This window comes from Limnohabitans sp. (genome assembly GCF_030158565.1).
Lineage (GTDB): Bacteria > Pseudomonadota > Gammaproteobacteria > Burkholderiales > Burkholderiaceae_C > Limnohabitans_A.
In genome coordinates, this window is record NZ_JAOASQ010000042.1 from 1 (window position 1) to 48,274 (window position 48,274).

A 48,274-nucleotide genomic window follows, 5' to 3' on the forward strand; every position below is an offset into this window, starting at 1 on the left:
CCACCATATGCTTTGTGAGAAAAACACTCTCTCACTTTTTGGAAACCCCGCTGAGGCCCAGTCTCTGCGGGGTTTTCGCCATTTTGGCTCGTGGACACGGACCTTAGTGGCGACCCTAAAAAACACCGTTTTTCAGGAAATTTTGCTCTCTATTCTCCATTTCTCGTGGACAGGAGAATGCCGTGTCCACAAGTCCAGTCCTTATAAATCAAGGACTTACGAGAGTTCTCCAGACACCCTTTCCTTTTGACACACTGCCTACCCAATATTGGCAAAAAACACAAAACCGTACAATAAGTGCTTATGGTTTATGGTGATTGCTTGCTCAAAGGATACGGAATATGCGTACGCAATTAGGATTCTTTTTTTAAAGTCCACGAGGCGCCTTGCTCAATGTGTTGTGTGGGAATTGGGAGTAGGGGGCCGATATTTGGGCTAATGATCACCTTCAGTAGTCTTTAAAAGTGAGCCTCACCGCCTGTTGCTGAGAGCAATGGCAACAGCACAAGCTGAACTGGCCATTGCAAACATTTGCACTATGCCAAACGGTTCGTCAAAAAATATCGCGCCTGTGACCATGGCCACGATTGGAATCATGACCGTCGTTATGCCAGAGACTGTTGCTGGCAAATTACTTGCGATCTGAAACCATGCGATATTGCCTAAGCTCATGGGTATCAAGGTGATGTATCCGATAACAAGTGCAGTAGTCCAGTGGGGAATGAAAAATTCACCTCTGCCGTGAATCAGCGCTATCGCGCTGACAGGAATGCCAGCAATCATGAGTTGCCAGCCGGTGGCGACGATCGATGGTGTTGTGAGCTGGGCGCGGTGTATCACCAATGTCCCAATGGCCCAACCCATGGCGGCGCTAAGGCCGCATAAAAAGCCCAAGGGAGCCGAAGCATACGCCTCCCAAGCGCCTGCAGCCAGAACACCCACACCTAAGGCAGCCAGCGCTACGGCCACAAAGAGCCGGAGGGAAGGCCTTTCGCCAAGGGCCAACCATGAAAGCAACATCGTCCAAATTGGCATGGTGAACCCCAGCAATGCGGCTTGTCCTGAAGGCAACAGAATTGCCGCATAAGTGCTGGCGATATGCCAGACGAACATGTAGCTGAGCGCAGCAACCACAAGCGGCAGTCTTTCGCGGCCAGGAATTTTCAGTGAATACCCCTTCTTTCTGGCAATCAGTAAAACGACTGTCGCTGCAGCAATAAAAATGGGCTGCAGTGTGTTGCTGCAGCCCATTTTTTATGACGTTCAGGCAAGTACTTGAATGTCTAACGAAACAAGGCGACCATAGGCCGCCTTGTATTGACCAGAGATTGACGTCAATCAGAATGGGTACTGCTGCTCTTGAGGTTCAATGGTCAGCCACTTGAGTTCGGTGAACTCGTCAATGACGGCTCGTCCATCGAAACGGCCGTAGCCGCTGTCCTTGGTGCCGCCATAAGGGGCTTGAGCCTCGTTCTGAACGGTAGAGCCATTCACGTGCACAGAGCCGTATTCCAATTCCATGGCCACTGCGAGTGCACGGTTCACATCACGGCCGAATACGCCGGAAGAGAGGCCATAAGCGCTGTCGTTTGCGACCGCAATCGCCTCTTGCGCGCTCTTGACACGAACCACCACGGTGATCGGGCCGAAGGTTTCTTCGTCGTAAATCTTCATGCTGGAGTTGACATGATCCAGGATAGTGGCGGGCATCACGGCGCCGTCGGCAACGCCACCACAAACCACCTTGGCTCCTTTGTTCAGTGCATCTTGCAGCATGTCGTTGATGCGGGCGCCGGAGGAAGGATTGATCATCGGGCCCACGATACATGCAGGATTGACGGCTGGATCACCGGCAACCAATTCTTTGGCACGGGCAGCAAACTTCGCCACGAATTCGTCAGCGACTTTTTCGTCCACGATCAAGCGTTCGGTCGACATGCAAATTTGACCTTGGTACAGGAACGAGCCGAAAACAGCGGCCTTGACTGCCTCATCGACATTCGCATCATCCAACACCACCAAAGGTGACTTTCCGCCCAGTTCAAGCAAGCAACGCTTGAGCTGCTTGGCCGCTTTTTCAGCCACGATACGACCCACGCGGGTGGAACCCGTGAAGTTGATGCGGCGAATGGCTTTGTGGGCAATCAATGCATCGACCACTTCCGGTGCGGATTGTGGAGAGTTGCTCAGGTAATTGAGCACACCCGCAGGGAATCCGGCTTCCACCAGCGCTTCAGAGACCAAAGCGTGCGTGCGCGGGCTGGCTTCAGAGCCACGGAACACCACGCTGTTGCCACATACCAAAGGATAGGCGATCGCGCGGGCCGCCAGAACCACCGTGCCGTTCCAGGGCGCGATGCTCAGGATGACGCCAACCGGTTGGCGCAATGTCATCGAAAGTGCTCCGGGCTTGTCGGTTGGGATGGTCTCGCCTTGAATCTGAGTGGCCAAAGCAGCTGCTTCGCGGAAGACGTTGGCAGCCAGATGAACGTTGAAACCAGCCCAGAGGGGCGAGGCGCCCACTTCGGCAGCCATGATTTCGATGAACTGCGGGGTTTTCGATTCCAGAATGTCAGCAGCTTTCAGCAGCAAACGACGACGCTCGCTGGGGGGCGAATTGCGCCAGGCCTTGAATGCGGCGTGTGCTGACTCGGCGGCTTTTTTGGCATCGGCCACGCTGGCCGAAGAAGCCTCGGTAACCAAGGCATTGCTGACGGGATGACGACGCTCAAATTTTGCATCGTTTTCGGCATTGACCCACTGGTTGTCGATGAGCAATTGGGCTTTCATGAGAGCAGACTCCTCAGGTTGGTGGTTGATAAAGAAGCTTTTGATTAAATTCAGCATAGTGTTGAGCCGTATTAACGTCGTTCTCAAGCTTTTGCGGTCAAGATGTCGGCCATCCGCTCACCGATCAGAACGCAAGTGGCCATGGTGGCAACGCCAGCGATGCGGGGCATGATGGAGCTGTCGGCGATGCGCAGACCTTGCACGCCATTGACGCGCAGTTTCGAGTCAACAACTGCTTTGCTGTCTTTGCCCATGCGGCATGTGCCGGACTGGTGGAAGTAGGTCGTAGCTCCGTTGCGCACAAAGTCTTCCATTTCTTTACCCTGCAGTTTCTTGCCGGGTGCGACTTCACGCTTGACGAAGTCTTTCATCGCCGCTGAGTTGGCAATTTCTCGGCTCACCTCGATGCCATAAGCCAGTGCTTTCACATCGTCTGGATGGCTGAGGAAGCGAGCATCCACCACCGGGCGGTCTTTGGGATCGGCGGAGCGCAATTTGATCTCGCCACGGCTCTTGGGTGCCACCAGACCTGCGCACAAAGCCCAGCTCGTGTTGGGTGGGGTGTACTGTTTGGCCACCACATCCGAGGCGTAGGGCAGTTCAATTTGTACGATGTTGACATCAGGAGAAGCCAAGGAGGCTTTGCTCTTTAGGAAACCAGCGGCGTTGGCAGCGCTGTTGCGGTGAGGAATGTGCTCTTTGGGTTCAAAGATGCAGCCACCGTGCAGCAGGTGATCCTGGAAGTTCTTACCGACCTCTGTTGCGTTAACAACGGTCTTGATGCCATGTTGACGAAGTTGAGCGTCATCACCGATGCCGCTGAGCATGAGCAGCTTCGGTGTGTTGATGCCACCCGAGCACAGAATCACTTCGGTGTTTGCACCCACCACACTTTGTGTGCCACCGCGATTGATTTGCACGCCTGTGACTTTGGTACCAGAGAGCACCAGTCGATCTACATGGGTATTGACGATGACCGTCACATTGGGGCGAGAAAGAACCGGATAGAGGTAGGAGCGGGCCATGTTCTGGCGGCGGCCTTCCCGGATGATTTGATTCATCAGGGCAAATCCGACATTACCTTCTTCGCGTTTTCCGTTTTGATCCTCGAATACGGTGTATCCCAGTGATTTGCAGGCTTGGAGCATTGCCGGTGCGAGGGGGTGTGGGTTGTGGGCTGGCTGACACCAAACGGGGCCGCCTTTGCCGCGATACCTCTCGTCAGCCTTGCCTTGCCAGTTTTCAACCCGGCGAAAAATTGCCAAACCTGATTCGTAGTTCCAGTCCTTGTCACCGCTGACGCTGGCCCAGTGGTCCAGATCGTCTTTGAAGGGTCGGGCCCAAATGGTGGCGTTGATGCTGCTGCCACCACCCACCACGCGGGCCATGTGCTCTGGAATGGCGCGGTTATTGGTGCTGGGGGATGCGATCGCTACGTCACCCCAATCACGTTCTGTTCCCAGATTGGTGAACCAGACACTGGGATCTTGAACGGATGGGGCGGTGTCCCAGTCGCCTGCCTCGATCATGAGAATGGAAGCGTCTTTGCGTGTTGCAAGCCTGCCCACCAGGGCGCAGGCTGCTGTACCCGTGCCAACCACCACGTAATCGTAGGATGCTTTGAGGTTGGCACCGCGCTCCTTTTGGTTGGCACGAACCGCATCCAGCTCGTCGGCCAAAACACCTAAGCCAGTTAGGCCAAAGCCGGTCGCAGCAGCCGCGCGCATGAAGCCACGGCGATCGAGGCGACCAGCAATCAGTGCACGCTCCAATCGTTCAAGCAAGCCGTCGTTGGGTTCGCTGTATGTGTCGATATGTTGGGTCATTTTGAATTCCTGTTGGTCGATGACGAATATGTCTCCTCTGGAGGAGCGCATCGCTCCAATAGCCACAGGCAGCGACTTTAGGAATTCGTTGGAATTCTTCGTATATCGGGATTTCCCCTAGTCCAAATTGTTCCAAGACAGAACAGCCCGGTGGGCTGGCAACAGGATCGAGCTGGGGGTAGAGAGCTTTGGACGTACTACAGCTTCGTCCCTCGGGTAAAGCGTTATTTCAACCGCTGAATTCGCAGAGGCGGTAGATCAGCGCGAGCAGCGCTTACGTTTTGAAGTCTTTGGGGTCAATGCCAAGTGCTGTCATCCGCCTGTATATCAGTCCACGAGAGACTTTGAGCAATTTCGCCACTTGTGAGACATTGCCTTTGCACTCCCTGAGAACCTTCTGGATCAAATCGGCATCAGCTTGTTTCAAACTGGCGGCCTTTTCTATCAATGCTTCAGCGTTGATTGAAGGAGATGCAATTGTTTCAGTCGGGATAGTTTGGCCAAGAGCTATGTCGCCATACTCCGAGTCGCAATGCATTGGACTGGAGATTTCCAGATGTGCGCGGCCATTCAGATAGAAATCACAGCGCATGTAAATTTGCAGTCCGCTGCGCAAGCGTAAAGTTTTCAGTCCAGCACCGGCCAATGAAGCCAAATTAGAGAAATTGATATCGAAGATGTCTTCTACCCATAGCGATGGCCGGTGTTCTTGTGCGTGCTGAATGCCCAAGAGATTGCTGGCGATTGAGTTGACCCACACAAGTTTTCCCGTGTGATCAAGGCCAAGCATACCGACCATAGGGGTGTCGAGGATCGTGGGTACAAATTGGAAGTAAACAACCAAATGTTCGTTCGACTGAGCTGCCAGCAAGCGATTTTCAATCGAGGCAGCATAAAGTCCGACAACTGCCGAGGGATCAAATTTGAATGGGCTGCCCTCGCTGGAGATATCGAGGATCCCTGCCAATTGCCCATGAATGTTACGAATGGGCGCTGCGGTGCAGTACATCGACTTCACCGAGTCGTAGTAGTGTTCTCCTCCGAGCACACAGGCCTGCTTGCCAGTTCTGGCCACAATGCCTGGGGCGGTGGTGCCCACATGCTCTTCAGAGAGGTTCACACCCACCCTGTGGGCTATCGAAATGATTTTTTGATCGTGCTGAGATGCCGGTGTTGCACCGATCAAAACGCCCGACGCATCGGTCAGGATGGCTGAGCAATTGGCAGAGCCCAAGGCGCTCCACAACGATGGAAGTTCACATTGCCATGCCTCGTGCAGTTTCCAATTTTTCTGCAATGCCAAGTGGCTTCTACTGGCCGATACAGGCTGAAACTCAATTTTTTCCTGTGGTCTTTGATTCGCACGGTGGCAGCGCGTCCATGATTGAAAAATGGAGTCGCTCACAATCCCCGTAGGCAGAATTCCCTCTTCAAAATACTTTCTGCGCGCCAACATCACGCGGTCTTCTTGGCTCATGATGAATGGCGAATTCATGAAGTGGCTCGAATCAAAGGACCTGCGACTGTTACCGAACGTTACGCACCTGAGAATGTGATCGATCAACAATAATTCTCAAGGTGGCGAGATCGCGGAAGGCTGTCATGTCGCGTCTGGCTGTGCGGCGGGTGCCGCCATGCGAAACGCGTCCAGTTCCATGCACGCCTTCTCCACGTTCATGATCAGTGGCCATTTCGTCAGATCTACATTGAACCTTCGTGCGCTTTCGATTTGCGGAATCAGATAGCAGTCGGCGACGGTGGGCGTGTCACCATGGCTGAAGCGTTCACGCAGGCTGTCGGCGTTCAATAAAGCTTCATAGGCATCAAAGCCAGCACCGATCCAAGTGCCACACCATTGGTTGATAGCCTCGTCATTCGCACCGAATAGTTTTCGCAGGTATTCAAGGATGCGGCGGTTGTTGACCGGGTGGATGTCGCATCCAACGATGGCAGCCAATGCGCGCACTTGAGCGCGCCGCTGTGGATCATGCGGCAACAGTGCGGGTGTTGGGAACCTTTCCTCCAGCCACTCGATGATGGCTGGCGACTGGAGGAGTACCTCGCTGCCGGTATCCAAAGCAGGCACCAGTTGTTGCGGATTGACCATCTTGAATTCGTCTTTGAGATGCTCTTCCTTGCCAAGATGCACAGCGACGTATTCAACGGACAAGCCTTTGAGGTTGAGCGCGATGCGCGTGCGGTGAGAAGTTCCGCTGCGCCAAAAGTTGTAGAGCTTCATTCTGGTCGTCCGTGCAAGACTAAAAGTTTGTCGAAAAAATGGAGATCATTCGATCCTCAGACGCCCAGGTGTTGTTCCAGCACGCTGGGGTCAGTGTGCAGCGCGTCGGACGTGCCCTCGAACACGACTTCGCCCTTGACCAGAATGACGTTGCGGTCGGTGATCTGGGTGACGTGTTTCCAGTTCTTGTCCACGATGATGGAGCTGATGCCGCTGTCCTTGATGACGCTGCAGATGCGCCAGATTTCGCGGGCGATCAGCGGGGCCAGGCCTTCGGTGGCCTCGTCCAGGATGAGCACATCGGGGTTGGTCATGAGGGCGCGGCCGATGGTCAGCATCTGCTGCTCGCCGCCCGAGAGCTGCTGGCCGCCATGGCCCAGACGCTCCTTCAGGCGCGGGAAGGTCTCCAGCACGCGTTCATAGGTCCAGTCGCGCTGGCCGCGGGTGCCGGCTCGGGCGGCCATTTTCAGGTTCTCGACGACGCTCAGGTTGCCGAAGATGCCCCGGCCCTCGGGCACGTAGGCAATGCCCATCTGCGCCACTTCGAAGGTGGGGCGGCCGTTCATGGGCTGGCCTTTGATCTCGACGGTGCCCTTGCGCGGCGGCACGATGCCCATGATGGACTTGAGCAGGGTGCTCTTGCCCATGCCGTTGCGGCCCATCAGGCCGATGGTTTCGCCACGGCCCACCGTGAAGTCGATGCCGCGCAGGATGTGGCTGGCGCCGTAGTAGGTGTGGATGCCGTGGGCGTGGATCAGGGTGTCGCTCACTTCAATGCTCTCCCAGATAAGCGGCCTGTACATTGCGGTCGGCGCGCACAGTGGCGGGCGTGTCGCTGGCGATCACCTGGCCGTTGACCATCACCGTCAGGTGGTCGGCCAGGGCAAAGATGGCGTCGATGTCGTGTTCGACCAGCATCATCGCGTGGTCCTGTTTCAGGCGCAGCAGCAGCTCGACCATCCGTTCGGCCTCGGCCACGCCCATGCCGGCCAGCGGTTCATCCAGCAGAAGCACCACCGGTTCGGTGGCCAGCGTCATGGCGATTTCGAGCTGGCGCTGCTCGCCGTGGCTGGCCGCGCCCGCCATGGTGTGGCGGCGGCTTTGCAGGCCGGCCAGTTCGATGGCGCGCTCGGCGCGGGCGTTCACGGCCACCATGCTGTCGGCTTTGCCCAGCCAGCCCAGCGGGTTGAACGGATGGGGCTGCACACGCGATTGCGCCGCCAGACGAACGTTGTCCCAGACGGTGAAGGTGCGGAAGATGTTGGTCTTCTGGTAGCTGCGGCCCAGGCGATGGCGCGAGATTTTTTCGGGCGTCCAGCCGGTGATGTCGTGGCCGTCTAGCGTGATGCTGCCGCTGGTGGGCGGCAGGTCACCCGAGAGCAGGTTGGTCAGCGTGGACTTGCCGGCGCCGTTGGGGCCAATCACCGCGTGCAGCTTGCCGTGACACAGGTCCAGCGACACGTCATTCACGGCAGCCAGGCCGCCAAAGCGCTTGGTCAGGCCCTTGGCCGACATCAGGACTTTGGAATCACTCATTGTTGGCCTCCTTTTTCGCGAAGGCGCGGGCCAGCAGACCCAGAATGCCCTTGGGCGCGAAGATGACCAGGGCCACGATGAACAGGCCCATCCACATCTGCCAGTGCTTGCCGGTGTTGAAGTTGCCGATCGCGGGCAAGTCCTTGAACAGGTGCAGCAGGTACTCGAAGGAGAAGGCCCCGATGATGGCCCCGGCAAAATTGCCCATGCCGCCCAGGATCACCATCATGATGGCGTGTGCACTCAAGTGGAAACCCATGAGCTCGGGGTTCACGAAGCCGGTCTGCGCGGCCCACAGAAAGCCGGCCAGCCCAGCCAGGGCGCCAGCCAGGGTGAAAGCCGCCAGCTTGTGGCTGAAGGTGCCAAAGCCCAGGGCCCGCATGCGGTGCTCGTTGACACGGATGCCGGCCAGCGAGCGGCCAAAGGGGCTCCACAGCACGCGGCGCAGGAACAGGTAGACGGCCACCAGGCAGCCCAGCGTGAAGAAATAGAACACGCGCTTGTTTTCCAGATCGATCAGCACCGCATCAGGGCGGAAGTTCAGGAAGAGGCCGTCCGAGCCACCGAGAGCCTTGTTGTCGAAAAACACATAGAACACCATCTGTGCAAAGGCCATGGTGACCATGATGAAGTAGATGCCATGCGTACGCACGACCAGAAAGCCGATGACCAGTGCAGCAAGGGCCGAAGCCCCCACGGCAATCGGCAGACTGGCATACAGGCTGATGGGCTCGTTGGCCGGCGTGACAAAGGCCAGCGCGTAGCCGGCAATGCCGAAGTAGGCCGCGTGGCCCAGCGACACCAGGCCGGTCACGCCCTGCAGAAGATCCAGGCTCATGGCAAAGATGGCCAGGATCATCATGCGGTTGACCATGGACATGTAAAAGTCCGAGCCGACAAAGGGAAAGGCAGCCAAAGCCAGCAGGCCCAGCACCAGCAACAGCTGGACACTGCGGGGCAGGGTTTCAATGTGAATCTGTGGAGCGCTCATGGGGTTCTCACTGCTTGAAGAGGCCTTCGGGCTTGTACAACAGCACCGCGGCCATGAGCACATAGACCAGCATGCCCGAGACTTGCGGCAGCAGCACCTTGCCGAAGGTGTCCACAAGACCGACCAGCAGCGCCGAAATCAGGGCGCCGCGCACCGAGCCGATGCCGCCGATCACCACCACGACAAAGCACATGATCAGCACCTGTGAGCCCATATTGGGGTAGACGCTGGAAATCGGTGCGGCGATCATGCCGGCGATCGAGGCCAGTCCTACGCCCAGAGCAAACACCACCGCGTGGATGAGCTTGATGTTCACCCCCAGCGCTTCGGTCATCTCGTGGTTGAAAGCGCCCGCACGGATCTTCATACCCAGGCGGGTCTTAGAAATCAGCAGGTATAAGCCCAGAGCCAGCAGCAGGCAGATGCCCGACATGAAGAGCCGGTAGATCGGGTACGACAGCGTGTCGGTCAGCGCAATCGAGGCCGACAGCGCCTCGGGCACCTGCAGGCCGTGCACATCGTCGCCCCAAAGCATGGATCGCAGTTCCTCAAACACATAGATCAGGCCAAAGGTCAGCAGCACCTGGTCAAGGTGATCGCGGTGGTAGAAGTAACGGAACAGCACTTTCTCCAGCAGCAGGCCGAAGGCCACCGACAGCGCGGTGCCGACGATGATGGCCAGGGTGAAGCTACCCAGCATGCCAGCCAGTGACCAGGCCAGGTAAGCCCCCAGCATGTAAAAGCTGCCGTGGGCCAGGTTGACCACGCCCATGATGCCGAAGATCAGGGTGAGGCCAGCGGCCAGCATGAACAGCAACAGGCCGTATTGCACGCTGTTGAGGAGCTGGATCAAAAAATTGACGAAGTCCATAAATAATCAGAGCAAATGCCCTTTCATATGCCTCAATGCGGGAGGGGAGAGCTGCACAACAAAACTCCCCCCCCCTTCCTGTGGGTGCGGTCAGGAATTACAAGCGGCAGCCAGCGCCTGAGTCGGCCAAGGCTTTGGCGGCCACGCCAATCACCTTGTTTTCCTTGCCGACAACCTGGCGCAGGTACATGTCCTGCACCGGGTTGTGGGACTTGCTCATGCTCCACTTGCCGCGTGGGCTGTCGATGGTTGCGCCTTCCATCGCTTTGTAGAGCTCGCCCTTCTTACTCAGATCGCCCTTGACGGCATTGGCGCCCTGGATCAGCAGCAGGCCGGTGTCGTAGCCTTGCACGGCGTACACGTCGGGCTGCATCTTGAAGGTCTTGGCATAGGCCAGGCGGAACTCGTTGTTGCGCTTGGTCTCGATGCCATCACCGTAGTGCAGGGTGGTCAGTACGCCTTCGGCAGCGGGACCGGCGGCATCGATCACGCCTTCGGTCAGGAAGCCGGAGCCGTACAGCGGGATTTTGTCCTTGAGCCCTGCAGCCGCGTAGTCTTTCATGAACTTGGCAGCACCACCACCCGCGAAGAAGCAGGCCACGGCGTCGGGTTTGAGGGCGGCGATTTCGGTCAGAAGGGCCTGGAACTCGACGTTGGGGAAGGGCAGACCGAGCTCCTTGATGATCGTGCCGCCGGCCTTGGTGTAGCTTTCCTTGAAGCCTTCATAGGCCTCGTCGCCGGCTGCGTATTTCCAGGAAATCCATACTGCCTTCTTGTGGCCGCGCTTGACCATGGCTTCACCGAGCGCCATGGTCGGCTGGCTGTTGGTGAAGCTTGTGCGGAAGACGTTGGGCGCGCACTGCGCGCGCGTGGCGATGTGTACACCAGCGTTGGGGATCAGGTTGAGCACGCCGCTCTCGCGCGCCACGCGGTGGATGCCCATCTGCACGCCCGAATGCACGGTACCGATTAGCACATCCACCTTGTCGCGCTGCACCAGCTTGTTGGCGTTTTCAATGGCCTTGGCCGGTTCGGATTCATCGTCCACCTTGAACCATTCGATCTCGCGGCCGCCGAGCTTGCCGCCCTGTTCGTTGATGGCCATGCGCACGCCGTTTTCAATGGCCACGCCCAGCTGTGCGAAGGTGCCGGTGTAGGGCAGCATGAAGCCGACGCGGATCTTGCCGCTTTGCGCGAGCGCATGCTGCGGAACAAGCAGGCCAGAAGCGGCGGTGCCTATGAGGGCTGCGCCCTGGCTGAGCATCTGGCGGCGATTGAGTTGTGTCATGGTTGTCTCCTGTTAAAAAAATTGAAGATTCACTGCAATTTCACAAAAGTTCATTCGGCAGGGCCGATGGTTAGAGCAATTTCAGCCACGCCTTCTACGCGGCCAGTGATCTTGTCGCCCGGCACCACAGCGCCCACGCCTTCGGGTGTGCCGGTGTAGATCAGGTCGCCGGGTTGCAGGTGGTAGTAGGTGGACAGGTCGGCGATGATTTCGCGGATGTTCCAGATCAGCTTGTCCACGTCGGACGACTGCTTGGTGGCACCGTTGACTTCGAGCGCGATGGCGCCTTTCTCGATCACCACGCCGGGCATGGGCACGATCTCGGTGCAGACGGAACCCTGTTCGATGTCCTTGCCGGTGTCCCAGGGGCGGCCCTTGTCGCGCGCCACCAGCTGCAGATCACGGCGGGTCATGTCCAGACCGGCGGCGTAGCCGTAGACCAGTTCATGCGCGTTAGCTTCGCTCACGCGAAAACCCGATTTGCCAATCGCCAGCACCAGTTCCATTTCAAAGTGGTAGTTGTTGGTGCGTGGCGGGTAGGCCACTGTGGAGCCGCTGTCCACCAGGGTCTGGGGCGACTTGGTGAAGTAGAAGGCCTGCTCGACAGACTTGTCCACCGGACGGCCCATTTCGACGGCGTGTGCATGGTAGTTGCGGCCTACGCAGAAGATGCGGTTGATCGGGAAGCGTTCGGTTTTGCCGCAGATGGGCAGGGACTGGACGGCAGGGGGATTGAAGAGGTAGGAAGTCATGTGGTTTATCCGCGGTTCTCGTAAACACCCAGCTTGCGGTGCAGCGGGGATTCATCGGCAATGAAGACAAAGGAGGGTTGATCGGCGCGCAAGTTTCTGAGGGTCACGGCTTCGTAACCCGGAGCGCAGCAGGTGTCGGCTTCGACCATGCTGAACGTCTTATCGGCGATGGCCGCTTCGACCTGGCCTTCGATGACGTGGAACACCTGGGCGGGCGAGCGAGCCGGCAGGCGCAGGCTCTGGCCCGGGCGCAGCATCAGGGCGTAAAAGCCCAGGATGTTCTCGGCGTCGCCACCGGTTTCGGGGTTGATGTAGGTGACCTGCACGCATTCTTGCCCAGGCTCGTCGGCAGCCAGGGCCAGCAACGCGGCTCGGGTGTCTGCCCACGGGTAACGCAGCATCGGGTATGCCTTGCTGGTGCGCTCAAACATGCGGGTGGGTGCTACGCCGGCGCGGACGTTCTGGACATCGCCCCGGCCGGGGACGATCGTCTGGCGGTCACCGTTGATGTGGTAGCTCGCCTCCATGTAATAGACCAGGGGCAGATCGAGGACATCGAGCCAGACCACTGGGTCGGTACCGTCGTGGCCGTGCTCGTGCCACAGGCCGGTGGGGGTCAGGATCAGGTCACCGCGGCTCATGGGGCATTTCTCGCCGTTCACCGTGGTGTAGGCGCCTTCGCCTTCGACGATCATGCGCACCGCATTCGGTGTGTGGCGGTGGCTGGGCGCCCATTCGTTGGGCAAGAGAAGTTGCATCCCCAGGTACATCGCGGGGCTGGCCTTCATGTTCTCCAGGCCGTGGCCGGGGTTGGCCAGCACCAGCACGCGGCGCTCTGCTTTCTCAATTGGGGTGAGCTCGCCCGCCTGCAGCAGCAAGGGTTTGAGCGTGCTGTAGGCCCAGTGCGTGGGTTGGGTCTGGCGCGTGGGAACCTTGGGCGGCAGCACGGCGCGCAGGCTGGGCCACAGGGGCACCAGGTTCAGATCGCGCAGGTCCTGCACGTATTGCTTGGGCAAGTCTTCAAGTCGTCCAAGATCACTCATGTCAATGTCCGTGGTGTGAATTTTTAGGGAAATGTCTCTGTTCTGACTTATTTGTCTGCAGAGGAGGTGAACGAGTCCGCATAGAACTCTTCCTGCGGCAATCCTGCCTTGGTGGTGTAGTCCCGTTGTGCAGACTCAATCACGACGGGAGCGCCGCATGCATAAACCTGAAAATTTGATAAATCGGGGTGATCTTCCAAAACAGCCTGATGAACAAATCCTGTGCGGCCTTTCCAGTTGTCGGATGCTTCTGCGTTGGAAATGACGGGGACGTATGTCAGGTTTGGCATGGCAGCGCATTGCGCTTCAACCCATTGCGACATGTAGAGATCGTCAGGACGACGTCCTCCCCAGTACAGGGTGGCCGACCGCTTGATTCCCTGATGCTGCATATGTTCAATCAAGGCCTTGATCGGGGCAAAACCCGTACCTGATGCCAGCAAGACCATGGGTTTATCCGAATCTTCCCGCAGGTAAAAGCTGCCATAGGGCCCCTCGGCCCTTAGGACATCTTTCTCCTTCATGGTCGAGAAAACCTGATCAGTGAATTTGCCGCCTGGCATGTGACGGATATGCAACTCAATCTGGGGACTTTGCTCCAGTTTGTGAGGAGCATTGGCCATGCTGTAGCTGCGGCGTGTGCCGTCACGCAGAATGAACTCGATGTACTGGCCAGCTCTGAACTTCAAGGGTTCAGTCCCCGGCAACTGCAATCTCATCACCATGACGTCATGGGAGACCTTTTCAAGGCTAACCACACGCACGGGCATCTTTTTGACGGGAAGTCCGCCTTCTTTGGAAACCAGTCTGGATTCAAGCACCACATCACTTAGCGCAGTTGCGCAGCATGTCAGCACGAACCCTTGAGCCTCCTCATCTTCTGACAATGCCTTGTCTTGGTGCGGACCATGGACGACGGTGCCGGAAACCTTTTTGCATTTGCAAGATCCGCATGCGCCATCCTTGCATCCGTATGGCAAACCAATGCCTTGTCGAATGCCGGCGGCGAGCAAGGTTTCGTTAGCCTCATTGCGGAAGTGGAGCCCACTGGGCTCCACCGAAATTTGAAAACTCATGGTGATTGATCGATCTTCAAGTCACCAGGTTCAGAAAAACCCGGCCGTTTTCAATCTTGACTGGCCAGGATTTGACTGGTTCAGTGGCGGGGCCGCAGGTGACGGTGCCATCACGCACATCGAACAAGGCCTGATGAAAGGGGCATTCCACCATGTGGCCCTCAACAAAGCCGTCGCACAGCTTGGCATTGCCATGGCTGCACAGGTTGTCAATGGCATAAACGCCGTCTTCCAGCTTGAACACCGCAATGTCATGGCCTTCAGGTGCCACGGCGATGCCAGCGCCTTCAAACAGGTCGGCTTCAGAGCCGACATCGGTCCAGTTGCTCATGATCAAATCGGGTAGATGATGGAGTTGGGGATCATTTCGCTGTCATAGACGCAGATGCGTTCGGCGAATTTGAAGCCCTCGGGGGTTTGAACGATGGTGTCGATGTAGCGGCCCACGTTGAACACCGTGCTTTCCTTGTCGTATTTGGTGCGGAAGACGGCGTAGTTGGCCTCGCTGTGGATGCGCCCCTCTTCAACCTTACGCACCATCGGTGCCCCGACCACATGACGCTGGTAGTAAGGGTCGTGGTAGATGGTTTCGGTGATGCCATAGACGCGGTCCTTGAGCATGCCTTTGCTGGTCAAGAACAATGTGGCCAAGGGAAAGCCGCGCTCATGGTTCTCGCGAGGCTGCACTTTGTAAACACACTGCTCTGTGAAAAACTCAGGCCACTGGTCCCAGTGGCCACTGTCCACCGCGATCGCGTAATCGGCATAAAGTTGCTGAATACCAAACCAGGTTTGCAAGTCCACCATGATCAATCTCCCATCACCTTGCGCCAGTATTCGTACATGCCACGGATCAAGGTCTCCGTGACCATGTGATCGGTCTCGCCCACGTCGCGACCACCCAATTCCACCAGTGCGCGATGGTCTTGCTTGGTTTCAAAAGCGTCTTGGGAGAACTCAATCACTTCGCCGTCGTCGGCAGACACAAAGCCTGCCGGGCCAAACAGGTTGGCCTGACGCAGTCGGCGGGTCGTCATTTCCGGGGTGTCGTCCTCAAACCCGAAATGTGTCCATACAAAGTCAAAGGCGCCGTGGCCATCGGGCTGGATGTGGCGGGTGGACACGCTGTTGACCTGTTGCTGGAAGATCACGCTGGGAAAAAGCGTCATCATCACGGCGGTGGGCATCTGATCACCCATGCGCCACCACTCTTCAGGCACGATGTCCAGAAAGCTGGGGTCGTTAAGCTGCATGCTTTCCTTGAAGCTGCTGACCTGTGTCACTTGCGCCTTGTCGCCACTGGCCTGACCGCCTGTGCCGCGGGTCGATATCATGGCTGCGTGGCGATGGTGTGCGTCCATGCGCAATTCCGACTTGTTGTCTGCACGCCAGAGACCAAAAGTCACAAACCAGGTGTGCAGCAAGCCCGGGTGATAGGGGTCCTTGATGTTTTCCTGCATGAGCTTCCAGTTGCCGGGAATGCGCTGGCGGTTGTAGCCCAGGATGGTCAGCTTACGGCCGTTGAAGAGACGGTCAAAGTACTTCAGGATGGTGGGCCCCATGTAGTCTTCGAGCGACTCGACACTCTGGTCGAAAGAGGCAAAGATCACACCGCCACGCGTTGCGACTTTGAGTTGGGTCAGACCGTGGTCTTTGGGATCAAAGTCTGCCGGCATGCCGCCATTGACTTTGCCGTCCTGGCGCACGCCTCGGCGGAAGGGAACACCTTGCAGCTTGCCGTCCAGGGCATAGCTCCACTGGTGGTAGGGGCAAACCAGTTCCTTTTTGTTGCCATGGCGCTCACGGCAGAAGGCCATGCCACGGTGGGCACACACGTTTTCCACCACATGAATCTGACCATCCTGGCTGCGGGTCAAGATCACCGAACGTTCGCCGATGACCGTACGTTTGAAGTCACCAGGATTCGGAATCTCGGCTTCCAGGCCCACATATGACCAGTGGTTTTTATAAAAAAGCCGCTCCAGTTCCTTTTTGTGGCTGTCCTCATTGGTGTAAACGGCGAAAGGCACACGGCTGGTGTCGTTCCTTTCCCAGTGAATGGCTTGCTCTTGCATGGCGTCTCCTCTTGAAAACTTGACGCAGATCATGCTGGCATCACACAATTAAGTAAACTGGATTTTTGGTATAATTAAAATTCATAAATCAAATAATTATGGACATCTCCCGGCTCGATCTGAACTTGTTGGTGGTGTTTCACCACCTGCTGCTGCTCAAGCGTGTTTCGGCGGTTGCCCAAACTCTGGGGATGAGCCAGCCTGCGGTCAGCAGCGCCTTGGGGCGTTTGCGGGCCAGTTTGGGCGATGAGCTTTTCCTGAGAACCCAGGGCGGCATGGAACCCACACCCTATGCGCTGCAACTAGCGGAGCCCGTTGCGATTGCTCTTGACGGCCTGCAACAGGCATTGAACGTTCGCGCAGCCTTCGATCCCGCCAACAGTACCCGCAGCTTCACGATTGCGATGACCGATGTTGGGGAGATGTATTTCCTTCCGGTGTTGGTGGATGAGTTGTCATCCATTGCACCCGAGGTAACCCTGAAAGTGGTCAGCGTCACGCACCCTTCGCTCAAGGAAGACATGTCGACCGGCCGAATCGATTTGGCCATGGGACTGCTGCCCCAGTTGCAGGCGGGCTTCTATCAACAGGCACTGTTTCACCAAAAGTACATCTGTTTGATGCGCAAATCGCATCCACTTGAACTCAAGCACAGACTCACCCTCAGTGCTTTCACCGAGGCTGAGCACGTGCGAATCGTGGCAGCTGGCACTGGCCACGGGCGGGTGGATGTGGCACTAGATAAGGAAGGGTTGCGCCGGAAATTTCGGCTCACCGTTCCACACTATGTCGCCTTAGGGGATGTGTTGAAACATTCGAACCTAATTGCGACGGTGCCCGAGCGATTTGCCGACCGTATTCTCAAACCCTTTGATCTGGTCAAGCGCGATTTGCCCATCGAGGTTGATCAAAGCGCGATCCACCAGTTCTGGCACGGCCGTTTGCACAGAGATCCTGGCCACCAGTGGCTACGACAATACATCAGCAAGCGTTTCGGGGATGGTAAAACACCATACGATGAGCGACCAATCTGACACCCATCGATTGTGATGAGAATCCTCCATCCCATTTCTCTCAAACCAGAGGAGCCCTTTGATGTCAAACTTCGCTCAGCAAATTAAAGGTGAGATCAGCCCCATTGCCCGCAAAGAAGTGCGTGCTGAAACTCAGGACCTGAAAAAAGCATCAGCCCAGTACCGCTCTGAGATTGCGGCACTCAGGCGCCGAATCGTCAGCTTGGAAGCGGCCGTCAAGAAAGCTCCTAGTGGGTATCCTCAGAAACCTGAAGCAGTGGACAAGGGTGGCGATTCCCCATCGCTGCGATTCCGAGTTGCCGGCTTTGCTGCGTTGCGCAAAAAGCTGGGCATCAGTGCAGCTGAAATGGGCAAGCTGTTGGGTGTCTCCGCACAAAGCAAAGCGTGTATCACTGGGAAACAGGAAAGACCAAGCCCCGTGCAAGCCAGCTGGCCGCTATCTCTGCCGTGCGCAAGATGGGCAAGAAGGAAGTGGCTGCCAAGCTGAGTCAGGCTGATGAAACCTGATCTGCCAGAATGCTATCCTCATAACCAAGGAGATCTGAGTGAACAAGGCTGAACTGATCGAAGCGATCGTCAAAGAAACCGAACTGTCCAAGGCCGCTGCTGGCCGCGCCCTGAATGCCGTACTCGAGACCATCGTCAAGACCGTGGCCAAGAAGCAGGATGTGCAACTGATCGGTTTCGGTACTTTCAAGGCCGCCAAGCGCGCTGCCCGTACTGGCAAGAACCCCCGCACTGGCGAGAAGCTGAAGATCGCAGCTGCCACCGTCCCCAAGTTCTCTGCTGGCGCAGGCTTCAAGGCCGCCGTGAACAAGAAGAAATGAGCTGACTCGCTCACACGATGCGGCCCTTCGGGGCCGTTTCGTTTTGGCACTCGGGAAATCTTAGCCAGTCACCTTCACTAGGTAAACGAAGTGACTTTGACATGCGTGTATTGATCAGACCAGGTGCTCGGAAGGTCAATACAAAAGTCATTGAAGTTGGTCGTGCATTCCATCTCGTCATTGAGGATCAGTTCGACGATTTCGGGATCTAGCAGGTTGAGTTTCATGACGCGGCTCATGTAACTCGGGTCCACATTCTCGCCTACCGAGATTTCCCGCAGGGTCTTGTACTTTCCAGTGTCGAGCATCTTTTGCCAACGTCTGGCCCTTACAAGTGCAGCCTGAAGAATGGTCAATTCCTCTTTCTCTTTGAAATCAGCGTGGTTGATGGTCTTGGGCAGGAGAACCTGGCTGCGTCCACTGTACTTCCTGATCTTCATGGGAATGGAGATCGTGATGGAGCCATCCTGCGCTCGGTAGAACATAGGCTCGTCGGTGCGTTCAACAGTGGTCGGTCTCATACGCAAACCTTCTCGATTGGTTTTTTGGCAACCTCGATGACAAGGTTGGCGATGCCTGATGGATGAAAGGTGATGTCCAGCCGAGTGGGGGATACAACCACTTTCTGAACAATCAAATGCATGATGCGGTGCTGCTCAATGGGGTAGAGCGCATCCCAAACCCGTTCGACCGTGGCCATCAGATTGGATGTCTGGAATTCGTCCAGGTGTGCAGTGACCGGGTTATTCAGATTCCTGAGGGCCTTGAGCACATCCAGGGAAATCTCGCTGGTGCGCAAGATCCGTTTGACCTGTTCCATCACAGCGTTCTCAATCTCGTCCGCAGGCAGCATGGGAAGCCCTGAGGTCCTTGACTTGACCTTCTGGTCCTGGATGGACTGGTAGTAGCGATATTGTTTCTGCGTGCCTGGTTTGTTCTTGCCATAGGGGGTCAAGGCATGACCGTCCGGTGTGAAGATCAGGCCCTTGAGCAACGCCGTCTGCGTTCCCTTGCGTTGCCCCTTTCGGCAGCCGCGAGTCGCACCCTTGAGCTTGGATTGCGCTGCTTCCCACATCTCCTGGGTGATGATGGCGTTGTGCTCACCTTTGTATTCCTGCCCCTTAAAGCGGACTACCCCGCAGTAAATCGGGTTGTTGAGCATCTTGTAGAGGTTGCTCTTGTCGATCAATTTTCCCGCACGCTCAACGCCATCCTGGGTCTTCCAGCTCTTGGTGCGCACGCCCGCATCCCTGAGGTGTTGCAGCAGCATCGTCAGGGAGTTGGAACGGGTGTAGTCGCCAAAAAGCCTGCGCACAATGCACGCCTCGTCCTCGTTGATCACCAGCTTGCGGTCCACCACGTCGTATCCGAGGGGAGGGATGCCACCCATCCACATGCCTTTGGCCTTGCTGGCGGCGATCTTGTCGCGGATGCGCTCGCCTGTGACTTCACGTTCAAATTGGGCAAAGGAGAGCAGGACGTTGAGCATCAGCCGCCCCATGGAGGTGGTTGTGTTGAATTGCTGCGTGACTGAGACAAACGACACCTCATGGGCGTCGAAAACTTCGACCATTTTGGAAAAGTCAGCCAGGCTGCGGGTCAACCGGTCAATCTTGTAGACCACGACCACATCAATGAGCTTGGCGTGAATGTCCTGCATCAGGCGTTTGAGGGCAGGGCGCTCCATGTTCCCGCCTGAGTAGGCCGGGTCGTCGTAGTCTGTAGCCACAGGAATCCAGCCCTCATGGCGCTGGCTTGCAATGTAGGCCTGCCCCGCGTCACGCTGGGCATCAATGGAGTTGTAGTCCTGCTCCAGCCCTTCTTCAGTAGATTTGCGGGTGTACACCGCACACCGCACCCTTGGGCGAGAGGCTTCTTCAACACGCGCCATCAACGTCGACCTCCAATGACGGCTTCACTCTTGCGGCTGAGACCAAAAAAGGCTGGTCCAGACCACTTTTGGCCGGTGATTTCTTGCGAGACAGCGGTGAGGCTGGTGTAAGGGCGTCCCTCGTATTCAAACGTGCCGTCAGACTGCACATTGACTTCGTAGCTCTTGCCCTGAAAGTCGCGCTTGAGCCGTGTGCCGGGCACCAGCTTGAAGGGCTCTTTCTTTTTCTGGACCTTGGCCAGGGGCTTGAGACTGGCTGTGAGTTTCTCGATCCGGGCTTCGTTGCTGGCCAGCAGACTCGGGTTGACCTGGGCGTATTCCAGCTCCTGGATCCGATAGGCCAGGCGACCCTCCAGATAGGGACGACGCTGCACCGTGGGCGCCTTGCCGTAGAGCTTGTACCAAAGCGCATTGAGCTCTTTGATGTTCAGGGAGGGCAGGTTGGCGATCTGCGCCAGCACAGATTGGCTCATGCGATTTTTGGGTGATTTTTGCTTTTCAACGGTCATTCGGTTTCCTTATTTCTCGCCCTTGCGGACTGCGTTTTTGGGAACCGTATGAACGCTCTTGTGGCCAGGCATAGCAAGTTGAATCTGCTTTCTCTGCGCAATTTCCTGGGCAGCCTGGGTACACAGGCGAATGACCCCGAAAGCAAGGATCTGGGCGACCTCTTGCTGGCGCTCGTGCTCTGTCATCTGAGCTGGGTCGATGACGTTGTAGGTGACTTCAATCATGGGGAGATCAGGGGTTGTGGACGGGCAGAAATTTTTGAATTTCGACCCCTAGGCTGTCCTTCCCGATAGCTGCAAGAGTTCACGGCTGACCCACAACGCGCCGTTGCTGGAGGTGCCGCTTCGAACTCAGGAAATTCGCCAAAAGCGGGCCAATATGCGCTGCAAACCCCCAAAAATGGGGATGTTTGCATGGTGTCGATTTGTTCTCTAAAATGGTGTCGAAATCAACACCAAACCCCGATTTAATCCATGAGAACACCCAACCGAGATGACGAGCACCTGCAGTCGCTGAGGGACTACTACGCCAGCAACAGGCGCATTCCCAGCCTTCAGCGCATTGCAGCCCTTTTGGGGTTTTCGTCGCGCTCGGCTGCGGTCAAGCTCATGGGGCGGTTGGCAGACGAGGGGTTTGTTGAGCGAACAGTTGACGACGATGCCTGGATTCCAGGCAGTCGCTTTTTTGCACGACCCATGATTGACGCATCGGTGCCCGCAGGCGTGCCGGTGTCGGCCATAGATGTGGGTAGCCAGCCGCTAGTGTTCGACGAGTACCTGGTCAAAAAGCCCAATGAGACGTTTGTCATTCCCATCAAGGGTGACTCCATGATCGAAGCGGGCATTTTTGACGGCGACCTCGCCGTAGTTGAGCGATCAAGCAAGGCCAAGGCCGGTGATTTCGTGATTGCCAATGTCGACAACGAGTTCACTTTGAAAGAGCTCGTGCGGGAGAGGGGGCAATACGCCCTCAAACCCCACAACCAGAAGTACCCCCTGATTCACCCCCAGGGCAGTCTTCAGGTCATAGGAATTCTTGTGGGTTTGGTCAGGCGTTACTAGACCTAATACCAGGTCCACCCGAATTCACCATACAGATAAAAAAATCAGCGCGATAGCGCTGAGGGGTTGCTTATTTTCAAAAACACGATGGAGGACGACAAATGCTAGTTTTCAATGACCGCCACTTCTTGCGTCATATCTCGATGCCCACCCTGCGAGAGTTCACGCAACAACACAAAATCAGCCCCAAGCTGAACATCGACTGGGAGGCCGCAGCCGACACGCTGCATGCCCTTGTCGGCAAGGAGCTTGATCGGCTCGAAGAGTCTCTGGTGCAAGGTGGCCTTGAGGTTGAGGCGCGCAAAGACCTGGAGCATGATCTCATGCTCTGGCACGATGATTTGAAGCGTGCCCACTCCATGTCCAACGCGCAAGCGGTGCAGGAGTTCCGCTGCATCTGCGCCGATGATCCGCTGGCGCTGGCCGCGTTCGACAACCGCACCGAGCGCGAGATCGCTCTGTGGATGCTGGCCTTTCGGGACAAGGCATTCCGTGACGCCGAGCTGCACCTTGCGTTCCAGGCCAAGACCAATGGCAAGTTCTGGAAGAAGCATCTCATTCCTGCCGGGCTCAAGCTCTCCAGGGACCGAGCGCAACTTGAATCGTTTTGTGAAGAGGTCACCAAGCTCTACAAGAAAGTGGGCGCTGGCAAAAGCAGCCACGTCGAGGTCAGCGAGCGCGCCAAGGACAACAGCGTTCAGGTGACCATCTACGTGGAAGGCCCCGTCACCGCGATTGCCCACTTTGAGCAGAGCAACTTCACCCGCGTGACCACGCGAATTGCACTTGAAACGGCGCTGGTGTACCACCCCACACAAGGCATCGTGGAGTCCATCGTCAGGGGTGGTGCCAAGAACCACGCAGCGGTGCTTCAGTTGTTCGGGGAGCATGTGCTGGGGCAGAAGATCGAGCCCGAGGAGATCGAGAAGAAGTCATTCCGTCTGAATGCGCTGCGCGACGGCATGTTTGAGCCTGTTGTGGACTGGTCTGCCCTTGGCGTAGAGAAGGTGCGCCTGCGCCGTGCCCGCTTCAAGCCCATTGGCAGGGCAGGTGTGGCCGTTCAGGTCGAGGCCACCCCTGAGATGGACAAGCCCGATGCCATTCAGGAGGCGTTGGCGCTGCTCAAGGTCAGCAGCTACTTTGAGGCCGAATACGCCATGGCCTCGGCGACCTTGATCGTGTACATGAAGCCCGACGCCAAGGGCAAGCACGCACACTTCAGCTTTGGGGTGCAATCGTCCGGGTCATCGACCATCAAGAACCTCTCCGAGCGCAATCAGGCGATCGCCCAGTCAGTGCTCAAAGCGCTGGATGTGATCGAGGTGGAAGACGCGCCGGGCGACTTTGAAGCCTTTGAACAGATGGCGGCTTGATGAGCCAGGCGCAAATCAATTCAACCCAGGTCCTGTGCCGCCTGCTCGAAATGGACAAGCCGCAGATCGACGGACAGACCTTGTTTGGCCAGTCCAGTGATGCGGCCACACACCTGATCCGGGAGCGAATGTTGGTGCTCGGCAGTTCCAACCAATGGATCAATTGCCCGGAGTGCGGTGTGGAGCTGGCGCGGGTCGTTCGGGACCTGTCCAGCGATCAAATCCTGCTCATGTGTCCCGAGTGTGTGGACGTCACGGCGCCCAGGCACTACTGCACCAACCACAAGGTCTCACTGCCCAAGTTGGTCAACAACCTTGCCTCGGGCTTGGGGCTAGGCAGTGCTGGTCACAAAGTGATTGATCACGAGCAGATCTGGCGACTGGGCACAACGCAGTCGGGCAGGGCCAAGCCGGTGACCTGGTATTTCGCGCGCCAGCTCTACAAACCCGAAGTGGCATACAGGCTTCGTGAGCAGATTCGCCTGGAAAAAACCACCGAGTCCAGCGTCGTGCTCACCAGCACCGATTTGCCGCTGCCAGCGGCATCACCCATCGAGGGCTTTGATGTTCGCTTTCTGGGCATGACCGCGCGCATCAGTCAGAGCCGGTTCGAGTTCTTTGATGAGAGCGCGAGCACGGCCACACAGGTCATGGCAGAGGCAACACCTACGACCACCCTGAAGTACGTTGAATCGCAATCCTGTGTCTGGATGGATGGCGAGCGCTATGAGCTCGAGCCTCGGCAGCGGCTCATCATCATTGCACTGCTGGAGGACCTGGACCACGAGCTCGACAAGGACGCTTTGCAGCGCAAGTGTGGATCCCAGTCGCAGAGCTTCTCCCCGAGCAAGGAGTTCGAGCGCAACAAGTCGGTCTACAAACGATTCATTCGCTACCTCCGGGACGATGAGCGTTACCAATTGCTGATCCCGCTGGAGGATCAGACCCACTGATTTCCATTGGTTTGCAGTTGCCAATGTTTCACCAGGTTCAGACACTCGGCTGGCCGAGTTTTTTGCAAGCACAATGGGACCGAATATTGAAGCGAGCGGCAGTTACCGACCCTTTGCAGTCCATCACAAACACCAACTCGAAAGTCCGCTCTGGCTAGATCTAATTTCCTCGGACTATGAAGATAGTCTCAATTACCAGGGAAATTCACGCCGCGATTAACGTCATAAATTAATTGAACTTGCCGACATCTTTCTGCAAGTAGCGTAGCTTGAGGAACAACGATTGAAAATCGGTCAACTCGAACTCAATCCAAGTGCTTTTTGCTATTCCAGCTTCCACACCAATACTGTTACTACCGCGCCGATATAAACGGTCTCTGTCAACAACATTACCAAAGGCCGCCATCCAAGTTCTAATAGATCTTTGAATGTGGTTTTGACACCTGCGGCAGCAATAGCCATGACCAACAAATTGCGAGATACCTCACTGGCGAATGCAGCGCTGCTTACTGTGAAAATTCCAGTGCTTCCGAGCAATACCAGCACAACAAAACCCAACAAAAATCCTGGAACGATGGACACTGGTTTGCTGTCAACACTGACATTTTCATGGCGTCGAAAAATTATGGTCAAAACAATGGCGACCGGCATCAGCAGCATGACTCGAAACAATTTCACGACAGTGGCCACATCGCGTTGCTCTTCTCCCATAAGAGCACCAGCACCAACAACTTGTGCGACATCATGAATCGTCCCTCCCAAAACTGTACCCATTCCCGCAGGACTCAATGCCAACCAAGCGAGCATCCAAGGGTAGAGAACCATGGCACAAGTGGACAAAAGCGTCACACCCACAACGGTCAACAATGTGAAACGCTCATTGGCTGGCGATTGAGGTAATACCGAAGATATGGCCATGGCAGCCGATGCACCGCAGATCGCCACGGCACCTCCACTCAGAATGCCGTGTTGTGCAGGCTGTCCCATCAAGCGCGCCAGCAACCATCCCACCAAAATCGTGGAGACCAACGCAAATACAACGACCAAGGCTGTTTGAAGACCCAGTCCAGTAATTTGTGAGGCAGTAATGCGCATTCCAAGAAGCGCCACCCCCAAACGCAGCAATGTCTTGCTGCAAAACTCGACGCCCGCGCGCATTCCTGGTTGCTCCATCACGAAATGGAAAGCCAACCCGATTAATAGGGCAAACAACAACTGTGGCCCACCGTAGTGCTCAGACAGAAATGTGGCCGCCATGGTAATCACAGCGCACATCAACACTCCAGGCAATCTTGCATGCCACGGAACTAAAAACGCCAGACGCCCCTTCAACAGAACGGGAGAACGAGTTTCGGGAGTGAAACGCTTAGATTCAGACATCAACTTGTTCGTTTGTTGGAATAATTGCAAGCACTTGGAATGTCATTGCCAATGCAGAAGACGCTTCTCAATCAATGTCATGGCACGAACAATGCCCACACCCAGTAATGCCAGAATCAGCAGCAATGCCATCACACCATTGATGTCAAAGATCGAGCTCAAATAGGCCAGCGTCTGTCCCAAGCCCTTCTCGCTCGCAATGATTTCTGCGCCGATTACGCCAAACAGTGCATAGGTCAACCCCAGGCGCAATCCAGAGAAAATCACGGGAACTGCGCCAGGCAAAGTCACCTGAAAGAAGGTAGCGACAGCACTCGTTCCCAACGTTTTGCACAAGGTCATATGGTCTTGACTCACGCTGCGAATACCCGCAACGGTACTCGATAGCACAATGAAGAAGGTCAAGGAAAAACCCACAGCGATCTTGCTGCCCAGCCCAAGTCCAAACCAAAGAATGAAAAGCGGAGCCAGCGCAATGCGAGGCATCACATTAATGGCATTCAGGTAAGGCTCCGAAAATTGCTCCAGGCGAGGCCATCGGACAAAGGCCAAGCCCACAGCAAAGGCTGCCACGCTGCCCAAAACAAAGGACGCCATGACACCTGTCATGGTCCACATCAAGTCTGTCCAAAGTTTCAGTGTTTGCAGGTTCTCCCACAAAAACAGGGCAACACCGCTTGGGCGGCCAAAAAAGGTCGGATTAATCCAACCTTGGCGTGAGGCGAGTTCTCCAGCTCCAAAGACGAGCACCATAAATGCCGCGTGCAAAGCAGCCCATTGCATTGATTTAGCCTTCATGACGTGTCCATCCTGATTCAAGGTGAGACCACAGCTGTGCATACAGCTCGTGGAAACTTGGGTCTTTCTGCAACTCACGAATCGATCGCGGGCGTGGCAGCGCGATAGGTACATCCGCAACAATTCGACCTGGACGTGAAGACATCACCACCACTCGATCTGAAACGGCCACCGCCTCACTCAGGTCATGGGTAACAAACAACACGGTGTGTTTGTGTAAATCACACAATTTCAGCAACAAGTCTTCGAGTTGCAATTTAGTCTGCGCATCAAGTGCCCCAAACGGTTCATCCATCAACAGAACCGGCGCATCCATAGCAAATGTGCGCGCCAGTGCAGTGCGCTGACGCATGCCATGCGAGAGTGATTTTGGTAATGCATTTTCGAAGGCTCCCAAGCCCACCTCTGCAAGCATTGCCCGTGCACGGTCTCTTGCCTCTGCAGGCGATGCACCCCGTACCCGCACTCCGAATTCGGCATTTTCTAGTGCCGTCTTCCAAGGAAACAGGCTGTCGCGAGCCAGCATGTAAGCAATTTGCGGATTGCCTACTCTTGGCGCACCATGGGCAACTTCGATCGTTCCCTTGCCTGTGTGAGGTACTAACCCCGCGCACAGATTGAGCAACGTGGTCTTGCCGCATCCGCTGGGGCCGACTAATGACACAAACTCGCCGTCTGCGATGTGAAGAGTCACATCGGACAAAACATCGTTGTGGCCGTCAAAACTCAATTGCACGTTATTGGCTGAAATCATGGCTCAGAAGTCCCGCGTCAGTTCAACGTGCGTAGAGCAACTTGGAGGTATCCACCACTTTGTCGATCTGGCCGTTCTTGAAGTTGTACTGAGCCACGTGCTGAAGCGCCTGAGCATCTGCCGCAAAACGAAGGCCTGGCATGGTGTTTCGCAAGGAGATCTCCAACACCTTGTCCCCACCTTCTGTCGCAATCTTGAAGGTGTCACTGGCAATCTTCAGCATGGCAGAAAAATTGGCCGGATTCTGCGCTATGACTTCGGCCTCTCGCATGACTTTGCTAAAAGCCTCTACCGATTCTGCATTCTTGGCCGCGTAGTCACCTCGAATCACCTGCAGCATGGATGCGCCACGACTTTTGATAATGTCAGCTGGGCCTTGCCCCTTGCGTGGGTCTACCACGACAGTACAGGCCTTTGCAACCTCACAGAATCCGTCCATTGGTGTGAAAAGGACCAGGGCATCGATTTGCTTGTTTGCAATCGCAGGAAAGGCGGTATTTGGAGCTCCGACAGCGACCATGATTACATCATCGAGCTTCATGCCAGCATCCAGCAACATGTCCTTGAGCACAAATTCGGCACCAGAACCACGCGCTGTGATGCCGATTTTCTTGCCTTTGAAATCTTGCATCACGGCCGGATAACCCTTAGCAGCGTTCGGCATGGACAGGCCTGCTGCGGCCATCATGAAAAACACTGGGTCACGCGAACCACTACCGATGACCTTCAAGTCTGCGCCCTTGTTGGTCGCCTGAATCAAGGAGTCCGATGAAACAAAGGCAACCTCCAGATCTCCAGCCATCAAAGTTTGCAATCCAAGTGGGCTGCTGACCAGAGGACGAAGTTCACATTTGATGCCATTTTTTTCACACAAACCATTGGCATTGGCCACCCGCACCAAGAAGTTGCCCAAACCAGGATAGTCCTGAATGCGCATAACTTTCTGTGCCTGAGCTGCGGGACTCCAAAGTGTTGAAATGACGGCAAGAGTCGCCAGGGAGCTTTTGAGGAATTTGGTTTTCATGATTTGTCTCCGGTTAAATGATATTTTTTGGTTGCGAAAGGTAAAGAATCAGATCTTTGTGGGGGCATTGCACAGCGCGGCCAAATTGACCATCACCTTGCCGTTTTCCACACGTGCAGCAGCAACAGGCAAGGGACATTCGGCCAACCCTATTGCGTCGCCTGTTTTCAGGTCCCACTGCCAAGCATGTTTCGTACAGGTAAGAACGCTGCCGTCCACCATGCCAAACACCAGTGGTTCATCCAGATGAGGGCACAGCGCCGGGCAAGTGATGAATTCCTCACCCACACGCACCAGCAATACCTGCTGCTCACCCACACTGCATTCCCGCATCTCTTCATCTGAAAAGTCGGCCACTGTGCAGGCTTCTTGCCACATTTCAACGTCACGAGGGTTCATGGTTTTCTCCAAAAGGGCTCAGGAAAAGTTATCAAAGCGGATGGAGGCAGGAAAGATTTGGCCTTGCTTTATCAGGGTGCGCATGCTTGCTTGCACCATGACTTCGGGACCGGCCACAAACACGGCTCGCTCCTTCCATTGGTCCAGCTTGTAGCAACGTGCTGCCACTTCGTGTGCCATGCCGCGCTCAATGCGAATGCCATCCGTGACTGGTAATTGGGCGTCTGTTTCAGAAACGGCCACAGTCACATTCAATTTCTCTTTCCAGCGCAAGGCTGCGCGGGATAGCGACTCCAACAGTGGACTGGGTGTTGCAGTGCGCAAGCCACAGACAAGGTCCATACGGTGGTGGAGCAAATGACCACTATGGTTGACCCAATCGAGCAAAGACAAGGCAACGGCACTGCCCGATCCTCCGGTCAACACAGCCAAGTCGCCATCAACACCCGAACGGACATGGGCATGCCCCATAGGTCCTAGCACCTTCAAGGATTGTCCAACTCGATTCGGGTCACACAACAACGATGTCATCTGACCTTGGACTGATTTGCGAATCACCAATTGCAGTCGAGTCGCAAAAGGATTGGCTGTTGACGGTGAATAAGCACGGTAACCCGCTATACCATCCACGCCCAAAAGCACAAATTGACCTGGCAGAAACGGCAGCGGGCGATCCAATTCAATGTCCACACAGTACAGACCGTCTCCCCACGGCGTGACTCGCGACAGCACACCGTCAAAATATGCCAGCACAGCACCGCTATGACCTGACTTCAGGGCGCGCACATCGATCACGCAATCGGTGTTTGGCACAGTTTGGCACGCCAGTACATCTGACGAGTGGCGCAAAGCTCGGTTGCCTGGTGCCTCAGGCCATGCGGTATGCACCTGACCTTGCTGCAGTGACAGCTTGCATCCACCGCAGGTTCCTGTGGCACACCCATACGGTAGATCGACGCCTGCACGCAAAGCGGCAAAAAGCAACTTTTCAGTCTTTTCACAAGAGAAGACCCGGATGGCATCCGGCATTCGAAGCTCAATGCGGTGTTCCATTGTGAATTCTCTGTTGTTCAATTGACCATTCGGATCAAACGGGCGAGACGGCAGCAAGTCGTTGCGCCTCTTCCACCACGATGTCTTCCTGAGCAGCGACCACCTTACGCGCACCCAGGCGCAAGACCAAGGCGCGCGGGTCCACGCCGTACTTCTTTGCTGCTTCTTGCACCGGGTGCAGATAGCCGCCGTAGACATTGGCATAGCCCATGAGAATGGAATCATTTTCAATAACGGGCATGGGGTAACTGCCAACTTGCGCTTTGAAGACAGCAGCCGCATCCATGATCTTGAACAGATCCGTTTTCAGTGTGTGCCCAGCGCGCAGTAACGCCGCCACAGCCACTTCTGTCTGTGCATTGCCTGCACCACCACCAAAGCCCTTGAGGCTGCCATCCACAAAGCTGGCCCCCTCGCCAATCGCAGCCAAGATATTGCCAATGGCCAATCCCAGATTGTTGTGTGGATGAAACCCAATGGGGATGTTCACCGCACGACGCACCGCAGCCACACGAGCGGCTACTTCACTGGGAACCAGGTGTCCTTGCGACTCTGCCAAGTTGATGTAATCAGCACCATAACTCTCCATCTTGCGAGCTTCTTCAGCCAGCTTTTCAGGCGAAGCCATCCCTGCAGAAACCAAGTAGCCACAGATATACAACCCCATGGCCTTGGCACGCCGAATATGTTGCTCTGTGATGTCTGCCTCGGTCGCATGCGTGGCCATACGCACCACCTTCACCCCAACTTCGGCCGCCATTTCCAGGTCGGAAAAATTGCCCAATCCAGGTGCAAAGAACACCGCAACTTTTGCATTCTTGACGGCACCACAAGCTGCTTCCAATAATTCTCGGTCTGTAGCAGCCGCACGGCCCACATGCAAGCTGCTGCCGCCAATGCCATCGCCGTGACCCACTTCAATCATGTCAACACCAGCTGCATCCAACGCAGCGGCAGTGTTTCGAATGATCTCGGGTGTGAATTGGTGACGGTACGTATGATTTCCGTCACGCAGTGTCACATCTACAAAGGTAATGTTTGCCATGGTGCGTTCTCAATTCAGGGTTGCGGCATAGCCTTCAGCGACAGCGATCGCTGCCGCGTTGATGATGTCAAGGTTGCCTGCATATTTGGGTAAGTAATCGCCTGCACCTTCCACTTCAATGCCGACCATGAAATGGTCACCCCGTCGAAACGGCTCCATGGTGAGGCGATAGCCCGGCACATAGCTTTGCACCTGCTTGACCATGGCGTGGATAGACGCTTTGATGGCTTCATCATCTGCATCGTCCGCCACCATGGTGTAGACAGTGTTTCGCATGATTTGAGGAGGTTCGGCAGGATTGATGGCAACCAACGCCTTGGCCTTGGAGGCACCACCAATTGCGGCTATCGCACTTTGGGTGGTGAAGGCAAACTCCTCCACGTTCTGGCGTGTTCCAGGACCCACGCTATGGCTTGCCAAGCCAGCAGCAATTTCAGCGTAGCTTACCGGGGTGATTCGCGAGACGGCATGCACCAGCGGAATGGTGGCTTGTGCAGCACACGAGATCAAGTTCACATTCATGGCCGAAAAATCGGTGCTCATGTTCACTGAGGGCACAATGCTTGGACCCATCTTTGCCGGTGTTAGATCAACAGCAAAGATGCCTGCATCCTTATAAAGTGGTGCATTGGCTTTATGCGCATAGGCCGAAGTGGCTTCAAAAACAATGGCCGGACGCGCCTCTAGTACAGCTCGCACACCATCGGCTGAGGTCGCCACCCCCAGATCGCGTGCACGTGCCAGCCCCTCTGAGGCTGGATCAATTCCTGCCATCAGCACCAACTCGAAATTCGGGTTGCGGGCTATTTTGTAAATCAAATCGGTTCCGATGTTGCCCGGGCCAAGAATTGCCACAGGAATTTTTTGTTTAGTCATCTGAGCCTTCAAACAGGAATGTGAATGCCAGGACTCAGATCACGGGTATCCAGACGAACCAGCCGTTTCTTTAGAAGCGGCGTGTCACCTGTCAGGTCAACCAAGTCTTCGTAGTTGCCTGCGGCAAACACTTTGGAAACGCCGACGCTGTCTGTATGAATCAACAACACGCTGGAAACCACCGAGGCACTCTGCCCATCAGCAGTAGGGTCCACAAAGTAGACACTCACATGGCGCTTGAAGCACCCTTTGAGTCGAACATGCTGCGGGATCATGGCCAGCATGTCCTGCATGGACTTGCGGTCGTGGTTCAACCAGGTCATATCCATGCCCAGATCCGGGCTGTAAGCAACCACGGAGTAATGAAAATCTTCGCTGCACAAGGCCAGAAAGGGTTTGAAATTTTCTGCGTCAAGTGTGATGGCTGTGCTGTAAATCAGACGTTGAATAGTTTCAGTTTTCATTTTTTACTCCTTGCCTGCATCAGCTGTTCTGACCATGGGGATCGGATGCTTTCCTTCCCATCATTCGGGCCCACACGCGGTAATAAGCGCGCATCATTTCGTCGTCCTGACCCTTGCCGCCCTGGCGGCGCGCGAGGATTCCGTACTCAGACGTACCAGCACGATTGGTTGCTTCCACGGCCTCCACAAACAAAACATCTTCAGAAATGTTTCGCCCCATGGGTCCCCAATATTGGTTATGGTGTTTGACCCGTTCAGCGCGGTCTTCTGGCGATTCGCCCTTGATGCCCAAACCTCGCTGCTCCAAAATGGTGACACCCGGCGCGACCGGAATGCAGGTATCGATGCGAAGTGTTGTCGCACGCAGGATGATTGTGGTGTTGGGAAACAAATCCACTACGCGAAATTCTGATGCCGTCAAACCTGGGAGCGGATTGGCTTCACGCTTGTCCCAACCCTTGTATTTGTCATATTTGATTTCCAACGGCTTGGGGGGCTTGACTGTGGCATGGCCGTTCTCGTTCACAACTGTGAGCATTTCGTTGTAACCATCAGCCACAATGCCGGTCGTGCGGTTCACCACATGGCCCCACTCGTGATAAGCCTCCATATTGGTTTCATGCCACTGCTTCCAGTTGCACTTCATCACCACACGGTGGATGTGAAACACTTCCAAAGGCACTGTGCCCATTGGCTCTTCCAAGCAGGCCATGATGTCACCGACGTTCTTCTCAAAATCTTCAGCGTTGTCATCTAGGTTGACGAATACCATGCCCAGTTTGACTGCCGTCTTGACCTTTCGGAGCCCACAGTCTTTGGGCGTGAGGCCACATTCCTCATAACCTTTGGGGGCAGTGATCGATACGCACTCACCTTGGTTGTTGAATGACCACAGATGGAAAAAACACGTGAAATTCTTAGCGTTGCCACGCGGCTCGTTCACCAGCTTGGCCCCTCGATGCGGACAAGCGTTAAAGAAAGTCTGAATCGAGCCATTCTGTCCACGCGTGACCAGCAACGGCTTGCCGACATGCTCGACCGTTCGGAAATCACCTGGCAAAGGCAGCTCACTTTCATGACACACAAATTTCCAGGTGTGGCCAAAAATCTTCTGGTGTTCTTCTTGAAAGATGTTGGGATCGGTATAGATGGTCGATGACACATAGTGGTCATCAGGCAGGCGTGGACGAGCCACCCACTGAACGGCAGTTTTTGCCATGTCGGTCTCCTTTTTTGTCAAAGAAAAGACTGAAGTTTTTTCAGTCCAGAGTGCTATTTCCGCTTAGCGTCGACCGGCTCCACGTGGAGCCCAGTTCTTAAAGGCTTGCAAAGCCGGTGCGCCAATCACCAAAAAATTGGCCGCATCCCGCAGTTTCGCGATGGCTTCAGCCTCTTTATCGGGTGTGAGTGCTGCGCTTAACGCCGTATAGGTCAGACAACCAATCGGTTGTCCATCTGCCTGAAACACCAAGGGCGTACCCACAGACACAATGCCTTGAAAACCATCTTCCCGAGCCACAGCAAAACCTTGCTCGCGCACAGTGTCCATATCTCGCAGCAAAGCAACCGGGTCTGTCACGGTCTTGGGCGTGTGGGCGGTATAAGGGCCGCTACCAAGCAAATCGCTTCGCTCATCTTCAGACATCCAGGCCAACAACAACTTCCCCGAAGCAGAGCCAGTCAACGGGCTACGCAGCCACGTGTCGTAATACGGGGTCAATTGGTTATTTGCACGCGAGAACTCCACGATCAGACGCTCGCGCCCCAAGAACAGGATCAGCGCAGCGGTCTCGCCGATCTCGTCATGCAGCATTTTGAGCACCGGCATGACCTCATTGCGCAGTTGCAAGAGTGGATGAAACAGCGACAGAGGTGAGAGCGCGCGCGGGCCCGGCAAATAGCGTTTTTGCGCGTCATCCCGAACAACGTAGCCGGTTTCGGTCAGCACTTGCAAAAGGCGGTGGGTCGTGCTGGCATCCAGTCCGGCTTCGATCGAGATGTCGGACAGCGCCATGAAGCCCTGCGCTTGGCGCAAGACATCCAAAATCAAAAGGCCGCGTGACAATGAACCAACGCTGGCGGCACCATCGTCTCGCTCTTGTCCCGCACGCGGGCGTCCACGCTTGCGAAGAGGCGCTTCTTGAGCCGCCTTGTTTACTTCGTTCATCTGAGTCTCCATCTATCAATGTCTTTATTTTATGTGTTGATTTCTTTTAATGAAATAGAAATTTCATTAAAAGGCATAGGTGTTTTCACCAGTAAGAATGTCAATCTGAAACTGTCCACTCTGTATCTGCCGTTAATCAGACATGACCAGCTCAAAATCAGCAAGTCATTCGCGCAGCCAATCTGAATGACGGCATTCAGCCGATACGGGTGCTCTGACAGTCAGTATGAGGGTCGGCTCTTGGCCGATTGCTGCCGATCCCGGACTTTGCTTCGACTTTGTGAATCAACGGAGCATCCAATCACCTAGAGCGGTGGCAGCAACCTAGACGGCATCTACGAGCAATAAAGAACATAAATCTTCACCCGGTTCAGACGCCAGTCTGGCCGGGTTTTTTGCATTTTGGACGCTCGAAACGCATTTGAGTAACGACCCTGAGTAGTCTGAGTAACGCCTGGCACACCCCCCTTCGAGAGGATCACCTCCATCGGTCAGCAATGCACAGCAAGTGTTGTCAACCGGTGGTTTTTAACTCTCAAAGGAGCTGCACATGCAGACAGAAGCAAGCAGGTCACGGCACCTGACCCAGCAGGAGCTCGCCATCCGTTGGAACAAGTCCGTACACACAGTCGAGCGATACCGCTCTGATGGCGTTGGCCCGGTCTATCTCAAGATCGGCGGCAAGGTCATGTACCGACTCGAAGACATCGAGGCCTACGAGCACGAATGCTTGTACGCCAACCCCCATTCCCGTCTTGCAAGCGCGGAGGTCTAAGCGATGTCAAACCTCATGGTCTATCCCGCAGAGATTGCGGAAATGTCGGTCAACCAGCTGGCCGCACTGCCTCACGCCAAGTTGCTCGAGGCCACTACCAACCTCGATGAGCTCCTCAAGTGGGCCAAGGAAAACCGTCAAAAGCTCGACGCTGCCATGGAGCTGCGCTTTGGTGGTCAGGGCCGCAGCGCATTGCTCGATTCAGGGCGTGATTTCGGCTCCACCCACTTCAACGACGGGCCGCTCTCGGTGAGCTACGACCTGCCCAAGCGCGTGAGCTGGGATCAGGAAAAGCTCAAAGCGATCGCCGAACGCATCGTAGCCGCAGGCGAGCCCCTGTCCGAGTACATCGACGTGGAGTTCTCGGTGTCGGAAAAGCGTTTCACGGCCTGGCCCACGAACATGAAAGAGCAGTTCATGGATGCCCGCACGGTCAAGGGCGGCAAGCCCGCGATCAAGGTCGAGTTCAACGGCGTGGAGGTGCAGTGATGTCTTTACCCATCATCTCCGCTGAAGAACGCCTGCGCGAAAAACACAGCGCCAAGATCTGCCTGGTCGGCATTCCCGGTATCGGCAAAACCAGCCAGCTGCACACGCTGCCCGCCAAGGCCACCTTGTTCGTGGACCTTGAGGCCGGTGACCTGTCCGTCAAATCCTGGACGGGGGACTCGGTGCGTCCACGCACTTGGCAGGAGTTCCGCGATCTCGTGGTGTTCCTCGCTGGCCCCATGCCGACTGCGACCAAGGACCAGACGTTCTCGCAGGCGCATTACGACCACGTGTGCGAGAAGTACGGAGATCCGGCGCAACTGTCCAAGTACGACTACTACTTTGTCGACAGCCTCACGGTGCTCTCGCGCCTGTGCCTGGCCTGGTGCAAGACCCAGCCGCAGGCCTTCAGCGAAAAAACCGGCAAGCCCGACAGCCGGGGTGCTTATGGCCTCTTGGGTCAGGAAATGATCGCCGCGCTCACCCACTTGCAGCACGTTCGCGACAAGCACGTGATCTTCGTAGCCATCCTGGAAGAGAAGACCGATGACATCGGCCGCCGCACCTTTCAGCTGCAGCTCGAGGGCAGCAAGACCGCTTTGGAATTGCCGGGCGTGCTCGATGAGGTCATCACCCTGTCTTCCATCAAGGACGAGAACGGCGGCAGCTACCGCGCCTTTGTCACCCGCGCCGACAACCCCTATGGCTTTCCGAGCAAGGACCGCTCGGGGCGCCTTGACGCGCTCGAAGCACCTGACTTGGGGCAGCTCATCAACAAGTGCCTGAACGTGACCGCCACGGCAAACGCCCAGGCCTTCGCAGCCCAAATCCAACAAACCACAGCTTAAGGATTCAACATGAACACGACCCACACCTCTGGTTCCAGCTGGAACGACTTCAACGACGCACAGGCCCAGCAAGGCGGCTTTGACCTGATCCCCAAGGGCACCATCGTGCCGGTGCGCATGTCCATCAAGCCCGGTGGCTTTGACGACTACACCCAGGGCTGGACCGATGGCTATGCCACGCAGTCCAACGAGACGGGCGCCGTGTACCTGGCGGCCGAGTTCGTGGTCACCGCAGGCCAGTACGCCAAGCGCAAGATGTGGACAAACATCGGTCTGCACTCGGCCAAGGGACCAGCTTGGGGGCAGATGGGACGCGGCTTCATCCGCGCCTTGCTCAACAGCGCCCGCAATGTCCACCCGGAGGACAACTCGCCGCAGGCCTCCGCTGCCCGTCGCATCAACGGATTTGTGGACCTTGATGGCGTCGAATTCCTCGCCCGCGTGGATGTGGAAAAGGACGGCCGGGGGGACGACCGCAACATCGTGCGCCTGGCCGTGGAGCCCGACCACAAGGACTACGCCGCCTTCATGGGCGTGCCCAGCAAGGCGAGCCCAGGCGGTGGCAACTCCGGTGCACCGGCAGCAGCTACCCCAGCCTTTGCGGGTAACGCACATGTGCCCCAGGCACGTCCTGCAGCGTCTGCTCCGTCTGGCAAACCGAGCTGGGCTCAGTAACAGGCGAGGGTCATGAAATGTTGGGTCTGCTCACGGGAGGCCAGGGGCTTCCTACACACAGACACCCGGCAACGGGTGGGTTCGCCCGCCCGTTACCCCATCGACTGGGTGTTTTGCTCTGGGCGCTGTCAGCGTGCGTTTCACCGCATGTATGGCAGCTGGGTAAGGGCATTGGACAACGACAAGCCAGCGGAGGCGCTCATGGTTGATGCCACGGAGCTTGAGCTGGAGTGCATGCGCAAGTGCCTGAAGTTCTTCGGTGAGGCCGCCAGCGAGATTGGCTTTGACAAGCCGCTGGGCAGCTACAGCGAGGCGCAGGCCTTGAGTGTCATCAACGCCATCGTCACGGGCTACGTCGAGGCCATGACGCAGGCACATGAAAAAACCAAATATCCACCCGTTCGCATGAAGGCCAAGCCTGTGCACGACCCCATCAAGGATGCGGCGGTGCAGGCGCTCTCAACCAACCCGTTTGCGGACATGGAGGATGACTTACCTTGGGAGGTGAAGCCATGATGGACTTCAACTCGAATGCAAGCGTGAGCGGACAGATCGAATGGTTGATCGATCACGCCATGCAAAAGAAAAACGAAGCAAACACGCCCCGCACCTACCTGGGCGGATCGCGACTGGGGGCGGCCTGTGAGCGCCAGCTCCAGTACGAGTACGTCAAGGCCCCGGTGGACCAGGGCAAGGGCTTCTCGGGCCGCATCCTGCGCGTGTTTGAGCGCGGGCACCAGACCGAGGACATGGTCATTGGCTGGCTTCGCATGGCGGGCTTTGATCTCAAAACGCACAAGAGCGATGGCCACCAGTTCGGATTCTCGCTCGCACAGGGTCGCCTTCGCGGGCACATCGACGGCATCCTGCTCGGCGGCCCCGAGGGTTTTGCGTACCCCGCGCTGTGGGAGAACAAGTGCCTGAGCGCCAAGTCCTGGAAAGACCTGGTCAAGCACAAGTTGGCGGTCTCCAAGCCTGTCTACGCCGCGCAGGTTGCGGTGTACCAGAGCTATCTGGACTTGCACGAGCACCCGGCGCTCTTCACAGCCGTGAACGCCGACACCATGGAGATCTACGCCGAGCTGGTGCCATTTGATGCGCAACTGGCGCAGCGCATGTCCGATCGGGCCGCACGCATCCTCAAGGCCACCGAGGTGGGCGAGTTGCTGCCGCGCGCCTTCATGGACCAGACGCACTTCGAGTGTCGTTTTTGCTCCTGGGCGGACCGCTGCTGGGGAGGTGCGTGATGGTGATCGATCCCAGAAAGCTGCACAAGCCAGCCCAGCCGCTGGTCAGGATTTCTGCCATCTTTCAGATGCTCTCGCGCCAGGCACAACCCCAGTGCCCCGAGGCCAATCTGGTGGTCGGAATGATTTGCCAGGCCATCCACGACTGCCTGTATGCCACGCCTGTGGAGCAAAGCCGTGCGTGGAATTTCATGCACGACGAGCGCCTGGACATCTGGGCGGGCACCGTCAGCCTTGACGCCAACTTCATCCGTGAGGTGGCGCTCAAGACCGGATTCATGAGCCCGCAGGCGCCAACGCGCGCCATCAAGAAGAACAAGAAGGGGGAAAAGAGTGCTTGATTTCAATGAACAGGGCGATGCGCCAGAGCGCAAGGGACCGGGCGATGCAGGGCAGATGCGCGAGCGGGTGAGAGCTGCATTGCTCGACAACGCCGAGAGCGTGCTCACGCACCTGCTGCCCGCAGGCGTGATCCGGCGCAACTGCTTTTATGTGGGCAACGTCTATGGCGCGGCAGGCGACAGCCTGGAGGTGGTCCTGAGTGGCCCCAAGGCAGGGCTGTGGACCGACAGGGCAGAGGGCACCGGTGGCGATCTGTTCCACCTGATTGCCGGTAACCGGCATCTGGACATCAAGACCGAGTTCTCTCGGGTCATCGAAGTCGCCCAGGAGATTTTGGGCATGCCCAGGCTGGACATCCCCAAGGCAAGGTCCAAAAAAACCGGCCCCGCAGTCGATGAGCTGGGGGTGCCCACGGCCAAGTGGGAGTATCAGGACGCCAGCGGCAAGCTGATCGCCGTGGTCTCGCGCTATGAACCTGAGCCCGGCAAGAAGGAGTTTCGGCCCTGGGATGTCAAAAAGCGCCGCATGGCGCCACCCACCCCCAGGCCGCTGTACAACCAGCCGGGCATGCTCGCTGCCGAGACGGTCATCCTGGTCGAAGGTGAGAAATGCGCGCAGGCGCTGATCGATGCCGGGTACTGCGCGACGACTGCCATGCAAGGGGCCAACGCGCCGGTGGACAAGACTGACTGGCGCCCCCTTGAGGGCAAGGCGGTGCTGATCTGGCCGGACAAGGACGCGCCTGGCTGGAGCTACGCCGAGTCGGCCGCCAAGGCCGCACTGGAGGCGGGCGCACGATCGTGCGACATCCTGATCCCTCCAGATTTCAAGCCCACAGGCTGGGACGCTGCCGACGCGCTGGCCGAGGGTTCAGGGCAGAGCGAGGCACAAAGCGATGGCGACGTCGCCTTCGATGTAGATGGCTTCATCCTCACCGGGCACAGGCTGCCCATTGCCAAGGACCCGGATCCGTCGGAGATGGACACCTCATCGGTCGATCTGGTCGATGGGGTGAACTGGAGCACCGAGGACGGGCTGGCGATTGCTTTTACCAACCGCTATGGCATTGACCTGCGCTACTGCGCACAGCTGGGCAAGTGGTTCTGGTGGAACGGCAAGCGCTGGATCGAGGACAAGATGCTCTACGTGCAGCACCTCTCGCGGGGCATCTGCCGCGCAGCCTCGCGCAAGGCCGACACGCCCAAGCTCAAATCCAAGCTGGCCAGCGCCTCCTCCATTGGGTCGGTGGAGCGGATCATCCGCTCCGACCCCAAGCACGCTGCCAACATCGAAGAGTGGGACCCCGATCCCTGGCTCCTGAACACCCCCGAGGGCGTCATTGAGCTCAAGACCGGGGTGCTTCGGCCGCACCAGCGCATCGACCGCATGACCAAGATCACGACCGCCAGTCCCCGAGGCGAGTGTCCGCAGTGGCTGGCGTTTCTGGCGCAAGTCACCGGAGGCGATGCCGAGCTTCTGGCCTATCTGCAACGCATGGCAGGCTACTGCCTCACAGGCCTCACCACAGAGCACGCACTGCTGTTCCTCTACGGCACGGGCGGCAACGGCAAGTCGGTGTTCGTCAACACCCTGTTCACCATCATGGGGGACTACGCCGCCAATGCGCCCATGGAAACTTTCATGGAGTCGCGCAACGACCGACACCCCACGGACCTGGCCGGGCTCATGGGCTCACGCCTGGTCACTGCCACGGAAACCGAGCAGGGCAGGCGCTGGAACGAATCCAAGATCAAGGAGATCACCGGCGGTGACCGGGTCTCGGCGCGCTTCATGCGCCAGGACTTTTTCACCTACGTGCCCGCCTACAAGATCGTGATCTCGGGCAACCACAAGCCCGCCATTCGCAACATTGATGAAGCAATCAAGCGGCGCATGCACCTGATTCCCTTCACGCTGTCCATCCCGCCTGAAAAACGCGATCACCAGCTGCAGTCCAAGCTCCTGAAGGAGCGCGACGGCATCCTGGCCTGGGCCGTGCAGGGCTGCCTCATGTGGCAGCGCGAGGGCTTGAAGCAGCCCACCTCGGTGACGTCTGCCACCAACGAGTACTTCGAGTCCGAGGACGTCATGGGCCGCTGGATCGAGGAGCGCTGTGTGCTGGTGAGCAACGCCAAGTCACTGACCTTTGAGCTCTACAACGACTGGAAGCAGTGGGCCGAAACGAACGGGGAATACCAGGGCTCGCAGCGGCGGTTTTCTGACCTGCTGATCTCCAAAGGCGTGGAGCGATGGCGCAACTCAAGTGGTGTGCGGGGCTTCCAAGGCATCGGTTTGAAGCAGGGCGCACCCGTTCGTTTCACGCCCCACGAGGTCGACTGAGACCAAAAGCAAACCGAAAACAAACTCAAAAGAATTCACTTTCAGACACACGACTGACGCATGACACAGCTCGACGCTGTTTTCCTATTATCGACGTCTCACGCGTACGCGTAATAGAGGGAATATAGAAAACAACGTCGATATGCGTCGGTGCGTCAGAGCAAGGACCACCATGACACTCAAGACGATTTTGGCCCTCGATCTGGGCACGACCACGGGATGGGCGCTGCGCGATCAGGCTGCAGCCATCACACACGGCTTTGCCAGCTTCAAGCCCCAGCGCTTTGAAGGCGGCGGCATGCGCTTTCTGCGCTTCAAGCGCTGGCTCACCGAAATCAAGGCCACAACCGAGCAAGGCATCGACGCCGTGTGCTTCGAAGAGGTGCGCCGCCACCTCGGGGTAGACGCTGCGCACGTCTACGGCGGTCTCATGGCCACGCTCACCGCCTGGTGCGAGCACCACCAGATCCCGTATGAGGGCGTGCCAGTGGGCACCATCAAGCGCCACATCAGCGGCAAGGGCAATGCCTCCAAGGACGAGGTAATCCGGGCTGTCGGTGAGCTCGGGTTCCACGTGAGCGATGACAACGAGGCCGATGCCATCGCCTTGCTGCACCTGGCCATCCAAAACCACGAGGAGGTGTGAGATGAAGATCCCGGCTCCTCGCTACCCGTCTCCGCTGGGCCGCGCCCAGCCCATCCCGATGGACATCGAACGCACCAAGAGGGACGGCTGGCAAAACAACCACCTGCTCGTCATCTCCTCGAGTGATGCGCGGCTCGATTTTCTGGAACAACAACTCATCGAGCGCATCGGCAACCGGCTCTATGGGTCAAAAAGCAAAGGGGGAAAAATTGGATGAACACACCATCGAGAGCATCGGCGAGCGTTTTCGGCAGGCCGCCCGCACGGCCTACCGTCTGCCCGCCGTCCGGGTGCAGGGCTACGTCAGTTACTGGCCCGACATCAAGGCCACAGGCACGGAGCGCAGCGCGGTCGAAGAGCGCCGCTACATCAAATTCCCGCCAACACCCCAGGAGGTCGACGAGATGCTGGAGGTCATGCGCTGGATCCAGTGCCTGGAGGTGGAGCAGCGAAAACTGGTGTGGATGCGAGCCAGACGCTACGGGTGGCGTGACATTGGCCAGCGCTTTGGCTGCTGCTCACGCACCGCGCAGCGCCACTGGCAGTACGCCATGCTGCAGGTGATCCACCAGATCACCACGTGAGGCAGGGATGCTGGAGTATTGCCCGGAGCCGTGATTGGCAATTTTGGGCAATATTTCCAGTGGGTTCAGACGCTTGCTGTCAGAGTGACGGTGATTGCGTAAATTGGCCGAAAAAAGGGTGTCGCATTTCGGCGAGAAAAAAGATAAATTCTCGATACCTTGGGAATCAAAGCAACTTGATTCAGCAAAGCACCACAAGGTCCTGTTTCACGAATTCCTCGAGCTTGTCCACATGGATGAAGCCGGTGAGGTCAGCGGAAACGGTCACAGCCAGGTACCCGTGCTCAGCGGGGCCTGAAACCTCGTAGGTCCCCACGTTCAAGGGGACAAATCCTTCGTCTTTGAAATCCTTGCCCAACTTGCGGGCGAGGACGCCTTTCTTTACTTCAATCTTCATCTGACCTGCTTTCGATTGCAGGTCATTGTAGGAACTCGCATGAGCCAAGCCCAGATTCGCCCTGAAATTCGAATCACGCCTGTGGATAACCTGATTCCCTACGCCCGCAATGCCCGCACCCACAGCGATGAGCAAGTGGCGCAGATTGCGGCTGATTTGTCTTCCATCGGAGTGAATGAATTCAGGTTTTGTCTTGAGAACGACTGCTATGCCGTAGACCGCAATGGAGACATGTTTCGGGTGTGCCGTGAGCAATACAGTAAATCAGGTCGATTGATCAGGCGGTATGAGACTTTGAAACTCAAGGGCTCCCTGGATGTTGACGGATACCGCGTTTATCGAATGAGTGTTGACGGCACAAAAAAGCATGTCAAAGGACATCGGATGGTTATGAGTGCATGGCATGGTCTTGAAGTAGGCAAGGTCGTTAACCATTGCAATGGAAACAAGTCAGACAACAGACTTGAAAACCTAGAGTGGGTAACTGTGGCCCAGAACAACGCTCACGCCATCCGGACAGGACTTCTCAATCCACGATTGGGAGGCCGAAAGAACAGAAAATTATTCACGACTGATTTCATGTCAATCTACATCCTGCATGTGCATTGCGGATTCTCAAGAGCGAATCTGGCCCGTTCAAACAGAGTTTGTCGTCAGGTCATTGATGACGTCATTCAACGTGTGAAAAATGTGCTGGGAGATGTGCATGCAGCAGCTTGAGTATTGGCCGATTCAAAGATTGATTGAATACGCACGAAATCCTCGCAAAAACGACCATGCTGTTGATGCCGTCTCTGCGGCAATTCGCGAGTTTGGATTCCGTGTTCCGATTGTTGCCAAGAGCGATGGCACTGTCATCGACGGACATTTGAGACTCAAAGCGGCTAAGAAGCTTGGTCTGGAAACAGTCCCTGTGCTTTTGGGAGATGACATGACCGAAACGCAGATCAAAGCGTTTCGACTCAGTGTCAACAAGCTCGCTGAGCTTGCTGGCTGGGACGAAGAGTTGCTGAAACTTGAGCTGACCGATCTGCAGGACGCCGACTTCGACCTGGGCCTTATGGGCTTCAGTGACGACGAACTCGACCGACTGATCAATGGAGACGACGGCGGTGGTTTGACCGATGATGACGCAGTCCCAGAGACACCCAAGGAACCTGTATCCAGACCTGGTGACCTGTGGATTCTCGGCAACCACCGCCTCCTTTGCGGCGACTCGACCATGCTGTCCGATGTGGAAAAGCTCATGGGCAGCGAGCTGGCCGACATGGCCTTCACCGATCCGCCCTACAACGTGGACTATGGCAACAACGCCAAGGACAAGATGCGGGGCAAGGACCGGCGCATCCTCAACGACGCCCTGGGTGATGGCTTTTACCAATTCCTGTACGACGCCTGCGTGAACCTGTTGATGGTCACCAAGGGCGGCTGTTACGTGGCCATGAGCTCCTCGGAGCTGCACACCCTGCAAAAGGCCTGGCTGGATGCCGGTGGCAAGTGGTCCACCTTCATCATCTGGTCCAAGAACACCTTCACCCTGGGCCGGGCTGACTACCAGCGCCAGTACGAACCGATCCTGTACGGCTGGAAGCAAGGCGCTGACCACTTCTGGTGCGGTGACCGGGACCAGTCGGACATTTGGAACTACAACAAGCCCCGGGTCAACGACCTGCATCCGACCATGAAACCGGTCGAGCTGGTTGAGCGGGCCATCAAGAATTCGTCCAAGAGCCGGGACATCGTGCTGGACCTCTTCGGTGGTTCGGGCACCACCCTGATTGCCTGCGAGAAGACCGGGCGTCAGGCACGGCTCATGGAACTCGATCCCAAGTTCGTGGATGTGATCGTCAAGCGCTGGGAGGAGTACACCGGTCTGCAGGCGGTGCGTCAAGAGGATGGCGTGAAGTTCGCCGAGCTGACCACCAGTGCTGGCGATGCACCGGTGCCAGAGGCCCCTGCGGCGCAGGGCGCCTGAGCTCAGTTGCCCGGGAAATTCGGGTACAGGTCGCCGCTGGTGATGTCGGCGTTGTAGGTGACCTTGTCAAACTCGCCGCGCTCATCTGCCAGGTACACGCCGCCCACTGACTGAATGGCCACCCCGTATTTGCGGGTGAGGGCGGTCAGCTCGGTGATGAAGCTGTCGTAGTTGTTTTCGATCTGCGGTGTGGTGTTGATGGCTGCCATTTGGATCTCCTGTGTTTTCGACGGTTCAGCCCAATCGGGCAACGTACCTGGCGGTATCGCCGCCAGACGGGTCAATGAAGAGGTAAGGGCGGCCGGGAGCGTGGACCTCCACACACAGTCGGCCATTGCCGATGTAGCCTCCTTTGCCCCTGAGCCAGTCGCGTGACTTGTAGAGGTTCATCGCAAAGCCGTCGAACTCCTCGGGGGTCATCTCCCGGGTGTCTGAGACATAGACCGTGTAGTCGCCGCAGGCGGCGATTTCCGTGATGTCAGCGGGCTTGCGGCCGAAGGGCAGCCGGATGCTGAGTTCTTCGACTTCGAGGGCCTTGCCATCAAGTCGGACAGTGATCGGCTTGCGTTCAATGGTGATGGTCATGGTTTTCATGTGTGCCTCAGACAATGCGGTACTTGCGATCCTGGCCATCGGTCTTTTCTGAGACGATGTTCAGGCCCAGTTTCTTTTTCAGAGCGCCGGCCATTGCACCCCTGACGGTGTGCTGCAACCAGCCAGTGGCCTGAACCATCTCGGCAAGGCTCACCCCATCAGGGCGCTTGAGCAACTCGATCAGGGTGGCCTGTTTGGTGCCATCGCGTTGCTTGGGTGGTTGCTGCGGTGCCAAACCGATCGCTTCAAGGCCTGCGGTGGAAATCACGAACTGCGTGTTGCCCTCGGGCGTCTTGTTGTGCGGGGCAATCAGTCCTGCGTTGCCCAGGGCGGTGAGCACCTTGATGAGTGCGCCGCCTTTGAGGTTGGCCGGGAAGTCGGTCAACAGTTTTTGAGGATGCTTGGCCGCTGCTTCGAGCAGGCTGCGCTGGGTATCCGTGAGTTTCATTTCTTTCCTTTCGATGTTGTTGATGTGTTTTGTGCTGCTGCGATCCCTGCGGCGTAGGCGGCTTCAAGCGCGCTCTTGACCGCCCAGACCGAGACGTCGTGAAAGTCCAGCCGATCGCGGTGCTGGGTCTCCAGCGTTTCGATGAACAGGTGGTCGAGCGCGATCTTCTCGATGACTTTGTGTTTGTCGGGTTGTTTCATGGTTGGGGTCCTCATGCCAATCTCCTGTGTGCGTTGCGATGTAGAGCATTGACGCTCTGCTTCGAGAAGAAGCCAAGCTGATTTCGCGACGTGTCGCTTATTCCTTGAAAGTCGATTGAGATGCCAAGAAGTGCGCCTACGCCTTGCAGATATCCGGGATGTATGGCTGTGCTCTCAACGCCTGGCTACTGCGCAGCCCACCGCTCGCTGGTTCATCGGGATTACGGGCGCGCAAGGCGTAGTTTTGATACCGAGGTCGGGTTCTATCAATCGGCAAATTGGCGGCGCTTGCGTGCCAGCTTCCTGCGCTTGCATCCCCTTTGCCGGGTGTGTGCTGCCCGGGAGCTAACAGTTGCCGCAACGGTGGTTGACCACGTTTTGCCAATCAAGGACGGTGGTGCGCGCCTGGATGCGGCCAATCTGCAAGCACTGTGTGTGCCTTGCCATAACCGCAAGACGGCTGCGGAGACCTGGGGGCGGAGTTGTGGACGGGAGGGGGGTTAAATCTCTGTGATTGGTACCCAAAGATGCGTGCGCTTGCCCAAATTTTTGTGACCGCGAAATTCACGACCCCCTATCGTCCAGGTGTTGGGCCTTAAAAACCATGAACGCCAATAACCCACGGCATTCCAGCAATGCAGAGCTTGATCTGGCGCGCAATGCTGTCACGGATGAAAACTGGAGGGCGGTGCGAGTGAGCGACGAGGAGTTGTCACGCATGGCGCCATCCGTTGAAGACGTCCTGGGCATGACAGATGCCGACTGGATCCGGCTGCGCTTGCCTCAGAGTGTCCTCATCCGGTTGAGAGTCGATTTGACTCGACGCTTGGGGGTGAAGGCGCAGGATTTGATGTGGTTATGCCGCGCAATAGAAAGAAATCAGTATGGCCACACGGGGACGAAAACCGACGCCAATCGAACTCAAGCTGCTCCAAGGCAATCCAGGTAAGCGGGCAATCAATCCCAGAGCACAGGTGTTGCAGCAACAAGAGGCACTGCCGGGCGATGCAACGCCGGATATGTTGCTCGAGGAGGCCAAGCCCTATTGGGATCACGCGATCGCCCATGCCCCACGCGGGCTACTGCGCAAGCTCGATATGTACCTGTTGGCTGCGTGGTGTAACGCGGCATATCGCTATGAGTTCAACATGCGGCTGGCTGCCAAATCAGATGTCATCCCAGTGCGTGGTGCCAAGCTCGCGGGTCTTGATCCCAAAGATCGCCCCGTGATGCACAACCCGTTTTCAACGGCGGCACGGGCGTATCTCAAGGACATGACCATGTTGGCAGCAGAGTTGGGATTTACACCGAGTTCCCGCGCTCGCCTGGGTGCGGCAGAGATCGCTGCGCCGGGTGTTGACGACCCCTGGGAACAAATTGCTGGGTGATCAGTGGTTGTTGACCCAGTTCTCGACGACCAGTCCGGTATGGGCACGGAAGTCGGCCTCGTTGTTGGTCACCAGTGTCACGCCCAAGGACATCGCATGTGCGGCAATGAGTTTGTCCAGTGCGTCCTTGTTGCGCTCGCGGCTGGCAGCGCGCAGCGGTCCGTATGCCCGCGCAGCCCGGGCTTCGAAGGGTGCAACAACGATGTCTTCAAGCAGGCTGTCCAGGAGCACCTGATTGTGAGCCTGGGTTTCTCCTGAACGGGCGACCCCGAACTCCAACTCGGCCAGGGTGATGGCGGAGATGACCACGTCGCCCACAAAGCATTCTGCAAAGCGTGCCCGCACCTGAGGGGGCTGGTGCTTCATCAGGTAAATGCAGATGTTGGTGTCCAGCATGTATTTGGGCTTCATAGGGCCTCGCGCTCGCCTTCGATGTTGAGGCCTCGGCCTTCGCTCATGAAATCAGGGGAGAACTGGGCCAGCTTGCCCAGTACATCACCCATGCGGCGGCGTGCGGGACGGATCCGCAACTCATCGCCCTGGCGTTCGATCACCAGTTCGATATCCCAGCTGCTGTAGGCCAGTTCGGCCGGAATGCGCACGGCCTGGGAATTGCCGTTTTTGAAAAGTTTGGTGCTGGTCATGCCGTACCTCACAGGAACAATATGGATGTACGTGTACATCTTAGTCTATGGCATGGGATTTGTAAATACATGGATGTACGTCAAGGATCGTATGCAACCGTGGCCAAGCGTTATGCCGAGCAAGTGGTGGCCGGAAGAATTCTGACTTGCAAGTGGGTGAAGGCCGCTTGCCAGCGCCAGCTCGATGATCTGAAGCGCTTCAAGGGCAAAAACAGCCCCTACCGCTTCAACCCCAAGCTGGCGGACCGGTATGGACGGGTTTTCCGCCCGGCGGACAACCTGTGTGCGCTGATTGAACAGCTGCCGCACGTCAAAGGTCCTCTGGCCGGGGAACCCATCACGCTGGAGCCATGGCAGGTTTTCATCCTCACCACGGTGTTCGGCTGGGTCAAGCCAGATGGGAAACGGCGATTTCGGCGCTCCTACATTGAGGTGCCGCGCGGCAATGCCAAATCCACCTTGTCATCGGCTGTGGCTCTCTACATGCTGGCCGCTGACCGGGAGGGCGGCGCCGAGGTGTATTCACTGGCCACCACCCGTGACCAGGCCCGCATCGTGTTCGGGGACGCGCAGACCATGGCGCGCC

Annotated in this window: 61 protein-coding genes; 23 read left to right on the forward strand and 38 right to left on the reverse strand. The window is 56.8% G+C overall.

From position 1 onward, the window contains the following. Window positions 1-471: 471 nt before the first annotated feature. The 16 genes from Q1W40_RS08950 to Q1W40_RS09025 form a co-directional block, all read right to left on the reverse strand. Window positions 472-1,251, reverse strand: a complete 780-nt coding sequence (locus Q1W40_RS08950; RefSeq protein ID WP_300711068.1) for a DMT family transporter — start codon at window positions 1,249-1,251, stop codon at window positions 472-474. A gap of 87 nt (window positions 1,252-1,338) precedes the next feature. Next, entirely contained in the window at window positions 1,339-2,790 is a 1,452-nt protein-coding gene (locus Q1W40_RS08955; protein WP_300711070.1) for an aldehyde dehydrogenase, read from the reverse strand. An 83-nt stretch (window positions 2,791-2,873) separates the two neighbouring features. After that, window positions 2,874-4,667: a GMC family oxidoreductase N-terminal domain-containing protein gene (locus Q1W40_RS08960; protein ID WP_300711072.1), complete on the reverse strand. Its 1,794-nt coding sequence runs from the start codon at window positions 4,665-4,667 to the stop codon at window positions 2,874-2,876. A 223-nt stretch (window positions 4,668-4,890) separates the two neighbouring features. After that, window positions 4,891-6,111 carry a helix-turn-helix domain-containing protein gene (locus tag Q1W40_RS08965; protein ID WP_300711075.1) on the reverse strand — a complete coding sequence of 407 codons (1,221 nt, stop codon included), beginning with the start codon at window positions 6,109-6,111 and terminating at the stop codon, window positions 4,891-4,893. Between the two features lie 105 nt (window positions 6,112-6,216). Then, window positions 6,217-6,855: a maleylacetoacetate isomerase gene (gene maiA, locus Q1W40_RS08970; protein ID WP_300711077.1), complete on the reverse strand. Its 639-nt coding sequence runs from the start codon at window positions 6,853-6,855 to the stop codon at window positions 6,217-6,219. A 56-nt stretch (window positions 6,856-6,911) separates the two neighbouring features. After that, window positions 6,912-7,658 carry an ABC transporter ATP-binding protein gene (locus Q1W40_RS08975; protein WP_300711079.1) on the reverse strand — a complete coding sequence of 249 codons (747 nt, stop codon included), beginning with the start codon at window positions 7,656-7,658 and terminating at the stop codon, window positions 6,912-6,914. Next, on the reverse strand, window positions 7,627-8,391 hold the full coding sequence (locus Q1W40_RS08980; RefSeq protein WP_300711081.1) for an ABC transporter ATP-binding protein: 765 nt from the start codon (window positions 8,389-8,391) through the stop codon (window positions 7,627-7,629). Before Q1W40_RS08980 ends, Q1W40_RS08975 begins: the two co-directional genes overlap by 32 nt. Beyond that, on the reverse strand, window positions 8,384-9,382 hold the full coding sequence (locus tag Q1W40_RS08985) for a branched-chain amino acid ABC transporter permease (protein WP_300711083.1): 999 nt from the start codon (window positions 9,380-9,382) through the stop codon (window positions 8,384-8,386). The genes Q1W40_RS08980 and Q1W40_RS08985 overlap by 8 nt, the downstream gene beginning before the upstream one ends. 7 nt (window positions 9,383-9,389) lie before the next feature. Beyond that, a complete protein-coding gene (locus tag Q1W40_RS08990; RefSeq protein WP_300711085.1) occupies window positions 9,390-10,253 on the reverse strand; it encodes a branched-chain amino acid ABC transporter permease in 864 nt (287 codons plus the stop codon). A 97-nt stretch (window positions 10,254-10,350) separates the two neighbouring features. Continuing rightward, a complete protein-coding gene (locus Q1W40_RS08995) occupies window positions 10,351-11,541 on the reverse strand; it encodes an ABC transporter substrate-binding protein (RefSeq protein WP_300711087.1) in 1,191 nt (396 codons plus the stop codon). A gap of 50 nt (window positions 11,542-11,591) precedes the next feature. Next, the gene (locus Q1W40_RS09000; protein WP_300711089.1) at window positions 11,592-12,293 is read right to left on the reverse strand and encodes a fumarylacetoacetate hydrolase family protein; all 702 of its coding nucleotides are present in this window, start codon (window positions 12,291-12,293) and stop codon (window positions 11,592-11,594) included. A gap of 5 nt (window positions 12,294-12,298) precedes the next feature. After that, window positions 12,299-13,336 (reverse strand): cupin domain-containing protein, encoded by a 1,038-nt coding sequence (locus Q1W40_RS09005; RefSeq protein ID WP_300711091.1) that lies wholly within the window; start codon window positions 13,334-13,336, stop codon window positions 12,299-12,301. A gap of 47 nt (window positions 13,337-13,383) precedes the next feature. Further along, window positions 13,384-14,412, reverse strand: a complete 1,029-nt coding sequence (locus Q1W40_RS09010) for a CDP-6-deoxy-delta-3,4-glucoseen reductase (protein WP_300711093.1) — start codon at window positions 14,410-14,412, stop codon at window positions 13,384-13,386. A gap of 16 nt (window positions 14,413-14,428) precedes the next feature. Further along, window positions 14,429-14,743, reverse strand: coding sequence for a non-heme iron oxygenase ferredoxin subunit (locus tag Q1W40_RS09015; RefSeq protein WP_300711095.1), 315 nt, complete (start codon window positions 14,741-14,743; stop codon window positions 14,429-14,431). Window positions 14,744-14,745: 2 nt separating this feature from the next. Further along, a complete protein-coding gene (locus tag Q1W40_RS09020; protein ID WP_300711097.1) occupies window positions 14,746-15,219 on the reverse strand; it encodes an aromatic-ring-hydroxylating dioxygenase subunit beta in 474 nt (157 codons plus the stop codon). Between the two features lie 2 nt (window positions 15,220-15,221). Beyond that, on the reverse strand, window positions 15,222-16,487 hold the full coding sequence (locus Q1W40_RS09025) for an aromatic ring-hydroxylating dioxygenase subunit alpha (RefSeq protein ID WP_300711098.1): 1,266 nt from the start codon (window positions 16,485-16,487) through the stop codon (window positions 15,222-15,224). Window positions 16,488-16,585: 98 nt separating this feature from the next. On the opposite strand from Q1W40_RS09025, the gene Q1W40_RS09030 reads away from it, so the two are divergent. The 3 genes from Q1W40_RS09030 (at window position 16,586) to Q1W40_RS09040 (ending at window position 18,348) form a co-directional block, all read left to right on the forward strand. After that, the gene (locus Q1W40_RS09030) at window positions 16,586-17,521 is read left to right on the forward strand and encodes a LysR family transcriptional regulator (protein ID WP_300711100.1); all 936 of its coding nucleotides are present in this window, start codon (window positions 16,586-16,588) and stop codon (window positions 17,519-17,521) included. Between the two features lie 61 nt (window positions 17,522-17,582). Next, window positions 17,583-18,008: a hypothetical protein gene (locus Q1W40_RS09035; RefSeq protein ID WP_366146334.1), complete on the forward strand. Its 426-nt coding sequence runs from the start codon at window positions 17,583-17,585 to the stop codon at window positions 18,006-18,008. Between the two features lie 58 nt (window positions 18,009-18,066). Continuing rightward, the gene (locus Q1W40_RS09040; RefSeq protein WP_300711102.1) at window positions 18,067-18,348 is read left to right on the forward strand and encodes an HU family DNA-binding protein; all 282 of its coding nucleotides are present in this window, start codon (window positions 18,067-18,069) and stop codon (window positions 18,346-18,348) included. 77 nt (window positions 18,349-18,425) lie between these two features. Here the strand turns inward: Q1W40_RS09040 and Q1W40_RS09045 are convergent, their stop codons facing one another. From Q1W40_RS09045 to Q1W40_RS09060, 4 genes are read right to left on the reverse strand one after another with little or no spacing between them, the layout of a single operon-like run. After that, window positions 18,426-18,869, reverse strand: coding sequence for a hypothetical protein (locus tag Q1W40_RS09045; RefSeq protein WP_300711104.1), 444 nt, complete (start codon window positions 18,867-18,869; stop codon window positions 18,426-18,428). Beyond that, on the reverse strand, window positions 18,866-20,239 hold the full coding sequence (locus tag Q1W40_RS09050) for a recombinase family protein (protein ID WP_300711106.1): 1,374 nt from the start codon (window positions 20,237-20,239) through the stop codon (window positions 18,866-18,868). The genes Q1W40_RS09045 and Q1W40_RS09050 overlap by 4 nt, the downstream gene beginning before the upstream one ends. After that, entirely contained in the window at window positions 20,239-20,712 is a 474-nt protein-coding gene (locus Q1W40_RS09055) for a DUF2924 domain-containing protein (RefSeq protein WP_300711108.1), read from the reverse strand. The genes Q1W40_RS09050 and Q1W40_RS09055 overlap by 1 nt, the downstream gene beginning before the upstream one ends. Window positions 20,713-20,757: 45 nt before the next feature. Next, window positions 20,758-20,973, reverse strand: a complete 216-nt coding sequence (locus Q1W40_RS09060; protein WP_300711109.1) for a hypothetical protein — start codon at window positions 20,971-20,973, stop codon at window positions 20,758-20,760. A 249-nt stretch (window positions 20,974-21,222) separates the two neighbouring features. Between Q1W40_RS09060 and Q1W40_RS09065 the strand changes: the two genes are divergently transcribed. From Q1W40_RS09065 to Q1W40_RS09075, 3 genes are all read left to right on the forward strand, one after another. Next, window positions 21,223-21,810, forward strand: a complete 588-nt coding sequence (locus Q1W40_RS09065; RefSeq protein WP_300711110.1) for a S24 family peptidase — start codon at window positions 21,223-21,225, stop codon at window positions 21,808-21,810. A 101-nt stretch (window positions 21,811-21,911) separates the two neighbouring features. Continuing rightward, a complete protein-coding gene (locus Q1W40_RS09070) occupies window positions 21,912-23,183 on the forward strand; it encodes a glycine hydroxymethyltransferase (RefSeq protein WP_300711112.1) in 1,272 nt (423 codons plus the stop codon). Further along, window positions 23,183-24,136, forward strand: a complete 954-nt coding sequence (locus Q1W40_RS09075; RefSeq protein ID WP_300711114.1) for a hypothetical protein — start codon at window positions 23,183-23,185, stop codon at window positions 24,134-24,136. The genes Q1W40_RS09070 and Q1W40_RS09075 overlap by 1 nt, the downstream gene beginning before the upstream one ends. Before the next feature lie 324 nt (window positions 24,137-24,460). Here the strand turns inward: Q1W40_RS09075 and Q1W40_RS09080 are convergent, their stop codons facing one another. The 11 genes from Q1W40_RS09080 to Q1W40_RS09130 form a co-directional block, all read right to left on the reverse strand. Beyond that, a complete protein-coding gene (locus tag Q1W40_RS09080) occupies window positions 24,461-25,516 on the reverse strand; it encodes a putative sulfate exporter family transporter (protein ID WP_300711116.1) in 1,056 nt (351 codons plus the stop codon). Between the two features lie 42 nt (window positions 25,517-25,558). Next, window positions 25,559-26,314, reverse strand: coding sequence for an ABC transporter permease (locus Q1W40_RS09085; protein ID WP_300711118.1), 756 nt, complete (start codon window positions 26,312-26,314; stop codon window positions 25,559-25,561). Further along, window positions 26,304-27,068 carry an ABC transporter ATP-binding protein gene (locus Q1W40_RS09090; protein WP_300711120.1) on the reverse strand — a complete coding sequence of 255 codons (765 nt, stop codon included), beginning with the start codon at window positions 27,066-27,068 and terminating at the stop codon, window positions 26,304-26,306. Before Q1W40_RS09090 ends, Q1W40_RS09085 begins: the two co-directional genes overlap by 11 nt. Window positions 27,069-27,090: 22 nt before the next feature. Beyond that, window positions 27,091-28,092 carry an ABC transporter substrate-binding protein gene (locus Q1W40_RS09095; protein WP_300711122.1) on the reverse strand — a complete coding sequence of 334 codons (1,002 nt, stop codon included), beginning with the start codon at window positions 28,090-28,092 and terminating at the stop codon, window positions 27,091-27,093. A 48-nt stretch (window positions 28,093-28,140) separates the two neighbouring features. After that, a complete protein-coding gene (locus Q1W40_RS09100; protein ID WP_300711124.1) occupies window positions 28,141-28,470 on the reverse strand; it encodes a Rieske 2Fe-2S domain-containing protein in 330 nt (109 codons plus the stop codon). 39 nt (window positions 28,471-28,509) lie between these two features. Continuing rightward, the gene (locus tag Q1W40_RS09105) at window positions 28,510-29,544 is read right to left on the reverse strand and encodes a 2Fe-2S iron-sulfur cluster binding domain-containing protein (protein ID WP_300711126.1); all 1,035 of its coding nucleotides are present in this window, start codon (window positions 29,542-29,544) and stop codon (window positions 28,510-28,512) included. A 34-nt stretch (window positions 29,545-29,578) separates the two neighbouring features. Next, window positions 29,579-30,589, reverse strand: coding sequence for a 4-hydroxy-2-oxovalerate aldolase (gene dmpG / locus Q1W40_RS09110; protein ID WP_300711128.1), 1,011 nt, complete (start codon window positions 30,587-30,589; stop codon window positions 29,579-29,581). A gap of 9 nt (window positions 30,590-30,598) precedes the next feature. Then, entirely contained in the window at window positions 30,599-31,465 is an 867-nt protein-coding gene (locus tag Q1W40_RS09115; RefSeq protein WP_300711130.1) for an acetaldehyde dehydrogenase (acetylating), read from the reverse strand. Window positions 31,466-31,473: 8 nt separating this feature from the next. Next, complete coding sequence (locus Q1W40_RS09120; RefSeq protein ID WP_300711132.1) at window positions 31,474-31,929, reverse strand: aromatic-ring-hydroxylating dioxygenase subunit beta; 456 nt, start codon at window positions 31,927-31,929, stop codon at window positions 31,474-31,476. 19 nt (window positions 31,930-31,948) lie between these two features. Beyond that, on the reverse strand, window positions 31,949-33,148 hold the full coding sequence (locus Q1W40_RS09125; protein WP_300711134.1) for an aromatic ring-hydroxylating dioxygenase subunit alpha: 1,200 nt from the start codon (window positions 33,146-33,148) through the stop codon (window positions 31,949-31,951). A 63-nt stretch (window positions 33,149-33,211) separates the two neighbouring features. Continuing rightward, window positions 33,212-34,108 carry an IclR family transcriptional regulator gene (locus Q1W40_RS09130; protein ID WP_300711136.1) on the reverse strand — a complete coding sequence of 299 codons (897 nt, stop codon included), beginning with the start codon at window positions 34,106-34,108 and terminating at the stop codon, window positions 33,212-33,214. Between the two features lie 538 nt (window positions 34,109-34,646). Here Q1W40_RS09130 and Q1W40_RS09135 point away from each other — a divergent pair. The 11 genes from Q1W40_RS09135 to Q1W40_RS09185 all read left to right on the forward strand — a co-directional run bounded on the left by Q1W40_RS09135 (window position 34,647) and on the right by Q1W40_RS09185 (window position 42,042). Beyond that, entirely contained in the window at window positions 34,647-34,871 is a 225-nt protein-coding gene (locus Q1W40_RS09135; protein ID WP_300711138.1) for a helix-turn-helix domain-containing protein, read from the forward strand. A gap of 3 nt (window positions 34,872-34,874) precedes the next feature. Then, a complete protein-coding gene (locus tag Q1W40_RS09140) occupies window positions 34,875-35,360 on the forward strand; it encodes a hypothetical protein (RefSeq protein ID WP_300711140.1) in 486 nt (161 codons plus the stop codon). Further along, window positions 35,360-36,208, forward strand: a complete 849-nt coding sequence (locus Q1W40_RS09145) for an ATP-binding protein (RefSeq protein ID WP_300711142.1) — start codon at window positions 35,360-35,362, stop codon at window positions 36,206-36,208. The genes Q1W40_RS09140 and Q1W40_RS09145 overlap by 1 nt, the downstream gene beginning before the upstream one ends. 9 nt (window positions 36,209-36,217) lie before the next feature. Continuing rightward, window positions 36,218-36,883 (forward strand): hypothetical protein, encoded by a 666-nt coding sequence (locus Q1W40_RS09150; protein WP_300711144.1) that lies wholly within the window; start codon window positions 36,218-36,220, stop codon window positions 36,881-36,883. A gap of 12 nt (window positions 36,884-36,895) precedes the next feature. Continuing rightward, on the forward strand, window positions 36,896-37,399 hold the full coding sequence (locus tag Q1W40_RS09155) for a DUF6511 domain-containing protein (protein ID WP_300711145.1): 504 nt from the start codon (window positions 36,896-36,898) through the stop codon (window positions 37,397-37,399). After that, window positions 37,396-38,130 (forward strand): PD-(D/E)XK nuclease family protein, encoded by a 735-nt coding sequence (locus tag Q1W40_RS09160; protein WP_300711147.1) that lies wholly within the window; start codon window positions 37,396-37,398, stop codon window positions 38,128-38,130. The genes Q1W40_RS09155 and Q1W40_RS09160 overlap by 4 nt, the downstream gene beginning before the upstream one ends. Continuing rightward, a complete protein-coding gene (locus Q1W40_RS09165) occupies window positions 38,130-38,471 on the forward strand; it encodes a hypothetical protein (RefSeq protein ID WP_300711149.1) in 342 nt (113 codons plus the stop codon). The genes Q1W40_RS09160 and Q1W40_RS09165 overlap by 1 nt, the downstream gene beginning before the upstream one ends. Continuing rightward, entirely contained in the window at window positions 38,464-40,812 is a 2,349-nt protein-coding gene (locus Q1W40_RS09170) for a phage/plasmid primase, P4 family (RefSeq protein ID WP_300711151.1), read from the forward strand. The genes Q1W40_RS09165 and Q1W40_RS09170 overlap by 8 nt, the downstream gene beginning before the upstream one ends. 172 nt (window positions 40,813-40,984) lie before the next feature. Beyond that, complete coding sequence (locus Q1W40_RS09175) at window positions 40,985-41,458, forward strand: hypothetical protein (RefSeq protein WP_300711153.1); 474 nt, start codon at window positions 40,985-40,987, stop codon at window positions 41,456-41,458. A 1-nt stretch (window position 41,459) separates the two neighbouring features. Continuing rightward, entirely contained in the window at window positions 41,460-41,675 is a 216-nt protein-coding gene (locus tag Q1W40_RS09180) for a hypothetical protein (RefSeq protein ID WP_283224983.1), read from the forward strand. Next, window positions 41,668-42,042, forward strand: a complete 375-nt coding sequence (locus Q1W40_RS09185) for a DUF6362 family protein (RefSeq protein WP_300711156.1) — start codon at window positions 41,668-41,670, stop codon at window positions 42,040-42,042. The genes Q1W40_RS09180 and Q1W40_RS09185 overlap by 8 nt, the downstream gene beginning before the upstream one ends. A 181-nt stretch (window positions 42,043-42,223) precedes the next feature. Here the strand turns inward: Q1W40_RS09185 and Q1W40_RS09190 are convergent, their stop codons facing one another. Then, the gene (locus Q1W40_RS09190) at window positions 42,224-42,439 is read right to left on the reverse strand and encodes a hypothetical protein (RefSeq protein ID WP_300711157.1); all 216 of its coding nucleotides are present in this window, start codon (window positions 42,437-42,439) and stop codon (window positions 42,224-42,226) included. Between the two features lie 39 nt (window positions 42,440-42,478). Between Q1W40_RS09190 and Q1W40_RS09195 the strand changes: the two genes are divergently transcribed. Beyond that, the gene (locus tag Q1W40_RS09195) at window positions 42,479-43,159 is read left to right on the forward strand and encodes an HNH endonuclease (protein ID WP_300711159.1); all 681 of its coding nucleotides are present in this window, start codon (window positions 42,479-42,481) and stop codon (window positions 43,157-43,159) included. After that, a complete protein-coding gene (locus Q1W40_RS09200) occupies window positions 43,140-44,414 on the forward strand; it encodes a DNA modification methylase (RefSeq protein WP_300711161.1) in 1,275 nt (424 codons plus the stop codon). Before Q1W40_RS09195 ends, Q1W40_RS09200 begins: the two co-directional genes overlap by 20 nt. Window positions 44,415-44,416: 2 nt before the next feature. Here the strand turns inward: Q1W40_RS09200 and Q1W40_RS09205 are convergent, their stop codons facing one another. The 4 genes from Q1W40_RS09205 to Q1W40_RS09220 are packed head-to-tail and all read right to left on the reverse strand — an operon-like array spanning window position 44,417 to window position 45,671. Continuing rightward, window positions 44,417-44,623, reverse strand: coding sequence for a hypothetical protein (locus tag Q1W40_RS09205; RefSeq protein WP_300711163.1), 207 nt, complete (start codon window positions 44,621-44,623; stop codon window positions 44,417-44,419). A gap of 25 nt (window positions 44,624-44,648) precedes the next feature. After that, a complete protein-coding gene (locus Q1W40_RS09210; protein ID WP_300711165.1) occupies window positions 44,649-45,008 on the reverse strand; it encodes a hypothetical protein in 360 nt (119 codons plus the stop codon). 7 nt (window positions 45,009-45,015) lie between these two features. Further along, a complete protein-coding gene (locus Q1W40_RS09215) occupies window positions 45,016-45,456 on the reverse strand; it encodes a DUF3489 domain-containing protein (protein ID WP_300711167.1) in 441 nt (146 codons plus the stop codon). Then, on the reverse strand, window positions 45,453-45,671 hold the full coding sequence (locus Q1W40_RS09220) for a hypothetical protein (RefSeq protein WP_300711169.1): 219 nt from the start codon (window positions 45,669-45,671) through the stop codon (window positions 45,453-45,455). Before Q1W40_RS09220 ends, Q1W40_RS09215 begins: the two co-directional genes overlap by 4 nt. Before the next feature lie 147 nt (window positions 45,672-45,818). On the opposite strand from Q1W40_RS09220, the gene Q1W40_RS15145 reads away from it, so the two are divergent. The 3 genes from Q1W40_RS15145 (at window position 45,819) to Q1W40_RS09230 (ending at window position 47,044) form a co-directional block, all read left to right on the forward strand. Further along, window positions 45,819-46,160, forward strand: a complete 342-nt coding sequence (locus tag Q1W40_RS15145; protein WP_366146335.1) for an HNH endonuclease signature motif containing protein — start codon at window positions 45,819-45,821, stop codon at window positions 46,158-46,160. Between the two features lie 100 nt (window positions 46,161-46,260). Next, a complete protein-coding gene (locus tag Q1W40_RS09225; RefSeq protein WP_300711170.1) occupies window positions 46,261-46,605 on the forward strand; it encodes a hypothetical protein in 345 nt (114 codons plus the stop codon). Then, the gene (locus tag Q1W40_RS09230; RefSeq protein ID WP_300711172.1) at window positions 46,541-47,044 is read left to right on the forward strand and encodes a P27 family phage terminase small subunit; all 504 of its coding nucleotides are present in this window, start codon (window positions 46,541-46,543) and stop codon (window positions 47,042-47,044) included. Before Q1W40_RS09225 ends, Q1W40_RS09230 begins: the two co-directional genes overlap by 65 nt. Here the strand turns inward: Q1W40_RS09230 and Q1W40_RS09235 are convergent, their stop codons facing one another. Then, on the reverse strand, window positions 47,045-47,455 hold the full coding sequence (locus tag Q1W40_RS09235) for a type II toxin-antitoxin system VapC family toxin (protein ID WP_300711173.1): 411 nt from the start codon (window positions 47,453-47,455) through the stop codon (window positions 47,045-47,047). Beyond that, window positions 47,452-47,688: a type II toxin-antitoxin system VapB family antitoxin gene (vapB, locus tag Q1W40_RS09240; protein ID WP_300711175.1), complete on the reverse strand. Its 237-nt coding sequence runs from the start codon at window positions 47,686-47,688 to the stop codon at window positions 47,452-47,454. Before vapB ends, Q1W40_RS09235 begins: the two co-directional genes overlap by 4 nt. A 69-nt stretch (window positions 47,689-47,757) precedes the next feature. On the opposite strand from vapB, the gene Q1W40_RS09245 reads away from it, so the two are divergent. Then, window positions 47,758-48,274 (forward strand): terminase large subunit (locus tag Q1W40_RS09245; RefSeq protein WP_300711177.1); only part of this gene is annotated, 517 nt, incomplete at its 3' end.

Bases quoted from the DNA above. Each gene is read 5' to 3' on its own strand.
- Q1W40_RS09030 (WP_300711100.1), top strand. From the start codon at position 16,586: ATGGACATCTCCCGGCTCGATCTGAACTTGTTGGTGGTGTTTCACCAC.
- Q1W40_RS09155 (WP_300711145.1), top strand. From the start codon at position 36,896: ATGAAATGTTGGGTCTGCTCACGGGAGGCCAGGGGCTTCCTACACACA.
- Q1W40_RS08975 (WP_300711079.1), bottom strand. From the start codon at position 7,658: ATGTACAGGCCGCTTATCTGGGAGAGCATTGAAGTGAGCGACACCCTG.
- Q1W40_RS09120 (WP_300711132.1), bottom strand. From the start codon at position 31,929: ATGAAAACTGAAACTATTCAACGTCTGATTTACAGCACAGCCATCACA.
- maiA (WP_300711077.1), bottom strand. From the start codon at position 6,855: ATGAAGCTCTACAACTTTTGGCGCAGCGGAACTTCTCACCGCACGCGC.
- Q1W40_RS09080 (WP_300711116.1), bottom strand. From the start codon at position 25,516: ATGTCTGAATCTAAGCGTTTCACTCCCGAAACTCGTTCTCCCGTTCTG.
- Q1W40_RS09060 (WP_300711109.1), bottom strand. From the start codon at position 20,973: ATGATTGAAGTCACCTACAACGTCATCGACCCAGCTCAGATGACAGAG.
- Q1W40_RS09210 (WP_300711165.1), bottom strand. From the start codon at position 45,008: ATGAAAACCATGACCATCACCATTGAACGCAAGCCGATCACTGTCCGA.
- Q1W40_RS08950 (WP_300711068.1), bottom strand. From the start codon at position 1,251: ATGGGCTGCAGCAACACACTGCAGCCCATTTTTATTGCTGCAGCGACA.
- Q1W40_RS09005 (WP_300711091.1), bottom strand. From the start codon at position 13,336: ATGAGTGATCTTGGACGACTTGAAGACTTGCCCAAGCAATACGTGCAG.
- Q1W40_RS08990 (WP_300711085.1), bottom strand. From the start codon at position 10,253: ATGGACTTCGTCAATTTTTTGATCCAGCTCCTCAACAGCGTGCAATAC.
- Q1W40_RS09090 (WP_300711120.1), bottom strand. From the start codon at position 27,068: ATGATTTCAGCCAATAACGTGCAATTGAGTTTTGACGGCCACAACGAT.
- Q1W40_RS08955 (WP_300711070.1), bottom strand. From the start codon at position 2,790: ATGAAAGCCCAATTGCTCATCGACAACCAGTGGGTCAATGCCGAAAAC.
- Q1W40_RS09100 (WP_300711124.1), bottom strand. From the start codon at position 28,470: ATGTGGCAAGAAGCCTGCACAGTGGCCGACTTTTCAGATGAAGAGATG.
- Q1W40_RS09015 (WP_300711095.1), bottom strand. From the start codon at position 14,743: ATGAGCAACTGGACCGATGTCGGCTCTGAAGCCGACCTGTTTGAAGGC.
- Q1W40_RS09230 (WP_300711172.1), top strand. From the start codon at position 46,541: ATGGCCACACGGGGACGAAAACCGACGCCAATCGAACTCAAGCTGCTC.
- Q1W40_RS09225 (WP_300711170.1), top strand. From the start codon at position 46,261: ATGAACGCCAATAACCCACGGCATTCCAGCAATGCAGAGCTTGATCTG.
- Q1W40_RS09200 (WP_300711161.1), top strand. From the start codon at position 43,140: ATGTGCATGCAGCAGCTTGAGTATTGGCCGATTCAAAGATTGATTGAA.
- Q1W40_RS09045 (WP_300711104.1), bottom strand. From the start codon at position 18,869: ATGAGACCGACCACTGTTGAACGCACCGACGAGCCTATGTTCTACCGA.
- Q1W40_RS09145 (WP_300711142.1), top strand. From the start codon at position 35,360: ATGTCTTTACCCATCATCTCCGCTGAAGAACGCCTGCGCGAAAAACAC.
- Q1W40_RS09180 (WP_283224983.1), top strand. From the start codon at position 41,460: ATGAAGATCCCGGCTCCTCGCTACCCGTCTCCGCTGGGCCGCGCCCAG.
- Q1W40_RS08985 (WP_300711083.1), bottom strand. From the start codon at position 9,382: ATGAGCGCTCCACAGATTCACATTGAAACCCTGCCCCGCAGTGTCCAG.
- Q1W40_RS09085 (WP_300711118.1), bottom strand. From the start codon at position 26,314: ATGAAGGCTAAATCAATGCAATGGGCTGCTTTGCACGCGGCATTTATG.
- Q1W40_RS09055 (WP_300711108.1), bottom strand. From the start codon at position 20,712: ATGAGCCAATCTGTGCTGGCGCAGATCGCCAACCTGCCCTCCCTGAAC.
- Q1W40_RS09205 (WP_300711163.1), bottom strand. From the start codon at position 44,623: ATGGCAGCCATCAACACCACACCGCAGATCGAAAACAACTACGACAGC.
- Q1W40_RS08980 (WP_300711081.1), bottom strand. From the start codon at position 8,391: ATGAGTGATTCCAAAGTCCTGATGTCGGCCAAGGGCCTGACCAAGCGC.
- Q1W40_RS09160 (WP_300711147.1), top strand. From the start codon at position 37,396: ATGATGGACTTCAACTCGAATGCAAGCGTGAGCGGACAGATCGAATGG.
- Q1W40_RS09175 (WP_300711153.1), top strand. From the start codon at position 40,985: ATGACACTCAAGACGATTTTGGCCCTCGATCTGGGCACGACCACGGGA.
- Q1W40_RS08995 (WP_300711087.1), bottom strand. From the start codon at position 11,541: ATGACACAACTCAATCGCCGCCAGATGCTCAGCCAGGGCGCAGCCCTC.
- Q1W40_RS09020 (WP_300711097.1), bottom strand. From the start codon at position 15,219: ATGGTGGACTTGCAAACCTGGTTTGGTATTCAGCAACTTTATGCCGAT.
- Q1W40_RS09215 (WP_300711167.1), bottom strand. From the start codon at position 45,456: ATGAAACTCACGGATACCCAGCGCAGCCTGCTCGAAGCAGCGGCCAAG.
- Q1W40_RS09130 (WP_300711136.1), bottom strand. From the start codon at position 34,108: ATGGAGACTCAGATGAACGAAGTAAACAAGGCGGCTCAAGAAGCGCCT.
- Q1W40_RS09115 (WP_300711130.1), bottom strand. From the start codon at position 31,465: ATGACTAAACAAAAAATTCCTGTGGCAATTCTTGGCCCGGGCAACATC.
- Q1W40_RS09150 (WP_300711144.1), top strand. From the start codon at position 36,218: ATGAACACGACCCACACCTCTGGTTCCAGCTGGAACGACTTCAACGAC.
- Q1W40_RS08960 (WP_300711072.1), bottom strand. From the start codon at position 4,667: ATGCGCTCCTCCAGAGGAGACATATTCGTCATCGACCAACAGGAATTC.
- Q1W40_RS09220 (WP_300711169.1), bottom strand. From the start codon at position 45,671: ATGAGGACCCCAACCATGAAACAACCCGACAAACACAAAGTCATCGAG.
- Q1W40_RS09165 (WP_300711149.1), top strand. From the start codon at position 38,130: ATGGTGATCGATCCCAGAAAGCTGCACAAGCCAGCCCAGCCGCTGGTC.
- Q1W40_RS09035 (WP_366146334.1), top strand. From the start codon at position 17,583: ATGTCAAACTTCGCTCAGCAAATTAAAGGTGAGATCAGCCCCATTGCC.
- Q1W40_RS09065 (WP_300711110.1), top strand. From the start codon at position 21,223: ATGAGAACACCCAACCGAGATGACGAGCACCTGCAGTCGCTGAGGGAC.
- Q1W40_RS09075 (WP_300711114.1), top strand. From the start codon at position 23,183: ATGAGCCAGGCGCAAATCAATTCAACCCAGGTCCTGTGCCGCCTGCTC.
- vapB (WP_300711175.1), bottom strand. From the start codon at position 47,688: ATGACCAGCACCAAACTTTTCAAAAACGGCAATTCCCAGGCCGTGCGC.
- Q1W40_RS09195 (WP_300711159.1), top strand. From the start codon at position 42,479: ATGAGCCAAGCCCAGATTCGCCCTGAAATTCGAATCACGCCTGTGGAT.
- Q1W40_RS09135 (WP_300711138.1), top strand. From the start codon at position 34,647: ATGCAGACAGAAGCAAGCAGGTCACGGCACCTGACCCAGCAGGAGCTC.
- Q1W40_RS09095 (WP_300711122.1), bottom strand. From the start codon at position 28,092: ATGAAAACCAAATTCCTCAAAAGCTCCCTGGCGACTCTTGCCGTCATT.
- Q1W40_RS08965 (WP_300711075.1), bottom strand. From the start codon at position 6,111: ATGAATTCGCCATTCATCATGAGCCAAGAAGACCGCGTGATGTTGGCG.
- Q1W40_RS09070 (WP_300711112.1), top strand. From the start codon at position 21,912: ATGCTAGTTTTCAATGACCGCCACTTCTTGCGTCATATCTCGATGCCC.
- Q1W40_RS15145 (WP_366146335.1), top strand. From the start codon at position 45,819: ATGGCTGTGCTCTCAACGCCTGGCTACTGCGCAGCCCACCGCTCGCTG.
- dmpG (WP_300711128.1), bottom strand. From the start codon at position 30,589: ATGGCAAACATTACCTTTGTAGATGTGACACTGCGTGACGGAAATCAT.
- Q1W40_RS09050 (WP_300711106.1), bottom strand. From the start codon at position 20,239: ATGGCGCGTGTTGAAGAAGCCTCTCGCCCAAGGGTGCGGTGTGCGGTG.
- Q1W40_RS09235 (WP_300711173.1), bottom strand. From the start codon at position 47,455: ATGAAGCCCAAATACATGCTGGACACCAACATCTGCATTTACCTGATG.
- Q1W40_RS09140 (WP_300711140.1), top strand. From the start codon at position 34,875: ATGTCAAACCTCATGGTCTATCCCGCAGAGATTGCGGAAATGTCGGTC.
- Q1W40_RS09190 (WP_300711157.1), bottom strand. From the start codon at position 42,439: ATGAAGATTGAAGTAAAGAAAGGCGTCCTCGCCCGCAAGTTGGGCAAG.
- Q1W40_RS09000 (WP_300711089.1), bottom strand. From the start codon at position 12,293: ATGACTTCCTACCTCTTCAATCCCCCTGCCGTCCAGTCCCTGCCCATC.
- Q1W40_RS09010 (WP_300711093.1), bottom strand. From the start codon at position 14,412: ATGAGTTTTCAAATTTCGGTGGAGCCCAGTGGGCTCCACTTCCGCAAT.
- Q1W40_RS09125 (WP_300711134.1), bottom strand. From the start codon at position 33,148: ATGGCAAAAACTGCCGTTCAGTGGGTGGCTCGTCCACGCCTGCCTGAT.
- Q1W40_RS09105 (WP_300711126.1), bottom strand. From the start codon at position 29,544: ATGGAACACCGCATTGAGCTTCGAATGCCGGATGCCATCCGGGTCTTC.
- Q1W40_RS09025 (WP_300711098.1), bottom strand. From the start codon at position 16,487: ATGCAAGAGCAAGCCATTCACTGGGAAAGGAACGACACCAGCCGTGTG.